We start from the raw sequence: 41940 nt of genomic DNA, 5'->3' as shown, positions 1-41940 counted from the left end.
GCTCCTATTAAAAAATAGTTCCATTACTTTTCATTACACAAATTTCCCATCATTCAAACCATCTTTTTTGAGGTACCTAAGTAGTTACGGTTTGGACCTCTTATTTTGTTGGAAACCCGCTTGAAATCGAAAATAGGAGCTTTTTGCAGCTCTTATAATCCGCGAAAACGTCTGCTGACCATCAGATGAGTTGAAATAAGGGGTGCAACCCGCCTCTATTCGCTTCAATCATCCACATATGACGAAAATAGAGGATGCAAAAGACCCTTATTCTTTTTAAAGACTAACTTTGAACCAGTACGTATCGTTATCAGCGAAACTGAACTTTCCTGCTGCTAATCCACCCGCCCCCGAGGTCGAACCCGAATCCGACCCGAACCCCGAGCCGAATCCGAACCCCGAACCCCGAACCCCGAACCCCGAACCCCGAACCCCGAACCCCGAACCCCGAACCCCGAACCCCGAACCCCGAACCCCGAACCCCGAACCCGATCTCTCAACCTCTACCCTACCGCTAACTCAGAGTCATAGATGACCCAAAAGGCGATCAGGCGAACAAGCAGGAATGCTGACTGAAGGAGGCGAATGATGTGGGAGGGAGTTTGTTCGGATAAGGAGGAACCATCGATGGGAAAAGTGGCGTTCATTACAGGCACGTCGAGCGGCTTCGGCTTGCTGACGGCCGTCGTTCTCGCCGGGAAAGGGTACAAGGTTGTCGCTACGATGCGGGATTTGTCCAAGCAGGAGGCGTTGCTGCACGAAGCCGCCCGCGCCGGCGTAGACGCGGATGCGTTAATTGAGACGGTGCGTCTCGACGTGACCGACTCCGAGGAGGTGGCGCGCGTCGTCGCCGATGCGATAGCCCGGTACGGAGCTATCGATGTTCTGGTCAATAACGCCGGCTTCGCTCTCGGCGGGTTCGTCGAGGAGGTGCCACTGGAAGACTGGCGGCAGCAGATGGAGACGAACTTCTTCGGGCTGATCGCCGTGACGAAGGAGGTGCTGCCCTCCATGCGGGAGCGCGGGAGCGGCACGATCGTTAATATCGGCAGCGTCAGCGGCCGGATCGCCTTTCCGGGATACGCCCCGTACGCCGCTTCCAAATTCGCCGTCGAAGGGTTCAGCGAGAGTCTACGGCACGAGATGGCTCCGTTCGGCGTACGGATCGTGCTTGTCGAGCCCGGCGCCTACCGGACGGCAATATGGGGGAAAGGGATCGCCGCCATCCGGACGAGCGAGGCTTCGCCGTATGCCGGTCCGATGAAGGCGATGATGAGCTACTCGCAGCGGGCGGCAGAGACGGCTCCCGACCCGCGCGAAGTCGCCGAACTGGTCGGCCGGATCGCGGATGCCAGATCGCCCCGCCTGCGCTATGCGCTCGGCAGAGGCTCCGCGCTGCTGCTGGCGGCGAAGGCGCTGCTGCCGTGGAGCTGGCTCGAAGGCGCAATACGCCGCGCACTGCGCTGATCGAGCCCAGCGCCCATTATGATGCGGCTCGTCCGCCGGACGCACCCAGCCAAGGAGCCGGACAACCCGCCGCCCGGCTCCGTCCTCGCACGCGAAATGCCCGCATTCCGGCGTACACGCTTGTCACCCGGAGCTAAGCATCGCGCGCCCGGCTCAAACTTGCCCGCATCCGGCATATACCCTCGGCACCCGCCGGCCCAGCATACATACGACCTCATAGTGGATCGTATCCAGCTTGTCGGCGACTTCGCCGATCGGGATGTACCGCTCCGGCACGCCTGGCGTTCCACCGAACAGCACCACTTCGTCGCCGATGCCGGCGTCAGGCAGCGCGGAGACATCGAGAATCGTCTGGTCCATGCAGACGCGGCCGACGATCGGGACCCGCACGCCGCCGACGAGCGCGCTGCCGTTGTTGGACAGCCGTCTGGACCAGCCGTCGGCATACCCGATCGGAATCGTCGCGGCGGTCATCTCCCGGCCGGCCGTGAACGTCCGTCCGTATCCAACCGACTGTCCGGCGGCAAGGCGCCGCACGTCGGTTATTCTGGTCTTCAGCTGCATCGCCTGCCGCAGCGGATAGTCGTCCTCCGCTCCGGTCACCGGCGGCAGTCCATATAAAGCGACGCCCACCCGGACCATATCGAGATGCATATCCGGATAACGAACCGTCGCCGCGCTGTTGCAGCAATGTTTGACGGGAATGTCGATCCCGTGACCGGACAAATGGCCGGTCCAGTCCAGAAACGTGCGGAACTGCCGCTCGGTGTAAGCCGGGTCCGGGTTGTCGGCGTCGGCGAAGTGGGTAAACATGCCCTCGAGCCGCACCCGGTCCGACGATAACGCCAGCCGCGCCAGCCGCAGGGCGTCCGACTTGCTCGTTACGCCTAGTCGGGACATGCCGGTGTCCAGTTTGAGATGCAGGACGGCGGTACTCTTCGCCCGCTCCGCCTCGGCGATAATTGCCCGGACGGATTCCTCCGTATACACGGTCAAAGCGATTCGATGCCGGAGGGCGAGCGGAATAGCAGCAGACGGCGTGCTTCCCAGCACGAGAATGGGGCAGTCGAGCCCCGCTTCCCTGAGCTCCAGCGCCTCTTCCAGTATGGCGACCCCTAGCGCTTCGGCGCCTGCGGAGAGCGCTGTTTTTGCCGTTTCTACGGCACCGTGTCCGTAGCCGTTCGCTTTCACGACGGCCATCAGCCGGCAGCTCTCGGCGATTTTGGTGCAGAACAGCTTCGTATTGCGGGCGACGGCGTCCAGCGACACCTCGGCCCGCGTTTCCCTGTAGAAGGGGGGATTCAGTCCGGTTTCATTCATAACTAACAGCACTCCTGACTTCCGACATTCGGTCCTCATTTCAGTATAGTTCGCTTGGAGGGCCAGCGCATTATGGGACGTCTACAAAAACAGGGGAGGTTATTTGTCAACATTCACAAACGGATGCATACACCATTGCTCCATTATACGTACCGGCCAGGTTCCGGCAACACCGGATCGGCTGCACGGCATAGAAACAAAGGGGACGCGTTGCGGCAAAAAAGAGGAAATAAGCGGCTCCGTACCGAATAAACTTAGGCAGAAAGGGGGCGGCTCCATGGAGATATGGGCGATCTGGCTAATTATAGCCGGTGTGCTGCTGATTGTGGAAATGCTGACACTTACTTTTTATTTATTATGGTTCGGACTGGGCGCGTTGGCTGCCGCTGCAGTCGCCTGGCTGTTTCCAGAGTCGTTCGCCGCACAGGCGCTCACGGGCAGCGTGGTCGTTATCGTGCTTACGATCTTTACGAAGCCGCTCACCCGGCGGTTTCGCAAGTCGCGCGGATTCAAGGACGCGGTGGACGATCTGGTCGGCAGGCAGGGAATCGTCGTGGAGGATATTACGGCGGATAAGCCGGGGATCGTCAAGATCGGCGGAGATACGTGGAGCGCCGTAGCGGATGAGTACGTGGGCAAGGGGGAGACCGTTGTTATCGTGAATCGCGGCAGCGCGGTACTCGAAGTACGCAGATGGGGAGGCTCGGTATAAATGGGTGCGTGGGTTACTATTATTATTTTGGTTCTTGTACTCGTTATTGCGGCGTTATCGATCAAGATCGTACCTCAGCAAAGGGTCGGAGTCGTGGAGCGGCTGGGCAAATTCAACCGGCTGCTGACGCCGGGCGTCAATATTCTCGTTCCGATCATCGATCATGTACGCACGTATCACGATCTGCGCATCCAGCAGGCGAACGTGCCGCCGCAGACGGTTATTACGAAGGATAACGTGCAGGTGCAGATCGATACGATCATCTTCTATCAGGTGACCGGACCCGAACAGGCGACCTACGGCATCTCCGATTATGTATACGGGGTGCGCAATATAAGTACGGCGACTATGCGGCAAATCATCGGGAAAATGGAGCTGGACGAGACATTGTCCGGACGGGAGAAAATCTCATCCGACATTCGTATAGCTCTGGATGAAGCGACCGAGAAATGGGGCGTCCGCATCGAACGGGTCGAAGTGATCGACATTCAGCCTCCCGGGGACATCCAGGAGGCGATGGATAAGCAGATGAAGGCCGAGCGCAGCAAGCGCGCGATCGTGCTGGAAGCGGAAGCGGCCAAGCAGGATATGATCTTGCGGGCGGAAGGCGACAAGCAGAGCAAGATTCTGAAGGCGGAAGGCGACAAGGAAGCGAGAATCCGGGAAGCGGAAGGGCTGCGGCAAGCTCAGGAACTGGAGGCGCTCGGTCAGGCGAAAGCAATCCAGCACGTCGCAGAGGCCGAGAAGTCGCGGATCGAGATGCTGCGGGCGGCCGGTCTTGACGAGCATGTGCTTACCTACCGCTCGCTGGAGACGCTGACGGCCATCTCGAACGGCCCGGCGAACAAAGTATTTATTCCGACGAGGGCTGTCGAGACCTTGGGCACCATCGGCGCCATCGGCGAAATGCTGGGAGCGGTCAAGAAGGATAAATAACGACCTTCACGGCAAGCAAGAATAAAGGAATAACCGCTTCCGGTGGCAGCGGTTATTCGTCCGGGCACGAAGCGTTGCATACGCGTTACCGATTGCTTCCCTGCCGCCTTCCTTCCCGATCGGAACTCCGGCTTGTACGTCCCGCCGGATCACAGAAGCGAAGGAGGTGACAGTTACCAACATTTACCCGCGCGGTATGAACAATCTGCTACGATCCGTACCAACCTGCGGTACAGCAAGAGAAAGGGGGAGTATGATGGAATATGCGCATGGTCACTATAATTACGCCCTTGTGGTCCTTTCGGTCGTTATCGCCGTCGCGGCGTCCTACGGCTCGCTTGACCTGACAGGTCGGGCGAGCAAGCTGCACGAACGCAGCAGGAAATACGCACTCATATCGGTTAGTGCGATTACGCTCGGGCTTGGGATCTGGTCGATGCACTTCGTCGGAATGCTGGCGCTCAAGCTGCCGCATCCGGTTACGTATCATTTGATGTGGACGCTGTTTTCTTTACTGCTGGCCATCGGCTCATCCTTCCTCGCGATCCTGTTTGTCTGCCGCAGCGAGCTGAGTTTGTTGCGGTTTAGCATGGCCGGTTTGTGTATGGGCGGAGGGATTGCGACTATGCATTATGTCGGGATGGAGGCGATCCGCAGCGGCTGTACGATTCATTATGAGCTGCTGCCGTTCGTGATCTCGATCCTGATCGCGATTGTTGTCTCTTACTGGGCGCTTTATTTGACGTTCCGTCTCCAGAAAAAGGACTCTCCGCCTATCGGCGACAAGGCGAAGACCGGCGGCGCTCTGTTGCTCGGAGGCGCTATATCCGGCATGCATTACACAGGGATGAAAGCGAGCCATTTCATGAGCTACTCGCCGCCCTATCCGGAAGTTTCGCTGTCCGAGTCCTGGCATTTCCTGCAGACGCCGCTCAGCCCCGGCGTATTGGCCGTGTGGATGGGCGTTACCGGTTTTTTTCTGATCGTCGTCCTGCTCGGAGGCGCTTTTATCGATCGCAAGCTGGCGCTGGAGTCGGCCAAGTCCAGCATTTTGCAGTTCGACGCGTTGTATAACAACAATCCAGATCTCGTCTGCACGTTTGATCTGGAAGGGAAGTTTCTCCATGCCAACCAGGCTGCAAAGCGGTTGACCGGGTATACCCAGGAGGAGCTCCGGGGCCGCAGCTATCGTTCGCTCCTGCCACCGGACCGGATTGCCGCCTCGAACCGGCTGTTCGAGATGGTGAAGCAGGGACAGGCGCAGCATTTCGAATCGGTGTTTCTTCATAAGCACGGGCATCTGCTCGATCTGAGCGTTACCGGCATTCCGATGAGGCAGGGCGAGCAGGTAGTCGCCGTTATTGCGATTTTTAAAGATATTACGCAGCACAAGCAAAATGAAGAGCATTACCGCAAATCGGACAAGCTGGGCATGGCGGGACAATTGGCGGCAGGGGTCGCTCACGAGATCCGGAATCCGCTGACTACGATCAAAGGGTTCGTTCAGCTTTTACGCGGTGGCGCAGTAAAGGAAGAGTTTTATGAGATTATGAGCTCCGAGATTATGCATATCGACCGGATCATTACCGAGTTTCTGCTGCTCGCGAATCATCAGCAATCCGAGTACGTCCGGACGAATCCTGCGGAACTAATGGGACAAGTGCTTACGCTCGTGCAAAGCCAGGCCAATATGAACAACGTCGCGATCGAAACGCAATTCGAGCCGGAGCTGCCGGAGCTGCTGGTCGACCGGAACAAGTTGAAGCAGGCGTTCGTCAATCTGGTGAAAAATGCGATCGAATCGATGACGATGAGCGGCCGGGGCACCGTAAAAGTGGAAATTAGGAGAAAGGGCGGGACGGACATGCTGTTCCGCATTACCGATGAAGGAATCGGGATTTCTTCGGAGATGAAGGCGAAGCTCGGGGAGCCGTTTTACAGTACGAAGGAGAAAGGAACCGGCCTTGGGCTTATGGTATGCTACAAAATCATTAACGAGCATCAGGGCCATATCGAATATTCCGATGCTCCGGTCCGCGGAACGATCGTCGAGGTGACGCTGCCGGTCCCGGGCGGCGCAGGCGGGGAATGTACTGGAATATCGGGCACCAACGACGTATAATTCGGCTATAGGCTTGAGAAGCGGCGTATTTCGGAGGAGGGGATGAGATTATGCGGATCCGATCATTTAATACGCACACGCTCCAGCGTAATCATACGGGCAAAAGCGGAGGCATCCACCCATACGGCGAATTGCTCTGCGTCCGCGCGGGACATGCCGTGCTGGAATGGATGGGGGCCGAGTATACGGCCTCTTCGCCAAGCTTGTTCGTACTGGCGCCGGATACGCCGCACCGGATCATCCGGGTTTCCGAGCCGTTGCGGTTCTGGTACGTCGAGCTCGATATGGAGCCGCACGAGCCTTTCTTTTCGGTGGAGCAAGCCATGCAGTGGAATCGCTTTCAGGAAACCGCGGATTATTCGTCCTCCTCGCTTTGGCTGATCGGGCAGACGCTGGAGCATATCTCCTACTCGGCGGATTGCCTCAGGTCGGAACCTTCGGCCTACGACGAAGAGCTGGTCCGGCTGGATTTGGAGAAAACGATGCGGCTGATCCGCAAACAGCTGCAGACGGCCGATACCGCTTCCGGTTATGCCGATACTTCGACGAAAGCGTTCGTCCAGAGGCTGATGCGGCATATGGAGACCAACTATTATGAACCGATCGATATCGATATGTTATCGAAAAGGGTTCATTTGAACCCGTCTTATGTCATCCGTTCATTCAAAAGCATAGCCGGGGTTACGCCGATCCAATATTTGCACAAGCTCCGGCTGAATGCGGCGATCAGTCTGCTGTCGCATACGGATATGGCGGTTCACCGGATCGCGGAGGAAACGGGTTTTAACAGCGTTCATTATTTCTCGAGACTGTTTAAGCAAAAGCATGGCATCAGCCCCCAACAATGGAGGGATGAGCGGCAGGGCAAACGATAGGAGCGGATGGTTCGGTCTTGGCCGGATGATCCGTTTTTTTTTGGAGCAATGAGGAATGCGGTGTTTTCGCGGACGTAATGTTTTCATCCAACCGGTTAGGGGAGGCATAATCGTCTGTCCGGTGGGAGACCGGGCGGATCTGCGTCGAGATCCGGCGACGGAGAGACGGACAATGTCAAAATCGTTCAACGCCGGCAGGCAAGCTTAGACGGCGCAAGGAACGGGCGAACGGGCCGCTTTCGCATATCGGACACTATTCTGCAACGACCGGACGCGGATATTTTTATAAGATAGAGTCGTAAGTTGCGTGCTAACGACAAGGGGGATAACCAAATGAAAACGTATCGTCGAGTGGGTAGTGTTGCGGCGCTTCTGGCCGTTATTTTGGCGGGCTGTGCCGCCAAGGAATCAACGTCGGGCGGAGAGGTGGGGAAGGAACAGCCGAAACCTCCGGAACCGGTTACGTTGACGTTGTATATGCAATCGGCGTTTCCGATTCAGGATCTGATCGTGGATGCGGTCCAGAAAAAGTACCCGCATATTACACTCAAGCCGCTGCTGCGGCAAAAGGGCCAGCTTCCGGCAGACCTCGTGGCTGCGGGGGATTTTCCGGACCTGATCTACAACAGTACGCCCTGGTACGCCGAGTATATCAATCTGAACGTGCTGCAGGATCTGAATTCGCTGGTCAGCTCGAACGGATTTGATCTGAACAAGCTGGACCCGCTGGCGATCGAGGCGATCAAGCTGTGGGGGACGAAAGGCGAGCTGTACGCGATCCCGATCTACCGCAATTTTGCCGTCATGTATTACAACAAAGATTTGTTCGACAAATTCGGGGTAGCGTATCCTCAGGACGGCATGACCTGGAGTCAGGCGACGGAGCTGGCGCGCAAGCTGACCCGGACCGATGGCGGGGTGGAGTACAAAGGGCTGGATGCCAGCGACATCACGTCCGCCGTATCGCAGTTGACCACGCCTTTCGTCCAGTCGTCGGGAAAAGCGAATCTGGAGGCGCGCGGGTTTGAGACAGCGCTTAACAATCTGCAGACGATCTATAGCATCCCGGGCAATAAGCGCGGCAACAACATGCAGGATTTCTACAAAGGAACGGTTGCAATGTCGACGTTCTGGAACGTGCTTGCGAATTTTGAGGAGCAGCACTTGAAAGGCGCGGCCCTGAATTGGGATATGGTCTCGATGCCGACCTACGACGAGGCGCCGGGCAAATCGTATCAGGTCGATTCGCACAATATGAGCATTTCGTCGCTGAGCAAGCATAGGGAAGCGGCGTTCCAGGTAATCGCTTACCTCACGTCCACCGAGATTCAGCAGGATATTGTCCGGGGCGGCTATGTGTCCGCTTTGGTCGATCCGGCCATGGAGAAAAGCTTCGGCGCCAACCTGCAGTCGTTGAAGGGCAAAAACGTGCAGGCGATCTTTAAGCTGAAGTCGGCCCCGCTGTATCAAGTATCGGTGTACGACTCACTCGTCCGCGCCGAGCTGACCAAAGCGATGAACGAGGTGCTCGGCGGCTCGAAGGACGTCAACACGGCACTGCGGGATGCGAACGACAGGGCAAATAAAGTGCTGGACGCCGAGCGGAAAAAGTAAGACTGGATAGTTGGTTTGCGGCTGGGGCCGGGAGGAAGGCGTGCCGTTCGCGGTGAAACTCCGTGAACCTGATGCGGCCGCTCCGCTTCGGCGGCGCTCCTCCGCCCCGGCTTGTGACGACTGGTACTGAAATCGGGATCGCTCGGATGCGTTCCTGGATTTCAGTACCGGTTTTTAGTTTCAGATTCAGTACCGAGGCCCAGTGGTGGCAAAGCCGGAGCCAGGGCTAATTGTCTTCGGTAAGCATTCGATCGCCGGTAGTTGTTTCAGCGCGACATCTTTCCGTAACCTGTATAGTTTGATAGAATGATAGAATGTGCGGAAGGGGGACGTGCGATTGGCGCTTATTATTTTATATCTGGTAATCATTAATGTGGTCGGTTTTTTTATGTTTGGTTACGACAAGTCGATGGCGGTCCGCAAGCGCCGGCGTGTGCCGGAGAAGCGTTTATTTCTCGTTGCGGCAATTGGCGGGGCGGCTGGAGCGCTGATCGGGATGCGGGCGTTCCGGCACAAGACGAAGCATTTGTCGTTTACGATCGGAGTCCCTGCCCTAATCGCGTTGAATGTGGTCTGTGTCAGTTTGATTATTAAAATGTTCGGCTAACCCCAACCCAGAGCCGCGAAGACCAAGCAGACAACCGGCATATGCTGCATATGAGATATAGTAGACAGCCTTTCGGCGCCGATTATAAGAATACTTGAAAGGGATAAGAGCTACCAACAGCTCTTATTTACTCCTAATCTAACCAATTTATCGAAATAAGGGCTATTGGAAGCTCTTATTTTTTCGTTTTGAGCCCAAAACCAAGATTCCCGCTTCAATAAGAGCTGCGGATCGCTCTTATTTCACCAAAAATGTATCTATCCGCGGAAATAAGAGTCTCAAACCGCTCCTAAACCTCAGCCGCATCGCCCAACGCGGCAACCTGCCCATCTACCGCAGGCAAACGGGTCCAACCCGCCACCATACCGCGCCCGCCACATCATCCAACAACGCACCAACCTGCCCGTCCCCGGACGCAAATGTGTCCACCCCGCCACTGTACCACGCCCGCCGCATCGCCCAACGCGCCAACCTGCCACTATATCGCACCCGCCACCGTAAGGTCGGCTTGCCTGGCCGCTGCAGACCGAATCGATGAACCGTACGAGCGTGACCGCTGAGGTTACTTCGGTTTTTTCAAGAGAGCCCGGGCGGTTGGTCAGGCGTCCATCTAACATTTGCCAAATGTGCCATTCGCATTGCATTGAGAATGGTTTTCAGATAAGATCGATTTGTTGTATGGGCCGCCGAAGGGCGGCTGCTGAATCGGGCATTTCTACCATCCATTCATTGGGCAGCAGAAGAAGCAGATAACCTGAACCTATAGTAAGGAAGTGAGCGGATGAGTGCTGCGGGCGAGTATCGGGACGTATTCCTCCGTTACGTCAAGACGGAAGAACGGATCATAGAGGGCGGACAGTGTATCGAGCTACCGGAGAGAAGATATCCGAAGTTCGCTATGATTAAAAAAGAAACCGTTACGGTTAAGTTCGATCTGGAAGACGGACGACGTACGGGACCTATACATGCGGGTGAGCTCGTCTACATTCCGCCTTATTGCCGGTGCATGATTCATAATGACGAGAGCCGTGCGGCCCGCGTGGCGATGATCCGGTTTCAGGTGGAGCGCCGGGGGCGAGCGGTACCGGAAGGCTTGCAGCCCTATCCGCTGGCGGGGAAAGGCGACGGTTTGTCCGGGTTTCGCGTCCCGCAATCGGTAACCTGGATTCCGGACTTTACGAGCGGCGATCCGAACGCGAAGGTGGAGCCGGCCGTCTATTACCGGCTGCAATCGCATCTGTACGCCATCGCATCCGCCTTTGCCGCCTATGCGGTGGATGCCGAGAAACCGGGCGGCGCTGACGACGAACTGGTCGATTACGTGGAACGGACCAAGCAGCATATGCTGGATCGTTACTCCGAGCCTGCCGATATGGAGCAGCTTGCCCGGTTGTCCGGGGCCAGCTCCAGCCGGTTTTACGAGCTGTTCCGCAGGCAGACCGGGTTAAGTCCGCATAAATTTATGACGACCGTTCGCTTGAACGAGTCGCTGCGGCTGCTGGCCAATTCCCGCATTCCGGTCATGGATGTGGCGCACTCCGTCGGATATGCGGATGAGCTTTATTTTAGCAGATTGTTCAAAAAGCATATGGGCATGTCCCCGACCGAATACGCGTCGTGCGCCCAGAAGCGGATCGTCATCCCGCCGGTTTTCGCCGGCGATATATCGGTGCTCGGCATTATGCCCGAGCTCGTGCTCGACCGCGGATGGTCCGAAGCGCCCGACACCGGCCCTTACATCGAGCAGATCCGAGCCAGCCACCCGGAGCTGATCCTGACTTCGCCGATTACGGAGGAGCTTCGCATCACGCTGTCTTCGATCGCACCCGTCGTATCCCTCGCCTGGAAAGAAAATTCATGGAGAGACCGCCTGCTGCAAATAAGCGAAGTGCTCGACATTTCGACCGTGGCGAAGAGATGGCTTGCTTTTTATGACATCAAAGTGGAGAATGCGAGATTTCACGTCCGCCGCACGTTCGGGGAGACGCCTTATTTGCTGGCCAGCACGTTCGGAGTCCGGTTTCGCGTATACGGCAAACGAACGAGCAAAATCAAAGATTTGTTCTACGATGATTTACAAGTGGCCGCTCCCGACGCTGTCGGCGACATCGGGATGCTGGAGCCGGCGACCTTTGACGAAATCGCGGATATCGATGCCGACAACTTGCTGTTTCTCGCTCCGGAGTCATGGCCGGCCGACCGGTGCGCCAAGCTGGAGGAGCGCTGGAGGAAGCTGAAGGGCAACCGCACGTATACCCGCTGCCTGATCGTCCGCTGCAAGTCGCCTCTGATGTATAACGCCGCCACCTATGAAAGCATAATCGACCGGCTCGTGGGACAGTTTCTCCAATAATCGGACACAAATAGAAAAGTCCATGCGCAAATATAGAAAACTCCATTAAACTAACCGGGTTTTCGTGTAAAATAGGTGGAGTTGATAATGATTATCACTGTTAACTGCAGCGTTCCGAATCTCACGTTGCCTGATCCACAACCGGGAGTTTATCCGCGGTCCGGTCTATGGCGTGCAAGGCATTCGGATCGGTGCACTTGTTGAATGGCGGCATCGCCGCTTCTATTTTTGAGATCTGTTGAGAATGATTATCTTTTCCAATGAAGGAAGTTAACGGGGCGTTATGAAAAAAAGATACTTGATTGCTGCTTTGGTGGTGCTCTCGATCGTCTCCCTGTTTATCGGGGTCAAAAACATTTCACCGCTCGATCTGTTCGATCTGAGCGACGATCAGGTTCATGTCCTGTGGATCAGCCGGTTTCCCCGCTTGATCAGCATCCTGATCGCCGGCGTGAGCATGAGCGTCGTCGGACTGATCATGCAGCAGCTGACGAGGAATAAGTTCGTATCACCGACGACTGCAGGGACGATGGACTCGGCCAGGCTCGGGGTGCTGGTGTCGATGGTTATGTTCGGCGCCGCCGCGCCGCTCATCAAGATGCTGGTCGCGTTCGTATTCGCGCTGGCGGGCACGCTGATGTTTATGAAAATTTTGGACAAAGTGAAATTCAAGGACGCGATCTTCATTCCGCTCGTCGGCTTGATGTTCGGGAACATTATCGGTTCCATTACGACCTTTTTCGCTTACAAGCACGACCTGATCCAGAACATCTCGTCATGGCTGCAAGGCAATTTCTCGCTCATTATGAAAGGCCGGTACGAAATGCTGTACGTCAGCCTGCCGCTGCTCGTCATCTCGTACTTGTACGCCAACCGGTTTACGATCGCCGGCATGGGCGAAGATTTCTCCCGCAACCTTGGGCTGAAGTACAAGCAGGTTGTCAACATCGGACTGATCATCGTCGCGCTCGTATCGTCGGCGAACATTCTGACGGTTGGGATTATCCCGTTTCTCGGGCTGGTCGTGCCGAATATCGTAACGATGTACAATGGGGATCATTTGAAAAAAAATCTCCCTCACACCGCTTTGCTCGGAGCCGTCTTCGTTCTGGTATGCGACATCTTGGGCCGCGTTATTATATTTCCGTATGAAATCCCGATCGGGCTGACCGTCGGCGTCATCGGAAGCGGTATTTTTCTTTACTTGCTGTTGAGGAGAAAGGCATATGAGTCCTAAAGGTAAGCTCGGTATACTGGCGCTGGTCTCCGTCGCGCTGATCGTCGTCTTTCTCGTGATCCAGTCCGGAGGCAACTGGAGCTACATACTGCCGCGAAGAGGGATCAAGATCGCCGCTATCGTGCTGACGGCCGCGGCTATCGCTTTCTCGACGATCGTGTTCCAGACGATAACGAACAACCGGATCTTAACGCCGAGCATTATCGGCCAAGATTCACTGTATTTGCTCATTCAGGTGTTCATCATTTTCGTATACGGCTCGACGAGCTTGTCGATCACGAACAAAAACATCAATTTCGTCATCTCGGTCGCTTTCATGGTCGGATTCGCCTTCCTGCTGTACTGGTTTTTGTTCAGGAAGGAAGGGCGGAATATTTACTACCTGCTGCTGGTGGGCATCATTATGGGTTCGTTTTTCGGCAGCATCACGACCTTTATGGAAGTGCTGATCGATCCGAACGAATTCATGATCGTTCAAGACAAGATGTTCGCCAGCTTCAACCGGATCAATACCGACTTGTTGACAATCTCGATTATCGCGATCGGATTGGTCGGCCTGTACTGCTGGAGAATGGCCAAATATTTGGACGTTCTGTCGCTCGGCCGGGAGCATGCGGTCAACCTCGGAGTTCCGTATAACGCCATTGTGAAAAAGCTGCTGATCGTCGTAGCGGTCCTGATCTCGATCTCCACGGCGCTGGTCGGCCCGATCACATTCCTTGGCCTGCTCGTGGCGAACGTAGCTTACCAGATGCTGAAGACGTACGAGCATAAATATTTGATACCCGGATCGATCCTGATCAGCATCATCGCGCTGGTCGGCGGGCAGCTCGTGGTGGAACGGGTGTTCACCTTCTCGACCACAATCAGCGTCATCATCAATTTCATCGGCGGAGTGTACTTCCTGTATTTGCTCCTAAAGGAGAGTAAATCGTGATAGAGGTCAGAAACGTTACCAAAACATACGGGGGCAAAGCGGTAGTCGAACGCGTCTCCGTGAACATCGAGAAAGGCAAAATCACTTCATTCATAGGTCCGAACGGCGCCGGCAAAAGCACTCTGCTCTCGATGGTCAGCCGATTGGCCGACAAGGACGAAGGGGAGGTGCTGATTGAAGGAGTCGAGCTCGGCAAGTGGAAGAGCAACGATTTGGCCAAAAAAATCTCGATCCTCAAACAGGCGAACCATATCAACGTCCGGTTGACCGTCAAGGATCTCGTCGGCTTCGGCAGATTTCCGTACTCGCAAGGCAGGCTGACGAAGGAAGACCGCGCTTATGTGGAAGAAGCGATCGATTATATGGAGCTCGGGCCGATGCAGAACAAATTCCTCGATCAACTGAGCGGAGGGCAGAAGCAGCGGGCGTTCATCGCGATGGTTATCGCCCAAAACACCGGATACGTGCTGCTCGACGAACCGCTCAACAATCTGGACATGAAGCATTCCGTGCAAATTATGCAGGTGCTGAAGCGGATGGTCAGCGATCTGGACAAAACGATCGTGCTCGTCCTGCACGACATTAATTTCGCCTCGTGTTACTCGGATTACATTGTCGCGCTCAAAAACGGCAAGGTGGTCAAGGAAGGGCCGACCGACGATATTATCAGCACGCCGGTTCTGCAGGATATATACGATCTGCATATCCCGATTCATCAGGTCGACGGCAACAAAATATGCGTCTACTTTAAATGAAGACATACGCGTACCATCCCAACGGTTATGTAGAAATATGATTCACATATAAAAAACGATGAAAAGGTGGTTCCAAATGAAAAGGAATTTTATGATGTTGGCATCATTGTTGATCTTGGCCCTCGTAACGGCCGCATGCGGCGGTTCGGGCGACAAGACGAACGGCGCCGCGCCGTCCGCATTGTCGTCCACATCGGCTCCGGAACAAACGGAGCTGACGATCAAGCACAAGCTGGGCGAATCGAAAGTGAAGAAAAACCCGCAAAAAATCGTCGTATTCGATTTCGGCATTCTCGATACGCTCGACAAGCTCGGCGTTGAAGTGACCGGCGTACCGCAAGCGAACATACCGCCGTACCTGGCCAAATACAAAGACGCCAAGTACAAAAACGTAGGCAGCCTGGTAGAGCCTGACTTCGAGAAAATCAGCGCTATCAAACCGGACCTGATCATCATTTCCGGCAGACAGCAAACCGCCTACGAAGAGCTCAGCAAAATCGGTACGACGATTTTCCTTGGCGTAGATACAGTGAAATATATGGAATCCTACACGGAAAACTCCAAAATCGTCGGACAAATCTTCGGCAAAGAGCAGCAAGTGGAAACCGAACTGAAAGCAGTCAGCGATTCGATCCAGAAGCTGAACCAAAAAGTGAAAGTAAGCGGCAAAAACGCCTTGATCGTACTCGCCAACGAAGGCTCGATCAGCGCTTACGGCGCGGGTTCCCGCTTCGGCATCCTGCATGATGTCATCGGCTTCGAACCTGTGGACAAAAACATTGAAGTTTCGACGCACGGCAAGCCCGTCTCGTTCGAATATATCGCCGAGAAAAACCCGGACTATCTGTTCGTCATCGACCGCGGAGCGGCTGTCGGCGGAGAACCGGCAGCGAAGAAAACGATCGAAAACGAGCTCGTCAAAAAGACCAAAGCGTTCCAAAACGGCAATATCGTGTACCTCGACCCGAACTACTGGTATTTGTCAGGCGGCGGGTTGATCTCGGTCGCCGAGATGGTGAAGGAAGTCGAGAAGGGCGTCAAGTAAACCGGCATAATGGCGCTAGGAAGCGTATAAGCGAACAGAGCTGTCCCGTTAGGTCTCATTCATGACCGGGGTGACGGCTCTGTTTTTTGGGCTGAACCGATAGGTAGTTAGGTAATGATGTGATACCTCTTTGCCGGTTATGGATGTATAATAACGATAGCGCTAATAGGTGAGGAGAGATCGGGTTGCAGTTTTTGAACGTGTATGTCAAAAAGTATTGGAAGCTGTTTTGCGTAGCGGTCTTCTTTCTCACGATTGAAGCGCTGTGTGATCTCATGCTGCCTACGCTGATGGCGAGCATTATCGATGTCGGGGTAGCCGAGAGCCGGATGGATTACATCATGCGGATCGGAGGCCTGATGCTGTTTATTACGGCTGTCGGGGCGTTGTCCGCCAGTGCGCGCAATATCATCGCCAGCCGCGTCTCGCAGAAGTTCGGCACCGAGCTGAGGGCCGACTTGTTCCGCAAGATCCAGAGCTTGTCGTTTACAAGCATCGATCAATTTGAAAGGGCTTCCTTGGTTACCCGGCTGACGAACGACGTGACGCAAGTGCAAAACTTCGTGAACGGACTTATGCGTATTTTCGTAAAAGCTCCCTTGCTCTGCATCGGCAGTTTGATTATGGCCGTCCGGCTTAATCCGCACTTGTCGACCGTCCTTGCCGTCGTCGTCCCCGTCGTCGCTTTGCTCGTCGTGCTGAACATGAAGATCGGCTTTCCGCGGTTTATGAAGGTACAGAAGGCGCTGGACCGGGTCAACGGCGTCATCCGCGAATATTTATCAGGTGTGCGGGTCGTGAAGGCGTTTAACCGGTTCGACTACGAAACGGACAAATTCGACAAGGCGAACGGCGAATACAAAGACCGCTCGGTCCAGGTGATGAGAGCGATGTCCGTGTTTAACCCGGCCATTATGCTGACCGTCAACTTCGGGATCGTCGCCGTCATCTGGATCGGCGGCATCCGGGTGGACAGCGGTCAGATGCAGGTCGGGCACGTGCTGGCCTTTATTAACTATATGACCCAAATCTTAATGTCGCTGCTGATGATCTCGATGGTATTTAACATGTTCGTCCGTGCGCGGGCTTCCGCTGTGCGGATCGGGGAAGTGTTCGCCGAGATGAATACGATGATGTGGAAGGAACAGACGATCCGGGACGTTCCGGCCGCGAGAGGGAGAGTCGATTTCGAAAACGTGACGTTTTCGTACGACGGCCCGTCGGGCGAGCCGGCGCTCCATCGCATCAGCTTCACCTGCTTGCCGGGGCAAACGGTAGGCATTATCGGATCTACAGGTTCGGGTAAGAGCAGTCTGATCGGACTGATCCCGCGTTTTTATGATGCCGATTCGGGTACGGTCAAAGTGAACGGAACGAACGTGCTGGAGGTCGATCCGAGCGCGCTTCGGGAGAAAATCGCCATCGTTCCCCAAAAATCGGTGCTGTTCTCCGGTACGGTAGCGGACAATATTAGGTGGGGCAAGGACGATGCGACCCGCGAGGAGATCGAACACGCCGCCAAGCTCGCCGAAGCGCATGAGTTCGTAGCGGCTTTCCCGGAGGGGTACGATACCGTGCTCGGCCAGCGCGGAGTTAATTTGTCGGGCGGGCAGAAGCAGCGTGTCTCGATTGCGCGGGCGCTCATCCGAAGGCCGGATATATTGATACTGGACGACTGCACCAGCGCGGTAGACGTTGCTACTGAAGCGAAGATCAAGCAATCGTTAAAACAATACGCAAGCAACGTAACGTGCCTGCTCATCGCACAGCGGATTACGTCGGTTATGGATGCCGACCAGATTATCGTGCTCGACCAAGGGGAGATCGTCGGAATCGGCCGGCACGAGCAACTGCTGCGGGAATGCAGCGTATACAAGGAAATCTACGTGTCGCAAATCGGGAAGGAGGTGCAGCCGAATGTCCAAGCCGAATGAACGGACGGATGAACAGCGAAGCCAGGCCGATCTGGCGATGCCGCCGGTGCCCGGCCGGCATCCGGGGGCCGGGGGATTCGGGGCGCGGGGTCGAGGACCGGTCTTAAAGCCGAAAAACTTCAAAGCGACGATGGCGAAACTGTGGAAGTACCTCGGCGGGGAACGGAAGCTGCTGACGGTCATTTTCGTCTTTTTGCTGATCAATGCCGGGATCGGGCTGGCCGGACCTTACTTGATCGGGCTGTCGATCGACACGATGACGGTTTCTGTCGGCGCTGTGGATTTCTCCGTGCTGCAAGTCATTCTGCTTGCGATGATCGCCGCATACGTCATGGACGGACTGCTCACCTTGTTCCAAGGCTGGATGATGGCAGGCGTCTCTCAGCGAATCGTGATGAAGCTCCGGGGCGCGATGTTCCGCAAGCTGCAGAAGCTTCCGCTGGCCTTTTTCGATTCGCGGCCGAGCGGCGAAGTGATGAGCCGGATGTCCAACGACATCGACAACGTCAGTAATACGATCTCGCAGTCGACGGCGCAGCTGATGTCCGGTTCGATCGCGATTGTCGGCTCGCTGACGATGATGCTCGTGCTGAGCCCGATCCTCACGCTCGCGAGTCTGATCACGGTGCCGCTTGTGTACATGCTCGCCCGCACGATTACGAAAAAAACGAGCGTATTGTTCAAGGAACAGCAGGCCCAGCTCGGCAAGCTGAACGGACATATCGAAGAAACGGTATCCGGCCTGCAGGTCGTAAAGGCGTTTAATCGCGAACAGCGTTCGGTTGAAGAGTTCGATAAGGTGAACGCCAAGCTGTACGAAGCGGGGTTAAAGGCGCAAATCTGGTCCGGCTTTATGATGCCCCTGCTCAGCGTCATCAGCAATATCGGGTTCGCGGCCGTGGCGATCGTCGGCGGAATTCTCGCCGTACAGGGAGATATTACGGTAGGGATTATCGCCAGCTTCCTCAGCTATTCCCGCCAGTTCGTACGTCCGCTGAACGAGCTGGCGAACTTGTACAACGTGCTGCAGTCCGGGGTAGCGGGCGCAGAACGCGCATTTGAGGTGCTCGAGGAGACCGAGGAGACCGAGGACCGGCTGGGTGCGGTCGTCTTGACGAATCCGAAGGGACATGTCGTTTTTGAAAATGTCAGCTTCGGCTACCGGCCCGACGTTCCGATCCTGAAAGAGGTCAGCTTCGACGTTCCCGAGGGCAGCAGCACGGCGCTCGTCGGGCCGACGGGAGCGGGGAAGACGACGGTCGTCAACCTGCTGACGCGGTTTTACGATGTGACGGGCGGCACGATCTATATCGACGGCCGGGATATCCGGACGTATACGAGGGACAGCCTGCGCCGCTGCTTCGGCATCGTGCTGCAGGATACGTATCTGTTCTCGGGGACGATCCGGGAGAATATCAAATACGGCAAGCCGGACGCGACCGAAGAGGAGATGACACGGGCGGCGGCTATGGCGAACGCCGACGTCTTCATCCGCAAGCTGCCGAACAAATACGATACGATGCTGACCGAGAACGGCGGCAATTTAAGCCAGGGCCAGCGTCAGCTGCTTGCCATCGCGAGAGTGATGCTGGCGGAGCCGTCGATCCTCATTCTCGACGAGGCGACGAGCAGCATCGACACCCGGACGGAGTTGCATATCCAGGAAGCGCTGCTCCATATGCTGCAAGGAAGGACCAGCTTCATCATCGCGCACAGGCTGAATACGATCCGAGACGCGGATACGATCATGGTCGTGGACCGCGGCGAGATCGCGGAGAAGGGCAGCCACGACGTGTTGATCCGGGAGCAGGGCGCTTATTCGCGGATGTTCCACAATCAATTCAAAAATATCGAGGGGACCAGCTAGGGACGCTGATTAGGCGTGACGCGGCGCGAGAAGCTGGATCGCCGAGGCGCGGTTGACGTGACTGGATGTCATAGGAGTAACATTAGATGTAGCTTGGCGTGATATAACGCGATGTGGGGTAATTGGACGGTTGCTGGACGTGGTTAGGCGTATGCAGGAGTAACATTAGATGTAGCTGGGCGTGACATGACGCGATGAGGGGTAATTGGACGGTTGCTGGACGTGATTAGGCGTATGTAGGAGTAACATTAGATGTAGCTGGGCGTGACATGACGTGATGAGGGGTATTTGGACGGTTGCTGGACGTGGTTAGGCGTATGTAGGAGTAACATTAGATGTAGCTGGGCGTGACATGACGTGATGAGGGGTAATTGGCCGGTAGTTGGACGTGGTTAGGCGTGTGCAGGAGTAACATTAGATGTAGCTGGGCGTGACATGACGCGATGAGGGGTAATTGGACGGTAGTTGGACGTGATTGGGTGGTTGGGCGTAACTTTAGTGCGAATTAGAAGTCTTTTGGGACTCCTATTTCCCACCAATCGCCCGTCCTGGAGTAAATAAGGGATGTTTGGGGCCGTTATTTCGGGCTATATAAGCGAAAAGGGCTGACTGGCCTCGATATAAGAGTCCCAAACATCCTTTAATTTGCTCAGACTGCCGAATTTCCAAGAAATAACGGTCCCAAAAAGCTCTTATCCGCTCAGCAACCTCCTATCCGCCAGCGAGCCTTATTCCACTCAGCAACCCTTGTCCACCAAATGAGCGTGATATGACGCGATGAGGGGTAAGCGGACGTTGTTGTTCGACGTGACTGGGCGTACTAGGAGTAACATTAGAGGTAGTTGGGCGTGATTTGGCGTACTAGGAGTAACATTAGATGTAACTGAGCTTGATTTGACGTGATGAGAGGTAAGCGGACGTTGTTGCTCGACGTGACTGGGTGTACTAGGCGTAACCTTTAGAGGTAGTTGGGCGTGATTTGGCGTACTAGGAGTAACATTAGATGTAACTGAGCTTGATTTGGCGTGATAAGAGGTAAGCGGGCGTTGTTGCTGGACGTGATGGGGTGGTTGGGCGAACTTTAGCGCGAATTAGCAGTCTTTTGGGACTCTTATTTTTCACCATTCGCCCGTCCTGGAGTAAATAAGTGATGTTTGGGGCCGTTATTTCGGGCTATATAAGCGAAAAGGGCTGACTGGCCTCGATATAAGAGTCCCAAACATCCTTTAATTTGCTCGGATTGCCGTTTTTTCAAGAAATAACGGTCCCCAAAAGCTCTTATTCGCTCAGCAACCTCCTATCCGCCAGCGAGCTCTTATTCCATTCAGCAACCTCCTATCCGCCAGCGAGCTCTTATTCCACTCAGCAACCTCCTATCCGCCAGCGAGCTCCTATTCCACTCAGCGACCTCCTATCCGCCAGCGAGCCTTATTCCACTCAGCAACCCTTGTCCGCCAGCGAGCTCTTATTCGCTCAGCAACCCTTGTCCGCCCAGCGAGCTCTTATTCGCTCAGCAACCTCCTGTCCGCCCAAGCCAGCTCTAATTCATTCGGCAACCTCCTATCTGCCGAGCAAGCGCTTATCCGCTTAGCACCGCCTGTCTATCCGCCCAGTAACAGTAACTCCCTCTTTCCGAATGGCTGCGGACAAGCCTTGCCTTTCGTGCGGGCGAGCAATACCTATTATCTTCCGGCAGGAGAAGAAGCGATGAGAATATCGAAGGGCGGCTGGGTTTCCCAGTTGCTGAAGCAGTCGGCCCGGGAGAGAGACCGCGCGGCGCAGGAGCTGCGGCTCTACAAAGTGGCGCTGGAAAACGCATACGAAGGGCTCGTCATCTGTGATCGCGAGGGCCGGATTTTGACGCTGAACGACACGTATGCGACGCTGCTCGGAGTGCGGGCGGCCGACGTGATCGGCAAGCCGGTGGCGGACGTCATCGAGAATACCCGGATGCATATCGTGGCCAAGACCGGCAAGGCGGAAATCGCCGACCTGCAGCTCGTGAAGGGGCGGTGGATGATCGCGACGCGGATTCCGATTCGCGACCAGGCCGGGAACGTGATCGCAGTAGCGGGCAAAGTCGTGTTCCAGGATCTTGATAATTTGTTTCAGATGAACACCCGGTTCAAGGAAATCCGCAAACAGCTCCATCAGCCGGCCGATAAAGGGAAAAGCGCCGCTTCGGCGAAATACGGTATGTCGCACATTATCGGGGACGGCGAACCGATGCGGTCCGTGAAAGCGATGGCGGTTAAGGCGGCGAAGACGAACGGGGCGGTGCTGATTACCGGCGAGAGCGGAACCGGGAAAGAACTGTTCGCGCATGCGATTCACCGGGAAAGCTCCCGCTACTCCGGCCCGTTTATTACGGTTAATTGCGCTGCCGTACCGGAGCCGCTGTTCGAGTCGGAGCTGTTCGGCTATAAGGAAGGCGCGTTTACCGGCGCCGTTAAGTCGGGCAAAAAAGGGAAGTTTGCGCTGGCTCATAAAGGCACCCTGTTCCTGGACGAGATCGGCGATATGCCGCTCCAGCTGCAGGCGAAGCTGCTTCGCGTCTTGCAGGAGAAGGAGATTGAGCCGGTAGGAGCGGCCTACCCCGAACCGGTGGACGTCCGAATTGTAGCCGCAACGAATCAAAATCTGGCCCGTCTGGTCGAACAGGGCAAGTTCAGGCGGGACTTGTATTACCGGCTCCACGTGATTGAGCTGCGGCTTCCCCCGCTGCGCGAGCGAAAGGAAGACATACCGGTACTGGCCGAATTTATCCTGAAAAAGCTGGCGCGGGACAACGGACTCCATACGGTGCAGGCCGACGCCGCAGCGATAAGAAGGCTGCAAAGCTGCGATTGGCCGGGCAACGTCCGGGAGCTGAGCAACGTGCTGGAACGGGCGCTGCTGTTCATGGAAGGCTCGGTTATCCGGGAAGAGGATCTCGGCCTGCCTCCGTTCGCGCACGGGGCTGACGGTGCTCCGGCAACCGGGAGATCCGAATCGGAAGAAGGCGGGATACGGGCGGCGGAGATCCAGGAGAAGGATGGCGATCCGGGGAGGATCGTATCCGCGCAAGGAGTAACGTCGGGCGCGGCGCCGGACAACGCGGAAGCTTCCCCGGCTTACAGGGAACAGGAGCCGTTGAAGGAACAGGTACGGAGACTGGAGAAGGAGCTGATCGCCGGGGCGCTCCGGCTCGAGAACGGCGACAGCCAGGCGGCTGCCCGAAGGCTCGGTATGGGCAAGTCGAGTTTTTATAAAAAGCGCGGCGAGTACGGGTTGTAACAGATGGTCTGCCATCCGGCGAATACGGCTGGAAACGCGTCCCACAAGCCAAATCCCTTTCCTCCAACAAAACGAGAGGGAAGGGATTTCGGGCTTTTTTACCGGCTATTACTGACAACGCCAGCGGCGGACAAATCGCGTTTCGTTAATAACCGTTCTACCTCCGTTTCATTAGAGGCGATCCGCTCGGCGTCCATTGCCGGATAACCTGGCCGCCGGGCGTCCGATTGTACGAAGAGAACTTTTTTGCTTATAATGAACCTACGACGACTGACCGCGAAAGGAGGACAACCCGGTGAAACAAAGCGGAAAGCGCTCCCGTTTATTCAAGCAAATTTTATTGTCGCATGTGCTCATTTTCGCGATCCCGTTTATCGTCCTTAGCAGCGTCGTCTACTATAACGCCGTTGTCCGTTTTAAGAGCGAAACCGAGTCGTCCAGCCTGTATAAGCTGACACAGGTTATGAATACGTTCGACCTGATCGCGCGCGGATTGGACAACACGGCGTCCCGAATATCGATCGATACCCGTTTGACCCCATTTATGGTGAAAAACGGCATATATAAAGAAATTGAAGCGATCGAGGAGCTGGGCAAGTATAAGGCCAACAATACGATCGTCGACGATCTGGCCCTTTATTTTCACGGGGATGAACGGCTCTACTCCTCAAGCGGCATGAATTCGCTGGATACGTTTACGAAGCAAGTATACCGGTTCACCGATCTGGACGGAGCCCGATTGGGCGCGCAGCTGAACGAAACCCGCTTTCCCGCGATCCGCCGGGCTCAAGCCCAGTTGTCGGGAAGCGAGAACGCGCAAAACGTGCTGACCTATATGTTCCCGATTCCGCGCAACAGCCAGTCGCCTTATGCGACGGTTCTTTTTCTGATCCGCGAGTCGATGATGACCGATCTGGTCGGACCGATTCTCGGCGATTTTAACGGAAGCGTATACGTATCCGATACAGAAGGCCGAATCATCGCTTCGCGCAGCCGTGAGATCAAGCTGACCGATGCCGAAGCGGCCAAGCTGTCCGAGGCTAACGACGGAGAAGGCGTCCATGACGTCTCTTACGATAACGAGCGCTACTCGCTGATGAAGGTCAAGTCCGAGGTAAGCGGCTGGTCGTATGTCATCGTTATGCCGACAAGCCAGTTTCTCGGGCGCGTGCTGGAGATGCGTACCTTTATCGTTCTCATCTGCCTTGCTGTCGTCGCTTTCGGGATCGCCACGGCGGTGCTGCTCTCTACAAGACAATACCGGCCGATTCGCCATATCGCCGAGCATGTGCGTCCGCTGGCTGGACGGCTGCAAGGAAGCGGGGAGCGGCGCGGCAATGAGCTTGATTTGATCCGCGATACGGTGCAGGCGACTAAAGATTTGATGGAACAGATCGATGAGCAGCGTCCGATCGTGCGTGAGCAGTTTTTCGTCAAGCTGCTGAGGGGCGCGCTGCGCGATGCTGGCGAAGTCGACACTTTTATGGAGCGGGAAAATCTGGCGATTTCCGGAAAAACATGCTTCGTGGCCGTCGTATCGATGGAAGGGAACGACTATGTCTCGACGCAAAACCGGGAGGAGCTGCTCCGTTTATTAAGCGAAGTGGAATTGCCTCAAGCGGTCGGCTACGGAGTCGAGATGATTCAGGACAACGCCATCGTCATCCTGGTCGCCTTTTCCGGCGAGGAAGAAGCAAACCGGGAGCTTCAGGGGCACATTGCCCGGGAAATTGCCCGGCAGTTCGAGGCGTGCTGCGGCATCAAACCTACGATCGGTGTCGGCACTCCGGTATCCGGACCGCTTGAGGCCAACCGGTCCTATATCGAGGCATCGGCGGCGATCGAGCACAATATGCGGGCTCATAGAGGAGACATTATTTTCTTCGACGAGCTGTCGCAGTGGCAGGAGAGCAATGACTGGTATTCCGTCGAGGAGCAGATCCGTCTGGTCCAGAGTATGAAGCAGGGCAACAAAGTGGCGGCCGGGGCGGCGCTCGACAGCTTGATGAACGATTTGCGGGGCAAACAGGTGTCTTTGTTTTATTTGCGCTGCATGTGTTTTGATTTGATCAACACGTTCCTGCGGACGATGAACGAGCTGCAGGTGAACATTCAGCCGGAGCACCGCCAGGGCTTGACTGAATTTACGACGCTGGAGCAGCTCGGCGCGGGCATGTACAGCTTAATTGAAGATATATGCAACCATGTGAACGCCAACAAAGAAAACAAAAACAGCGAGCTTGGCGACCGGATTCGGAGTTATGTGCAGGCCAATTTCAAAGATTACGATCTGAACCTGGAAAAAATATCCGATCATTTTCAAATGTCGCTTTCTTACTTCAGCCGCTTTATGAAAGAGCAGACCGGCTATACGTTTACCGATTACGTTACCCATCTGCGCATGGAGGAAGTGAAGCGCTTGCTCAAAGAGACGGATATTCCGATCAAAGATATCGTTGCGAGCGTAGGGTATGCAGACGTCCCTAACTTTATGCGTAAATTTAAAAAATCGGAGGGGCTGACCCCTGGACAGTTTAGAAAGCTGTATTCTTAATCCGGGGCGGAGCGGGTCACCCTCCAGTTCCTGCATCAACATAACGGGACTGTCGGCGTGTATGGAGTCAAATCAGACCGTGTTCCGCAACAATTAATCCGATGAGTATCCACTATTGGCGAAGGAATGGATTAATGTGTCGAATCTATCTTGCGGAGGTAATTCCGGGCACTTATAAGTGCACAGGGTACTAAGGTTATCTGTTGCCGCTGTATGATAGTTAAGACCGTTTTTCATGGATTTTAGTGGGTTTGCATATTTAGGGGGGGTCCACATCGATTTAGAAGGTTTTATTAATTTGAGTTTGTTGGCAATCGTGCTGATTGTGCCTGTATGTTTTGCGATTCTAAGAAGAAGCAAGGTTTTTAAGAAATCCGCTTTAATGGTACAGTCGCTTGCTGTAGGGTTTGGGTTATATGTGATCGCTTCCATTGTATCGTTTTTGGTGTATACCGACCCTTTGAATATACTCGTCTTCTTGGTTCTTTACACGGCAGCTTTTATATTGAGCAGTCTTGTAAATGTCGGTTTCATCTTCATTCGAAAACGTAAAGTGTAAGAGTTATATATATCACACGTCCCCGTTAGCTTCGGCTGGCGGTTTTTTTTATTCGCTCCCGTTCCATACAGCAAGCGGCATACTTGGCGCCGGAACGCGTTATCTTCAAGCAGCCGGTTTCCCGAATCTCGTTTTCGGGGAGCCGGCTTTTTGTCGAACTTTGTTCACCGGATACGCTCCGGTCCGGGACATGTCTCATTGTCCGTAACGGCTGAACCTCTCAACAAGCCCCCGAATATGCCCGATTCCGACAATTTTCCGAATGACAATCGGCCTCAAAACTTACATATATACACCGCAGTCCCTACTGCCGCAACGGATGTCATGGGGGACAAGTCGGCTGCACGAACAACAAATTTACGAAAGCGCTCTCCCGGGATAAGCTTGCTAACATAGACCGCGAAAGTGGAGGGGGAGAAACATCCATGACAGTCAAAACGGAGCCGCTCGCTCAAGGCGCCGAACGCGCATCGCGGCGAAACAGCGGTTGGAAGTCGATTCGCAAAAACTGGGAGCTGTATCTATTCGTACTGCCGACAATTGCTTACTTTATCGTCTTCCATTATTTCCCGATGTACGGTCTGCAGATTGCATTTCGGGATTACACGCCAAGTCTTGGCATATGGAACAGCCCATGGGTCGGGCTCGAACATTTAAAGCGATTTTTCGATTCTTACTATTTTTGGACCCTTATTAAAAATACGATTGGGATCAGCCTGTATGAGCTGATTGTCGGTTTTCCGGTGCCGGTCCTGCTGGCCTTGGCGATTAACGAGCTGAAAAACGGAGCGTTCAAAAAATGGGTGCAAACGATCACGTACGCACCTCACTTTATATCCGTAGTCGTCATGGCCGGGATGATCATCGCGTTTCTCGCGCCGGGAAGCGGTATTATCAATCTGGCGATCAAAGCGCTGGGCGGTGAGCCGATCCCGTTTCTGACCGAGCCGGGCTGGTTCAAGACCGTATTCGTTATGTCGGGCGTGTGGCAGAATATGGGCTGGGGGACGATCATTTATTTGGCTGCGCTCGCCGGCGTCGATCCGCAGCAGCACGAAGCGGCGATGATGGACGGAGCAACCCGGATACAGCGCGTCTGGCATATCAATCTGCCCAGCATCGTGCCGACGATGGTCATCCTGCTGATTTTGAATGTCGGCAGCTTCATGTCCGTCGGATTCGAGAAAGTATTTTTGCTGCAAAACCCGTTAAATCTGCAAACATCGGACGTCATCTCCACTTACGTATACCGGAGCGGACTTGTCCAAGGCCAGTTCAGCTTCTCGGCTGCGATCGGCCTGTTCAACTCGGTAATTAACTTTATCCTGCTGCTTACCGTAAACCGGATCGCCAGACGGGTAAACGAAACGAGCCTATGGTAAGGGAGCGTGGTAATAATGATTAGAGAATCGTGGTCGGACCGTGTGTTCAACTTCATTAACAAATTGTTTCTGTTGGGAGTGCTTATTGCCGTATTGTATCCGATCATCTATGTCATCAGCGCTTCGATCAGCGATCCGGTCTACGTCAATCAAGGGAAGATGTGGCTGTTCCCGCGAGGCATTACGTTCGAAGGTTACCAGCGCGTCTTCCAGAACCCGGAAATCTGGTCGGGGTATCGCAATACGGTGCTGTACACGCTGGGCGGCACGTTCATCAACCTGTTGTTTACCGTTCCCGCCGCCTACGCGTTATCCCGCAAAGATTTGCTGGGACGCGGGCCGATGATGGGCCTGATCGTGTTTACGATGTTTTTCGGCGGCGGACTCGTGCCGACCTTCTTGCTGGTCAGCGAACTGGGCATGCTCAATACGGTATGGGCGCTCGTCATTCCGAATACGGTGGCCGTGTACAATCTGATCATCTGCCGCACGTTTTTCCAGATGAATATTCCGCGGGAGCTTCAGGAGTCGGCGGAAATCGACGGCTGCTCCAATACGATGCTGTTCATTAAGATCGTGCTTCCCTTGTCCGCTCCGATCATCGCCGTCATGGCGCTGTATTACGGGGTGGCGCACTGGAACAGTTACTTCAGCGCGATCATTTATTTGAAGGATCGCAGCTTGTACCCGCTTCAACTGATCCTGCGGGAAATTCTCGTGCAGAATCAGATGAGCGACGCGATGCTGATGACGGGCGACGACATGGAAGCGATGGCGAAGCAGGCACGGATCGCGGACATTATCAAATACGCCGTCATGATCGTATCGAGTTTGCCGATCATTATCGTCTATCCGTTCATGCAGCGCTTCTTCATGAAAGGCGTGCTGATCGGTTCGGTCAAAGGCTGAGCCGCAGCCGCCGTCTAAGTTCGTGAACAACGGCGACAAGCCGTTCTTCATATAGATACCGATATGGGAAGGGGTTAAGCAAGATGAAAAAATGGTTGAAGACAATTATGGTTACGACTGTGGGAGGCGCCGTGCTGCTGGCTGGCTGCAGCGGAAAAACCGAGGAGCCGAAAGCGGAAAACGGGCAGGCGAAAAATTTCAATGCCGAAGGGTACCCGGTCGTTAACGAGAAAATAACGCTGAACATGATGGGATCGAAAGCGGCTATCCACGGACCTTGGAACGAAATGGTGTTGTTCAAGGAAATGGAGAAAATGACGAACATTCATTTCGAGTTCAACACTCCGCCGCAGGCGAATTACCAGGAGGCGAAAAACCTCGCTTTCGCGAGCCGCCAGCTGCCTGACGTCTTTTTCAATTCGCTGCTTACTCCGGACGATGAAGTTACTTACGGCAGCCAAGGGTATCTGATCCCGCTCGAAGAGCTGATCGAGAAATACGCGCCTAACCTGAAGAAGCGGATGGAAGCCAATCCGGATATTAAAAAGTCGATCACGACGATGGACGGTCACATTTACGCGCTGCCGCTTATTATCGACCAGCCGCGGGCGTTCGTCCCGAACCGGCTCTGGCTGAACGGCGACTGGATGGAGAGCCTCGGCATTACGAAGCTTCCGGAGACTACGGACGATTTTTACGAGCTGCTGAAGCAATTCAAAAACGGAGACCCGAATAAAAACGGCAAAGCCGACGAAATTCCGATGTCCAACGTTAAGCTGAACAACCTCGAAGGTGTCCTGCTTCCGGCATTCGGCCTGCTCGGCCGCGAAGTGGAAGTGAAGGACGGCAAGGTCCGCTTTAACCCGGTTCAGAACGAGTACAAGGAATATTTGAGCTACTTGAACAAACTGTTCAGCGAAAAGCTGCTGGATAACGAAATGTTCGTGCAAACGTCCCAGCAAATGGCGGCCAAAGGCAATTCGAATCAAGTCGGCGCGTTCGTGGGATCAGCTCCCGATCTGGTGCTGAAGGTGGCCAAGCCGGAAGACAACTACAAACATCCGATGCTTGCTCCGCTTACAAGCAAGTTCAACAGTGAAAAGCTGACGATGCGCGCCTCGAACATTCGCCGCGGTACGTTCGCGATTACGAGCAATAACAAACATCCGGAAGCGACGATGCGTTGGGTCGACTACTTGTATTCGGATGAAGGCAGCCGCCTCGGCTTCCTCGGCAACAGTTACAAATGGCTGGACGACGCCAAAACAAAATGGACGTTCGTTTCTCCGGAAGGCGTGAACGCAGAGGAATACCGCGCCAAGCTTACGCCGGACGTAGGCGGCCAGCTTCCGCTGATCAAGGAGAGAGAGTTCGACTCGAAGCGCGACAACGGCAAAGGTCTGGATTACAACAAGATGGTCGACGAAAAGCTGAATCCGTATGCGAAACGAGAATATCCGGACGTGTACTTCAGCAGCGAAGAACAAAAACGGTTGAACGTCGTCAAAACCGACATCAAGACGTACGTAGAGCAGATGGAAGCGAAATTCATCGTTGGCCAGGAGCCGTTCACGAAATGGGACGACTACGTGAATACGATCAAAAAGATGGGTCTCGACGAAATGCTGAAAATTTATCAAGACGCTTACGACCGCTGGAATAAAAACAAATAATGCTGTAAAGGTGTGATCGCTATGTCAAAGCCGAATATCGTAGTTTTTTACTGCGACGATTTGGGGTACGGCGATTTGGGGTGTTACGGGTCCGATGCGATCCGTACCCCTCATCTGGACGCGCTGGCGGCGGATGGGGTGCGTTTCACCGACTGGTACTCCAATTCGCCCGTCTGCTCGCCGTCCCGCGCGGCTTTGTTGACCGGACTGTATCCGGCAAAAGCCGGAGTCAGCCATATTCTGGGCGGCAAGCGGGGAACCGGAGGACTGAAGCCGGGGGCGAAAACGCTCGCCGAGAGACTGAAGCCGGCCGGTTACCGGACGGCGCTGCACGGCAAGTGGCATCTCGGCTCCGCGGAAGGCGCCAAGCCAAACGCTCGCGGCTTCGACGAATATTTCGGCTTTCATGCCGGCTGTATCGACTACTACTCGCATATCTTTTATTGGGGCGTGCCGCATGTGAATCCGGTGCACGACCTGTGGAGCAATCGCGAGGAAGTATGGCACGACGGCGAATATATGACGCATCTCATTACCGACAAATCGGTCGAATTTATCGAGCGCAACCGCGAGCAGCCATTTTTCCTGTACGCGGCTTATAACGCTCCGCACTACCCAATGCATGCGCCGGACAAATATATGCATCGTTACAGTCATCTGCCGCGCGACCGTCAATTGATGGCGGCGATGATCTCGGCGGTGGACGACGGGGTCGGCGACATCGTAGCCGCGTTGAAGCGGGCCGGGGTATACGAGAACACGATCGTCTTTTTCTCGAGCGACAACGGTCCGTCTTCGGAGGCGCGCAACTATCTGGACGGCACGGAAGACGTCTATTACGGCGGCAGCGCCGGCATCTTCCGGGGGCATAAGGCGAGCCTTTTCGACGGCGGCATTCGCGAGCCGGCCATCCTCGTCTATCCGGACCGGATACCGGCCGGGCAAGTATGCGAAGAAGCCGGGATGATGGCCGACTTCGTGCCGACCGTACTCGAATTCGCCGGGCTTGCGGCTCCGGCGGCCGGAGAGATCGACGGCAGCAGCGTCGTGGCGATGGTGACCGAGGAGGCGGCTACGCCGCACCGCCAGCTGTTCTGGGAATACGGCAGCCAGCTCGCGGTCCGCGAGGGCAAATGGAAGCTGGTGCTCGGCGGCAAGCTGGACTTCGACCGGACGCAGCCCGACGCGGTTCATTTGTCCGATCTGGAAGCGGACCCTGGCGAACGCGTCAATCGGAAGGACGAATATCCCGAACTGGCGTCGCGTCTGGAGAAGGATGTGCGCGATTGGTACGCGGGACTCGTTCCCGCCGAGTAACGGAGAATTGGCAGATTCGCCTCCCTCGCTGAGGCGACTTACATGAAGAAGGTCGGAGAAGAGAGGGGCTCGCCTCTCTTTTCTCTTTCACAAGGAGGAATCGGAATGGATAGCAGCAAGAAAACTGCCCACATTATTTCGCATTCGCATTGGGACCGCGAATGGTATTTGCCGTTCGAGACGCACCGTCATTTGCTGGTTAAACTGATGGATACGCTGCTCGATACGATCGAGTCCGATCCGTCGTTCCGCAGCTTTCATCTGGACGGGCAAACGATCATCTTGGACGATTACTTGGCAATTCGCCCGGAACAGCAAGAACGGCTGGCCCGCCATATCCGCGAAGGACGTCTGATTATCGGCCCCTGGTACGTGCTCCAGGACGAATTTCTGACGAGCAGCGAAGCCAACGTGCGCAACCTGCAATACGGCCATCGCGACGCCGCCAAGTACGGAGAGGAAGTTGTGTGCAAAATCGGCTATTTCCCGGATTCGTTCGGCAATATGGGGCAAGCGCCCCAGCTGCTCCTGCAGGCGGGCATCGATACGGCCGTGTTCGGCCGCGGTGTAACGCCGACCGGCTTCAATAACTCGGTAGGGGATGCGGGCGAGTACGAGTCGCCGTATTCCGAGATGATGTGGAAGTCTCCGGACGGCTCGTCGGTGCTCGGCATTTTGTTCGCCAACTGGTATTGCAACGGCATGGAAGTGCCTGTCGATCCGGAACAGGCGAAAGCTTACTGGGATTCCAGGCTGGACAAAGCGGAGAAGTTCGCTTCCACGCCGCACCTGCTGTTTATGAACGGCTGCGATCACCAGCCGCTACAGACCGATTTGACGGAAGCGATCCGGACGGCGGAGCGTCTGTATCCGGATACCCGGTTCGTCCATTCCAGCTTCGAGGAGTATGTGCAAGCGGTGAAAGCGACCATGCCGGAGCGTCTGTCCGTGATCGAGGGAGAACTGCGCAGCCAGCGGACCGAAGGCTGGTATACGCTGGTGAATACGGCGTCTGCGAGAGTGTATCTGAAGCAGATGAACCATAAGGTGCAGACGTTGCTGGAGAAAGCGGCGGAGCCGCTCGCCGTGTTCGCAGCTTCTCTCGGCCATCCTTATCCTTCGCATTGGCTGGAATACGGCTGGAAGACGCTGATGCAAAACCATCCGCACGACAGCATATGCGGCTGCAGCGTCGACGAAGTGCACCGGGAGATGGTGACCCGCTTCGAGAAAAGCGGACAGGTGGCGGAGAACGTAATCGCTGAAAGCTTGCAGACGATAACTGGCCATATCGATACGTCGGCATTTGCCGGGGACGGAGCGGCAGGCGAAAGTGCGTTTCCGTTCACCGTATTCAACACGTCCGGCTGGGAGCGCAAAGGAACGGTTTCGGTCGAACTGACGGTCGGACACAGCTATTTCAGCGAAGGCGCACCAGACCGGCTCGCCCGGGAGCTTGGCGCGCTACCGCTGCCGACAGGGTTGCTCGTGGACGAGAACGGCCGGCCTGTACTCCATACGCTGGATGACCTCGGCGTCCAGTTCGGGTACGACTTGCCGGACGACAAGTTCCGCCAGCCGTACATGGGCCGCCGCATCCGCCTGACGTTCCATAGCGGAGCGGTGCCGGCGCTTGGGTACCGGACTTATGCGTGGGTAACGGGACAAGCAGCACATACGGCTGCGGCTGCTGAGGCAGTCGCCGGAGAAAAGGTAACGGCCGGAGAACGGACGCTGGAGAACCGGTATTTGAAAGTAGAGATCGAAGGCGACGGCTCGCTGACTGTGACTGAAAAAAGAACAGGGCGGATCTATGCGGGGCTCGGCGTTTATGAAGATACGGGGGATATCGGCAACGAATACATTTACAAGCAATCCGCCGACGGCTCCGTATGGACGACCGAAGGATGCGCCGCCGACATCCGCCTGACGGAGGACACAGGCTACCGCGCCGCTATCGAAATCGTTCATCGCATCAAGCTGCCCGCTTCGGCGGACGAGCGGCTGGAAGCGGAAATCGCCGGCATGGTCCCTTTCACGAGCCGGAAGGCTTGCCGTTCGTCGGCGACGGTGCCGATGGAGCTGCGGCTAATCGTCGAGCTGGAAGCAAACGGCAAAGGCGTCCGTCTGTTGTCGTCCTTCGACAACAAGGCGAAGGATCACCGTCTGCGGATGCTGTTTCCGACGGATTCGCGCTCGAGCGTTCATTATGCTGATTCGATCTTCGAGGTGGCGAGACGGGACAACGAACCTTCGGCGGAGTGGAAAAACCCGAGCAACTGCCAGCACCAGCACGCCTTTGCGAGTGTGCATGACGAGACGAGCGGACTGACCGTGGCGAACCGCGGCCTGCAGGAGTACGAGCTTGTGCGTGACGGCCGGTCGACGATTGCCGTTACGCTCGTCCGCTCCGTTGCCGAATTGGGCGACTGGGGCGTCTTCCTGACGCCCGAGGCACAATGTCTGCGGCCTTGCACCGCGGAACTGTATGTCATTCCGCATGACGGCGGCGGGGAAGAGCCGGCGTTCTCCGCTTACGCGGAAGCCTACAAATACCAGATTCCGTGGCAAACGATCCAGATCCGGCCGGACATGACTGAGGCTGGACGGGAACTTGCGGATCGCCATCTGCTGCCGGCGTCTTTATCGTTCCTGCAATGGAGCGGAGCGGGCATGGCGTTCTCGAGCCTGAAGCTTAACGAGCAGACGGGCGACTGGATGGCGAGATGGTACAACATGGGCAAGCGCGGCACGGAGCTTTCGTTCCGGATGAACGCGGTGATCGGCGCCGAATCGGCTTACCGGAGCGGAATTTTGGAGGATGCCGGTGCCGAGCTGGCCGCAGAGAACGGAGCGGAGCTGACGGCAGGCGGCTGCGAAATCGTAACGGTCGGCATTCGCCCGGCGAGCGTATCCCGCTGACACCGGTTCGGAGCTGAGCCGTAAAAATCGGAAACCATCGACAAGGGAGAGAGACACGATGACGATGCCCCCGGCTGTTCAACAGCTGCTGCGCGAGGCCGACGTGAAACTGGCTGACCGTCCGAAGCTGCTTCGTTTATTCAAACAATGCTACGTTAATACGATCGAAACGACTACGAAACGGCTGGCCGACGGCACGACCTTCGTCTTTACGGGCGACATTCCGGCCATGTGGCTGCGCGATTCCAGCGCCCAGGTCCGCCACTATGTGCCGCTGGCTGCAGAAGACGAGGAGCTTCAGGCGCTGATCGAAGGATTGCTGCGCCGCCAATTTTTTTACATCGGCATCGATCCTTACGCCAACGCGTTTAACGAGGAGCCGAACGGGCGGCGTTATGAGGAGGATCTGACCGAGCTGAGCCCGTGGGTATGGGAGCGTAAATACGAAATCGACTCATTATGTTACCCGCTGGAGCTGGCTTACGCGTATTGGAAGGCGACCGGGCGGGCCAGCGTGTTCGATGAATCGTACCGGGCGGCGGTCCGCTCGATCATCCGCCTGTGGACGACCGAGCAGCGCCATAGCGAGCAGTCCGGTTACCGGTTCACCCGGCTGACCGGTCCGAAATCGGACACGCTGCGCAATAATGGCCAAGGCATGCCGGTGCAATATACGGGCATGACCTGGTGCGGCTTTCGTCCGAGCGACGACGCATGCACGTTCGGCTACTTGATTCCGTCGAACATGTTCGCGGCGGTGGCGCTCGTTCATGTGGCGGAAATCGCCGAGGTCGTCTTTCAAGACGATTATTTGAAACGGGATGCGGCCCGGCTTGCGGAGGAGATCGAGTACGGCATCGAAACGTACGGCACGGTGTACCATCCGGAATTCGGTAAAATGTACGCTTACGAAACCGACGGCTTCGGCAACCATAATCTGATGGACGATGCGAACGTGCCGAGCCTGCTCTCGATTCCGTATATCGGCTACCGGAGCGCGGTCGACGAGATGGTGCAAAATACACGTAGGTTCATCCTGAGCAAGCGCAATCCTTATTACTACGAAGGAAGCGCCGCCCGGGGCATCGGAAGCCCGCATACGCCGGACCGTTATATATGGCATATCGCCTTGTCGATGCAGGCGCTCACGGCGACCGATCCGGGCGAAGCGGAAGCGCTGATTGAGACGTGCGTATCGACCGACGCGGAGACCGGATTTATGCACGAAGGGTTCCATGTCGACGATCCGGGCCAGTTTACGCGTCCTTGGTTTGCCTGGGCGAACAGTCTGTTTGCCGAAGCTGTATACAAGTGGATGAAGCGGTAACAGCCACAAGCTGAAAACAGCTGCCATAGTAAAATTCGTTATAACCGGAAGGAGCCAACGTATGTCTACCCCAACCAGCCAGAAAAAGACGGAGAGCCGTCGTCCGAATATATTGTTCATCCAGACCGACCAGCAGCGTGTCGATACGCTGAAAAGCTACGGGGGCCGGGTGTGCCAAACCCCGCATTTGAACCGGTTGGCCGAAGAAAGCGTCGTGTTCGACAACGCCTATACGAGCTGCCCGGTATGTACGCCGGCGCGCGCTTCGATGCAAACGGGGCTGTATCCGTTCAAGCACGGCATGCAGACGAACAGCTACGGCATGGGCAGCATGGTGCAGGAGCTGCCGGATACGCCGCGGCTGCTGAGCCGGCAATTGGAGCAGCAAGACTACAGTATCGGCTACACCGGCAAATGGCATCTCGGCTTCGGGCCGGAGATGGGCCAATATTTACGGGGCAATCTCGCGCACGTGCAGTTTGCGGACATTGCCGCAGGCATCAAGTCGCTGCCGACCGACGTCGGCTATGAAGGCGACGACTTCGCCGGTCACGGCGGCGGTGGAATGACCTACCCGCAGTTCCGCCAATATTTACAGGACAACGGCTTGACCTGGCAAGAGGAGAATAAGGTGAGCGGTCATTTCGAATGGCATTACGCGTCCGAGCTGACGTCTCCTGTCGAGTCGACGGTCGAGTATTTTCTGACCGAGCGGGCGATCCATTATATCGACGAGTTCCGCCAGCGGGACAAGCCGTTTTTCTTCTCGCTGAACTTCTGGGGGCCACATGAGCCGTACATCGCGCCGACCCGCTTCCTGGACCTGTATCGCGACGTGGAGCTGGAGCCTTGGCCGAATTTTTACGATGACCGTTCGGACAAACCGTCCATTCACAGCATCAAGAGGGGCAACACGAAGGAGTGGGCCGATTTTGTTCCGTATATCAAGCATTATTATGCGGCGATGAGCAGCATCGACGAGCAGATCGGGCGTCTGTTAGATTATTTGAAGCGCCATGATCTGTACGATAATACGATTATTATTTTTACCGCCGATCACGGCGAATCACTTGGCATTCATGGCGGTTTGTGCGACAAGTCGTTCTTCATGTATGAGGAAACGTGCCGCATCCCGCTGATCGTCAAGCCGGCTGCCGGACTGGACGGCTCGCGCAAGGAAGCCAGCTTCGTAGGCACGTGCGACATTCACGCTACGATTCTCGATCTGGCCGGGGCAGGGGCGCTGCCGGAAGGAACTGACGGCCGCTCGTTCGCGCCGATGCTGGCGGGAGGAACGGTGGAGAATTGGCCGGACAGCATCGTCACCGAAGGGGCGGGGCTGGAGGCGGCGATGTTCACGCAGCGCATGATCCGCAAGGGTCATTACAAATACGTGTTCAACTGTGGCGATCTCGACGAGCTGTACGATCTGCAGGCGGACCCGTACGAGATGACCAATCTGGTCGGCACAGAGGAGTACGGGGATCAGTTGGCCGGGATGCGGCAGGCGCTGGCGGATTGGATGACGCTGCACGACGACGGGCTGCTGCGGCAGTACAAGCGGATGCGAATCGAGCAGTAAGGAGGAAGATATGAATCGTACGATTTTATTTTACGAGCCCGGCTTCCCGCTGGCGTCCGAGGCGCCGGATATGGGGCAGCTCGAACGGCTCGCCGCCGCTGGCTCCCTGGTCGACGCCGAAGGGCTGGCCGAGGCGCTCGACGATTGCGAGGGCGGCTGCTTCGTCAATATGCACGCTCCTTATTTTCCGAAGCTCGCCTGGCGTGCGATTCTCCAGTTTCTGAAACGCGGCGGCGGTTTGGTCAGCGCAGGCGGAGCGCCTTTCCGCCTGCCGGTAAGCCGCAAGGACGGTGAGTGGGCCGTGGAGGCCGAGCAGACGGCCTATCATCGCCAACTGCTGATCCATGAGGCGATGCCGATCGACCCGTCGCCGATCGTACGTCTCGTTGCGAACGGAGATATTCCCGTCGCCTCTCCTTACATGGAGGCGTTGACGGTCGAGCCGACCTGCAGCTTGATTATGCACGTCACCCGGCAAAGCGATATTCCGCATGAAAGCGGATCGGCCGGACCGATGGACGCGCGTCTGGTTCCGCTTGTGAAGGGCGTCGCGGCGGACGGCCGCGAGGTGGCGGCGCCGGTCGTGCTGCTGGAGCATGCGAAGGGCGAATTCGCCGGCGGCCGCTGGCTGTTCGTGAACCAGCGGCTAACGTCCAGCTTCTGGGCGAAAGCGGGCGAGGAGGCGATTGCCGCTTGGGCCCGCTTCTGCTCGCACGGCGTCGCCGAGATGTGGCTGCTGCCGCTGTATGCCGCCTATGAGCCGGGAGACCGGCCGAAGTTTCGCTGCCAGATGCAGCAGCTCGGCCGGGGACGGGCGGATGGGGCTGCCACAGGCGCCGGAAGCAGCTGGAGCTGCACGTTCCGCTTCGGCAAGCCGTCGCCTGACGGCGGCATCGCGTCGGGATCGCCGGAATGGACGCATACGTTCGAGTGGAACGGCTCCCGGGAGCTGGCGGTCATTCCGCTGCACGTTCCGGTCGAGCTGAGTCCGGGGCTTTACAGCGCCGAGCTGACCGCCGTCTCTGACAACGGAGAGAAGCGCGTGCTGCGTCAGGCCGTGTGGGGGTTCGATCGCGAGCTGCTGGCGCAGGGCGAGCCGCTCGTATGCGGCCGCGATTATTTTCGCAAGGAAGGCCGGCCGCTGCCGATCGTCGGGATGACCTACATGACGTCGGACGTGGCGCGCAAGTTTTTGTTCCTGCCCAACGTAGCGGTATGGGACCGGGACATGGCCGAGATGAAGCGGGCCGGGATCAATCTGATTCGAACCGGGCTGTGGACCGGCTACCGCAATGTGATGTACGAGGACGGGCACCCTTCCGAGGAAGCGCTGCGGGCGATCGACGCGTTTATTTTAACCGCCAAGCGGCACGACCTGGAGGTGACGTTTAATTTTTTCGCCTTTACGCCGGAGCTGTGGGAAGGGACGAACCCGTACCTCGATCCGCGCAGCGTGGCGGCGCAGAAACGGTTTATCGCGGCGATCGTGTCGAGGCATCGCGAGACGACGAACGTGCATTGGGATTTGATCAACGAGCCGTCGATGTTCGATCCCAAGCGTATTTTCGAAGGACCGCGAAGCAGCGGGGACGTTTATGAGCAGGCTGCCTACATCGGATGGCTGAAAGCCCGCTATGCGACGATCGGCGTGCTCCAGGAGCGATGGGGATATACGCCGGCCGAACTGCCCGGCTTCGAAGCGGTGCGGCCGCCCGAGCCGTCGGAGATCAATTTCGACATTCAGGACATGCATTCCGGCAAAAGAGGGACGCGCTGGCTCGACTACTCGCTGTTCGGCATGGAGATGCTGAACCGGTGGACGGAGGAGCTGAGCGCCACGATCCGCATGCTCGCTCCGGACCGGCTGATCACGGTCGGTCAGGACGAAGCGCTCGGCGCCCAGCGGCCTTCGCCGTTCCTGTACGAAAGCGCGGTCGATTATACGACGAATCATTCGTGGTGGCTGATGGATCAGCTGGTATGGGACGGAATATTCGCCAAAGCGCCGCGCAAGCCGAACCTGATTCAGGAGACCGGCATTATGTACGTCGAGACGCCGGACGGCCGGGCGAAACGCTCGGAAGCGGAACTGCGCAACATTTTGGAGCGCAAATACGCTTACGCGTTCTCGACCGGCGGAGCCGGTGCGGTGCAATGGCTGTGGCATACGAATATGTATATGAACAACGTCAACGAATCGAATATCGGAGCTCTGCGGGCGGACGGCACCCAGAAGCCGGAAGCGGACGTGTCGTACGGCTTCGGACGGTTTATGGCTGCCATTCGCGATCTGTTCGAGGACCGGCGGCTGGAGGAGATCGTCGTCGTGTTCCCGTATTCGAACGATTTGTCGAACCGGAGGCTCGCGGTCGAAGCGACGAGCCGGCTGACGAGGGTGCTCGCCTACGAGCTGAACGCGCATTTCCGCGCCTTGGGCGAATACGAGCAAAGCGCGCTGAAGGATCACCCGCCGAAGCTGATCGTTGTGCCGAGCGCTCACAATTTCAGCGACGCGGCACTGCGGCAGCTAATGGATCATGTGAGCGAAGCGGGAGGCACGCTGCTGTTCACCGGTCCGGCCGGACTGAACGAGTATTGGCAGCCGGTCGACAGGCTGACGGGCCGGCTCGGGCCACGTAAGCTGGGGAATGTTCTGCGTGAAGAGGAACTGGCTGTCGGGGAATCAGTCGTGCGCTTATCGTTCGGGGAGCGCAAGATCGCGCAGCTGTGCAAGGAAACCGTCGCGGTCTCCGGTTCCGGGCGGGAAACGGATGAGGCGGAGGTGCCGGCTGGACTGACGGAGGTCACGCTTGGCGCGGGCCGTCTGCTGTGGACGGGGCTGCCGGTCGAGCTGAACGACCGGAGCGAAGCGGTGAACGCCCTGTACGGGCACGTGCTTGCAGATTGCGGCATCGCCCCGGAATTGGAGTGGGAGCTTGGCGGCGGGCTGCCCGGCGTATACGGCCGCAAGCTGGAGTTCCGCGACGGCTCGCTGTACGTGTTCGTATCGGAATACGGCCGCAGCGCCGCAATCCGGGTGAAGGACCCGATGTCGGGCCGCACCTATTCCTTCAAGCTCGAGAGCGAACGCTCGGTGCTGTTTGCGACGAACCGCGCGGGCGACCTGCTGGCCGTGTACCGGCCGGAGGAAGTCGATGTAAAGGTCGGCTGAACCTTCGCAGTCCTTTCATCGTTCGCCGGCTACGGGCTGCAGTCCCTCTGCCAGACACGTTGTGCAGATAGAGTCATTATGTTGATAGACTTGCTATGTTGATAGAGTCGTTATACCCCAAGACGTCTCCTGTTCGCTTCACTAGCGGACTTGGAGACGTCTTTGTCATCTATTCGAGGCGGGCTCACCAGCACGTGGTACACAAAGCAGACAAAAGGCGCGCCAATCTACCGCCGCATCCTGCTACCCGCACCTAGCCACAGTACCCAATTACCCACACCTAACCACCCGTATCGAGTTACCCGCACCCCGCTACCCGCACCCCGCTACCTGCACTCAGCCACTACATTCTGCCGCCCGTACCCAGTTACCCGCAACTGTCCCTGCAACCATCCCCCGCCCCTGCACAGAGTCAGGTGTTAAGAGCGGTTTGCACCCCTTATTTTGTCCAAAATCGGGCTCGAGGGGAGTTTAAGAGCGATTTGCAGCTGTGCGCGCCTAGCCAAGCTAGGCACAACTAGCTGATGAAAGTTCAGCCGGGGTAGGGGCCAAGCCGCCCCGTAGCTAGCAGGCAGACGCAGGAGAGATCCGGCGGCTGAAGCCCTGCGAAAAACTGCGCAAAGCGCAGGGAAGCGAATTCACAGGCCGTAATGGACCGACCGTGAATCCCGCCGCATCGTAAAAACGAACCCTCAGAGGACAAGAAGGTGCCGAGCCCCGGCAGCTCGGGCGAAGGCCAAGGAACGTGTGAAGAACTTGGAGTTACAGCACGGAAGAACCTTCCGGTGTAAAGGGATCGGCATGTGAATACAGTTGTGCTTGGAACTAGGGAGACCCTCCCCCGCACGGCAGCAAAGTGTCGTAAAGAGCAGACCGATAAGTCCAAAAGGTGAAACGGCGAGCTGCGGGAAGGGAGTCGGAGGGGGCCGTAGTACCAATGAAGCAAGGACAACATAACCTTGCGGAGGGAAGGGCGTCGAAAGACAATCCCCCACTTTGTTCACGGAAATCGAGGAGGTACGAGCAAGTGAATGCCGATCAAAGGCTAACTACACCCAAAAACAAAGTTCAAGAACTCCAGCGAGTCCTCTACACTGCGGCTAAGGAAAACCCAAAGCGAAGATTTCACGCGCTGTACGACAAAGTGTATCGGAAAGACATCATGGAAGAGGCATGGAAGCGGGTCAAGACCAACGCAGGAAGTCCCGGCATCGACAAGCTAACCATCGACCACATCGTATCGGAATATGGAGAAGGACGTTTCAAGGAAGAGACGGCGGAAATGCTGCGGAGTGGCGAATACCGGGCCAAACCTGTCCGGCGTCAGGAAATCCCGAAAGGGGATGGAAAGATGCGCCCGCTAGGCATCCCGACCGTACGGGACCGACTCGTGCAAATGGCGGCCAAACTGGTCATCGAGCCGATCTTCGAAGCAGACTTTCGTGACTGCTCCTACGGGTTCCGCCCCAAACGCAGTGCACATGGA

25 protein-coding genes and 1 pseudogene are annotated in these 41940 nt (G+C 56.3%); 25 read left to right on the top strand and 1 reads right to left on the bottom strand.

Going from position 1 to position 41940, the window contains the following annotated elements:
- Window positions 1-627: 627 nt before the first annotated feature.
- Window positions 628-1467, top strand: a complete 840-nt coding sequence (locus IDH45_RS32330) for an SDR family oxidoreductase (RefSeq protein ID WP_223837217.1) — start codon at window positions 628-630, stop codon at window positions 1465-1467.
- Between the two features lie 153 nt (window positions 1468-1620).
- On the opposite strand, the gene alr is transcribed toward IDH45_RS32330, so the two are convergent.
- The gene (alr, locus tag IDH45_RS32325; RefSeq protein ID WP_190932282.1) at window positions 1621-2787 is read right to left on the bottom strand and encodes an alanine racemase; all 1167 of its coding nucleotides are present in this window, start codon (window positions 2785-2787) and stop codon (window positions 1621-1623) included.
- A gap of 277 nt (window positions 2788-3064) precedes the next feature.
- Between alr and IDH45_RS32320 the strand changes: the two genes are divergently transcribed.
- The 24 genes and pseudogenes from IDH45_RS32320 to IDH45_RS32205 form a co-directional block, all read left to right on the top strand.
- Complete coding sequence (locus IDH45_RS32320) at window positions 3065-3499, top strand: NfeD family protein (protein ID WP_190932281.1); 435 nt, start codon at window positions 3065-3067, stop codon at window positions 3497-3499.
- Window positions 3500-4435, top strand: coding sequence for an SPFH domain-containing protein (locus IDH45_RS32315; RefSeq protein WP_190932280.1), 936 nt, complete (start codon window positions 3500-3502; stop codon window positions 4433-4435).
- A gap of 256 nt (window positions 4436-4691) precedes the next feature.
- On the top strand, window positions 4692-6557 hold the full coding sequence (locus IDH45_RS32310) for an MHYT domain-containing protein (RefSeq protein ID WP_190932279.1): 1866 nt from the start codon (window positions 4692-4694) through the stop codon (window positions 6555-6557).
- 50 nt (window positions 6558-6607) lie between these two features.
- Window positions 6608-7432: a helix-turn-helix transcriptional regulator gene (locus IDH45_RS32305; protein ID WP_190932278.1), complete on the top strand. Its 825-nt coding sequence runs from the start codon at window positions 6608-6610 to the stop codon at window positions 7430-7432.
- Window positions 7433-7765: 333 nt separating this feature from the next.
- Window positions 7766-9046 (top strand): ABC transporter substrate-binding protein, encoded by a 1281-nt coding sequence (locus IDH45_RS32300; protein ID WP_190932277.1) that lies wholly within the window; start codon window positions 7766-7768, stop codon window positions 9044-9046.
- A gap of 331 nt (window positions 9047-9377) precedes the next feature.
- Window positions 9378-9653 carry a DUF1294 domain-containing protein gene (locus tag IDH45_RS32295; protein WP_397327123.1) on the top strand — a complete coding sequence of 92 codons (276 nt, stop codon included), beginning with the start codon at window positions 9378-9380 and terminating at the stop codon, window positions 9651-9653.
- A gap of 781 nt (window positions 9654-10434) precedes the next feature.
- Entirely contained in the window at window positions 10435-12006 is a 1572-nt protein-coding gene (locus IDH45_RS32290) for a helix-turn-helix domain-containing protein (RefSeq protein ID WP_190932275.1), read from the top strand.
- Window positions 12007-12289: 283 nt separating this feature from the next.
- Window positions 12290-13243, top strand: coding sequence for an ABC transporter permease (locus tag IDH45_RS32285; RefSeq protein ID WP_190932274.1), 954 nt, complete (start codon window positions 12290-12292; stop codon window positions 13241-13243).
- On the top strand, window positions 13233-14180 hold the full coding sequence (locus IDH45_RS32280; RefSeq protein WP_190932273.1) for an iron chelate uptake ABC transporter family permease subunit: 948 nt from the start codon (window positions 13233-13235) through the stop codon (window positions 14178-14180). Before IDH45_RS32285 ends, IDH45_RS32280 begins: the two co-directional genes overlap by 11 nt.
- Window positions 14177-14935, top strand: coding sequence for an iron ABC transporter ATP-binding protein (locus IDH45_RS32275; protein ID WP_190932272.1), 759 nt, complete (start codon window positions 14177-14179; stop codon window positions 14933-14935). Before IDH45_RS32280 ends, IDH45_RS32275 begins: the two co-directional genes overlap by 4 nt.
- Before the next feature lie 76 nt (window positions 14936-15011).
- A complete protein-coding gene (locus IDH45_RS32270) occupies window positions 15012-15980 on the top strand; it encodes a siderophore ABC transporter substrate-binding protein (RefSeq protein WP_190932271.1) in 969 nt (322 codons plus the stop codon).
- Window positions 15981-16165: 185 nt separating this feature from the next.
- Window positions 16166-17914, top strand: coding sequence for an ABC transporter ATP-binding protein (locus IDH45_RS32265; protein WP_190932270.1), 1749 nt, complete (start codon window positions 16166-16168; stop codon window positions 17912-17914).
- A complete protein-coding gene (locus IDH45_RS32260) occupies window positions 17898-19781 on the top strand; it encodes an ABC transporter ATP-binding protein (protein WP_190932269.1) in 1884 nt (627 codons plus the stop codon). The genes IDH45_RS32265 and IDH45_RS32260 overlap by 17 nt, the downstream gene beginning before the upstream one ends.
- 1707 nt (window positions 19782-21488) lie before the next feature.
- Window positions 21489-23057 carry a sigma-54 interaction domain-containing protein gene (locus IDH45_RS32255; RefSeq protein WP_190932268.1) on the top strand — a complete coding sequence of 523 codons (1569 nt, stop codon included), beginning with the start codon at window positions 21489-21491 and terminating at the stop codon, window positions 23055-23057.
- A gap of 295 nt (window positions 23058-23352) precedes the next feature.
- Complete coding sequence (locus IDH45_RS35155) at window positions 23353-25611, top strand: helix-turn-helix domain-containing protein (protein WP_190932267.1); 2259 nt, start codon at window positions 23353-23355, stop codon at window positions 25609-25611.
- A 984-nt stretch (window positions 25612-26595) separates the two neighbouring features.
- The gene (locus IDH45_RS32245; protein ID WP_190932266.1) at window positions 26596-27552 is read left to right on the top strand and encodes an ABC transporter permease; all 957 of its coding nucleotides are present in this window, start codon (window positions 26596-26598) and stop codon (window positions 27550-27552) included.
- A 15-nt stretch (window positions 27553-27567) separates the two neighbouring features.
- Entirely contained in the window at window positions 27568-28461 is an 894-nt protein-coding gene (locus IDH45_RS32240) for a carbohydrate ABC transporter permease (RefSeq protein WP_223837216.1), read from the top strand.
- Between the two features lie 83 nt (window positions 28462-28544).
- On the top strand, window positions 28545-30134 hold the full coding sequence (locus IDH45_RS32235; RefSeq protein ID WP_190932264.1) for an extracellular solute-binding protein: 1590 nt from the start codon (window positions 28545-28547) through the stop codon (window positions 30132-30134).
- Window positions 30135-30155: 21 nt separating this feature from the next.
- Window positions 30156-31451, top strand: coding sequence for a sulfatase-like hydrolase/transferase (locus IDH45_RS32230; protein ID WP_190932263.1), 1296 nt, complete (start codon window positions 30156-30158; stop codon window positions 31449-31451).
- A gap of 105 nt (window positions 31452-31556) precedes the next feature.
- Window positions 31557-34373 (top strand): alpha-mannosidase, encoded by a 2817-nt coding sequence (locus tag IDH45_RS32225; RefSeq protein ID WP_190932262.1) that lies wholly within the window; start codon window positions 31557-31559, stop codon window positions 34371-34373.
- Window positions 34374-34431: 58 nt separating this feature from the next.
- Complete coding sequence (locus IDH45_RS32220; RefSeq protein ID WP_190932261.1) at window positions 34432-35700, top strand: glycoside hydrolase family 125 protein; 1269 nt, start codon at window positions 34432-34434, stop codon at window positions 35698-35700.
- 61 nt (window positions 35701-35761) lie between these two features.
- Window positions 35762-37282 (top strand): sulfatase-like hydrolase/transferase, encoded by a 1521-nt coding sequence (locus IDH45_RS32215; RefSeq protein WP_190932260.1) that lies wholly within the window; start codon window positions 35762-35764, stop codon window positions 37280-37282.
- A 10-nt stretch (window positions 37283-37292) separates the two neighbouring features.
- Entirely contained in the window at window positions 37293-40454 is a 3162-nt protein-coding gene (locus IDH45_RS32210) for a beta-galactosidase (RefSeq protein WP_190932259.1), read from the top strand.
- Between the two features lie 1027 nt (window positions 40455-41481).
- Window positions 41482-41940 (top strand): annotated as a pseudogene (locus IDH45_RS32205) (reverse transcriptase domain-containing protein); the annotation flags it as partial.

It is taken from the genome of Paenibacillus oceani (assembly GCF_014705615.1).
Taxonomy (GTDB): domain Bacteria; phylum Bacillota; class Bacilli; order Paenibacillales; family NBRC-103111; genus Paenibacillus_AB; species Paenibacillus_AB oceani.
This window is presented reverse-complemented; position numbering and strand designations above follow the sequence as displayed.

Excerpts from the sequence above, each read along its gene's own strand:
- IDH45_RS32245 (WP_190932266.1), top strand. The coding sequence starts at position 26,596 with ATGACAGTCAAAACGGAGCCGCTCGCTCAAGGCGCCGAACGCGCATCG.
- IDH45_RS32305 (WP_190932278.1), top strand. The coding sequence starts at position 6,608 with ATGCGGATCCGATCATTTAATACGCACACGCTCCAGCGTAATCATACG.
- IDH45_RS32315 (WP_190932280.1), top strand. The coding sequence starts at position 3,500 with ATGGGTGCGTGGGTTACTATTATTATTTTGGTTCTTGTACTCGTTATT.
- IDH45_RS32255 (WP_190932268.1), top strand. The coding sequence starts at position 21,489 with ATGAGAATATCGAAGGGCGGCTGGGTTTCCCAGTTGCTGAAGCAGTCG.
- IDH45_RS32310 (WP_190932279.1), top strand. The coding sequence starts at position 4,692 with ATGGAATATGCGCATGGTCACTATAATTACGCCCTTGTGGTCCTTTCG.
- IDH45_RS32330 (WP_223837217.1), top strand. The coding sequence starts at position 628 with ATGGGAAAAGTGGCGTTCATTACAGGCACGTCGAGCGGCTTCGGCTTG.
- IDH45_RS32230 (WP_190932263.1), top strand. The coding sequence starts at position 30,156 with ATGTCAAAGCCGAATATCGTAGTTTTTTACTGCGACGATTTGGGGTAC.
- IDH45_RS32320 (WP_190932281.1), top strand. The coding sequence starts at position 3,065 with ATGGAGATATGGGCGATCTGGCTAATTATAGCCGGTGTGCTGCTGATT.
- IDH45_RS32225 (WP_190932262.1), top strand. The coding sequence starts at position 31,557 with ATGGATAGCAGCAAGAAAACTGCCCACATTATTTCGCATTCGCATTGG.
- IDH45_RS32210 (WP_190932259.1), top strand. The coding sequence starts at position 37,293 with ATGAATCGTACGATTTTATTTTACGAGCCCGGCTTCCCGCTGGCGTCC.
- IDH45_RS32280 (WP_190932273.1), top strand. The coding sequence starts at position 13,233 with ATGAGTCCTAAAGGTAAGCTCGGTATACTGGCGCTGGTCTCCGTCGCG.
- IDH45_RS32260 (WP_190932269.1), top strand. The coding sequence starts at position 17,898 with ATGTCCAAGCCGAATGAACGGACGGATGAACAGCGAAGCCAGGCCGAT.
- IDH45_RS32235 (WP_190932264.1), top strand. The coding sequence starts at position 28,545 with ATGAAAAAATGGTTGAAGACAATTATGGTTACGACTGTGGGAGGCGCC.
- IDH45_RS32290 (WP_190932275.1), top strand. The coding sequence starts at position 10,435 with ATGAGTGCTGCGGGCGAGTATCGGGACGTATTCCTCCGTTACGTCAAG.
- IDH45_RS32270 (WP_190932271.1), top strand. The coding sequence starts at position 15,012 with ATGAAAAGGAATTTTATGATGTTGGCATCATTGTTGATCTTGGCCCTC.
- IDH45_RS32220 (WP_190932261.1), top strand. The coding sequence starts at position 34,432 with ATGACGATGCCCCCGGCTGTTCAACAGCTGCTGCGCGAGGCCGACGTG.
- IDH45_RS32300 (WP_190932277.1), top strand. The coding sequence starts at position 7,766 with ATGAAAACGTATCGTCGAGTGGGTAGTGTTGCGGCGCTTCTGGCCGTT.
- IDH45_RS32240 (WP_223837216.1), top strand. The coding sequence starts at position 27,568 with ATGATTAGAGAATCGTGGTCGGACCGTGTGTTCAACTTCATTAACAAA.
- alr (WP_190932282.1), bottom strand. The coding sequence starts at position 2,787 with ATGAATGAAACCGGACTGAATCCCCCCTTCTACAGGGAAACGCGGGCC.
- IDH45_RS32215 (WP_190932260.1), top strand. The coding sequence starts at position 35,762 with ATGTCTACCCCAACCAGCCAGAAAAAGACGGAGAGCCGTCGTCCGAAT.
- IDH45_RS32285 (WP_190932274.1), top strand. The coding sequence starts at position 12,290 with ATGAAAAAAAGATACTTGATTGCTGCTTTGGTGGTGCTCTCGATCGTC.